At 38.0% G+C, this 57671-nt stretch carries 48 protein-coding genes, 21 tRNA genes, 3 rRNA genes, 1 riboswitch and 1 other annotated feature (2 of these 74 running past the window's edge); of the genes, 61 read left to right on the forward strand and 11 right to left on the reverse strand.

Translation table 11 applies throughout. The annotated features are described in order from the left end of the window. From ADU73_RS10620 to ADU73_RS08120, 18 genes are all read left to right on the forward strand, one after another. Nucleotides 1-1143 carry the 3' portion of a C39 family peptidase gene (locus ADU73_RS10620; RefSeq protein WP_052694515.1) on the forward strand. 234 nt of this gene lie to the left of the window's left edge, so only the last 1143 of its 1377 coding nucleotides appear in the window; its start codon lies beyond the left edge, outside the window; the stop codon is at nucleotides 1141-1143. A gap of 37 nt (nucleotides 1144-1180) precedes the next feature. After that, nucleotides 1181-2467 (forward strand): DUF5776 domain-containing protein, encoded by a 1287-nt coding sequence (locus ADU73_RS10625; RefSeq protein ID WP_052694516.1) that lies wholly within the window; start codon nucleotides 1181-1183, stop codon nucleotides 2465-2467. 315 nt (nucleotides 2468-2782) lie between these two features. Then, on the forward strand, nucleotides 2783-4150 hold the full coding sequence (locus ADU73_RS08045) for an ISLre2 family transposase (protein WP_046872291.1): 1368 nt from the start codon (nucleotides 2783-2785) through the stop codon (nucleotides 4148-4150). Nucleotides 4151-4306: 156 nt separating this feature from the next. Further along, on the forward strand, nucleotides 4307-5041 hold the full coding sequence (locus ADU73_RS08050; RefSeq protein WP_062913376.1) for a YebC/PmpR family DNA-binding transcriptional regulator: 735 nt from the start codon (nucleotides 4307-4309) through the stop codon (nucleotides 5039-5041). 106 nt (nucleotides 5042-5147) lie between these two features. Next, on the forward strand, nucleotides 5148-6134 hold the full coding sequence (gene comGA, locus ADU73_RS08055) for a competence type IV pilus ATPase ComGA (RefSeq protein ID WP_046872473.1): 987 nt from the start codon (nucleotides 5148-5150) through the stop codon (nucleotides 6132-6134). A 31-nt stretch (nucleotides 6135-6165) separates the two neighbouring features. Beyond that, nucleotides 6166-7044 carry a type II secretion system F family protein gene (locus ADU73_RS08060; RefSeq protein ID WP_145930495.1) on the forward strand — a complete coding sequence of 293 codons (879 nt, stop codon included), beginning with the start codon at nucleotides 6166-6168 and terminating at the stop codon, nucleotides 7042-7044. 120 nt (nucleotides 7045-7164) lie between these two features. After that, complete coding sequence (locus ADU73_RS08065) at nucleotides 7165-8532, forward strand: ISLre2 family transposase (protein WP_062913107.1); 1368 nt, start codon at nucleotides 7165-7167, stop codon at nucleotides 8530-8532. A 144-nt stretch (nucleotides 8533-8676) separates the two neighbouring features. Continuing rightward, a complete protein-coding gene (gene comGC / locus ADU73_RS08070) occupies nucleotides 8677-8985 on the forward strand; it encodes a competence type IV pilus major pilin ComGC (RefSeq protein WP_046872474.1) in 309 nt (102 codons plus the stop codon). Between the two features lie 8 nt (nucleotides 8986-8993). Then, nucleotides 8994-9431 (forward strand): competence type IV pilus minor pilin ComGD, encoded by a 438-nt coding sequence (gene comGD, locus ADU73_RS08075; protein WP_056986372.1) that lies wholly within the window; start codon nucleotides 8994-8996, stop codon nucleotides 9429-9431. 37 nt (nucleotides 9432-9468) lie between these two features. Next, complete coding sequence (locus tag ADU73_RS08080; protein ID WP_145930496.1) at nucleotides 9469-9708, forward strand: hypothetical protein; 240 nt, start codon at nucleotides 9469-9471, stop codon at nucleotides 9706-9708. Next, nucleotides 9701-10111, forward strand: coding sequence for a competence type IV pilus minor pilin ComGF (locus ADU73_RS08085; protein WP_062913378.1), 411 nt, complete (start codon nucleotides 9701-9703; stop codon nucleotides 10109-10111). The genes ADU73_RS08080 and ADU73_RS08085 overlap by 8 nt, the downstream gene beginning before the upstream one ends. Beyond that, entirely contained in the window at nucleotides 10089-10400 is a 312-nt protein-coding gene (locus ADU73_RS08090) for a hypothetical protein (protein WP_046872478.1), read from the forward strand. The genes ADU73_RS08085 and ADU73_RS08090 overlap by 23 nt, the downstream gene beginning before the upstream one ends. Before the next feature lie 64 nt (nucleotides 10401-10464). Then, nucleotides 10465-11475, forward strand: coding sequence for a class I SAM-dependent methyltransferase (locus tag ADU73_RS08095; RefSeq protein WP_331244716.1), 1011 nt, complete (start codon nucleotides 10465-10467; stop codon nucleotides 11473-11475). 90 nt (nucleotides 11476-11565) lie between these two features. Further along, entirely contained in the window at nucleotides 11566-12942 is a 1377-nt protein-coding gene (locus tag ADU73_RS08100; protein ID WP_046872480.1) for an amino acid permease, read from the forward strand. A 135-nt stretch (nucleotides 12943-13077) separates the two neighbouring features. After that, complete coding sequence (locus tag ADU73_RS08105) at nucleotides 13078-13686, forward strand: metallophosphoesterase family protein (RefSeq protein ID WP_046872481.1); 609 nt, start codon at nucleotides 13078-13080, stop codon at nucleotides 13684-13686. Nucleotides 13687-13725: 39 nt separating this feature from the next. Next, nucleotides 13726-14328 (forward strand): YutD family protein, encoded by a 603-nt coding sequence (locus ADU73_RS08110; RefSeq protein WP_046872482.1) that lies wholly within the window; start codon nucleotides 13726-13728, stop codon nucleotides 14326-14328. Between the two features lie 10 nt (nucleotides 14329-14338). After that, nucleotides 14339-15109 (forward strand): TIGR01457 family HAD-type hydrolase, encoded by a 771-nt coding sequence (locus ADU73_RS08115; protein ID WP_046872483.1) that lies wholly within the window; start codon nucleotides 14339-14341, stop codon nucleotides 15107-15109. A 4-nt stretch (nucleotides 15110-15113) separates the two neighbouring features. Continuing rightward, nucleotides 15114-15737 (forward strand): TIGR01906 family membrane protein, encoded by a 624-nt coding sequence (locus tag ADU73_RS08120; protein WP_046872484.1) that lies wholly within the window; start codon nucleotides 15114-15116, stop codon nucleotides 15735-15737. Between the two features lie 82 nt (nucleotides 15738-15819). Here the strand turns inward: ADU73_RS08120 and ADU73_RS08125 are convergent, their stop codons facing one another. Next, a complete protein-coding gene (locus ADU73_RS08125) occupies nucleotides 15820-16464 on the reverse strand; it encodes a VTT domain-containing protein (protein WP_046872485.1) in 645 nt (214 codons plus the stop codon). A gap of 113 nt (nucleotides 16465-16577) precedes the next feature. Here ADU73_RS08125 and ADU73_RS08130 point away from each other — a divergent pair, with 113 nt between their 5' ends. The 23 genes from ADU73_RS08130 to ADU73_RS08240 all read left to right on the forward strand — a co-directional run bounded on the left by ADU73_RS08130 (nucleotide 16578) and on the right by ADU73_RS08240 (nucleotide 23980). Beyond that, nucleotides 16578-16973: a S1 RNA-binding domain-containing protein gene (locus ADU73_RS08130; RefSeq protein WP_046872486.1), complete on the forward strand. Its 396-nt coding sequence runs from the start codon at nucleotides 16578-16580 to the stop codon at nucleotides 16971-16973. 331 nt (nucleotides 16974-17304) lie between these two features. After that, nucleotides 17305-18882, forward strand: a 16S ribosomal RNA gene (locus ADU73_RS08135). Between the two features lie 227 nt (nucleotides 18883-19109). Next, nucleotides 19110-22032 (forward strand): 23S ribosomal RNA (locus ADU73_RS08140). Nucleotides 22033-22123: 91 nt separating this feature from the next. Next, a 5S ribosomal RNA gene (rrf, locus tag ADU73_RS08145) occupies nucleotides 22124-22240 on the forward strand. The 16S, 23S and 5S rRNA genes sit together here with 19 tRNA genes alongside, the layout of an rRNA operon. 9 nt (nucleotides 22241-22249) lie before the next feature. Beyond that, nucleotides 22250-22322 (forward strand) — tRNA-Val (locus tag ADU73_RS08150). A 2-nt stretch (nucleotides 22323-22324) separates the two neighbouring features. After that, nucleotides 22325-22397 (forward strand) — tRNA-Lys (locus ADU73_RS08155). Between the two features lie 48 nt (nucleotides 22398-22445). Then, nucleotides 22446-22518, forward strand: a tRNA-Thr gene (locus ADU73_RS08160). Between the two features lie 13 nt (nucleotides 22519-22531). Continuing rightward, nucleotides 22532-22603: transfer RNA gene (locus ADU73_RS08165), tRNA-Gly, on the forward strand. A gap of 33 nt (nucleotides 22604-22636) precedes the next feature. Then, nucleotides 22637-22722 (forward strand) — tRNA-Leu (locus ADU73_RS08170). 9 nt (nucleotides 22723-22731) lie between these two features. After that, nucleotides 22732-22805 (forward strand) — tRNA-Arg (locus tag ADU73_RS08175). Between the two features lie 4 nt (nucleotides 22806-22809). Further along, nucleotides 22810-22883: transfer RNA gene (locus ADU73_RS08180), tRNA-Pro, on the forward strand. A gap of 32 nt (nucleotides 22884-22915) precedes the next feature. Beyond that, nucleotides 22916-22989, forward strand: a tRNA-Met gene (locus ADU73_RS08185). 21 nt (nucleotides 22990-23010) lie between these two features. Beyond that, nucleotides 23011-23084: transfer RNA gene (locus tag ADU73_RS08190), tRNA-Ile, on the forward strand. Between the two features lie 51 nt (nucleotides 23085-23135). Beyond that, nucleotides 23136-23225 (forward strand) — tRNA-Ser (locus ADU73_RS08195). An 11-nt stretch (nucleotides 23226-23236) separates the two neighbouring features. Next, nucleotides 23237-23310 (forward strand) — tRNA-Met (locus tag ADU73_RS08200). A gap of 4 nt (nucleotides 23311-23314) precedes the next feature. After that, nucleotides 23315-23389, forward strand: a tRNA-Asp gene (locus ADU73_RS08205). A gap of 4 nt (nucleotides 23390-23393) precedes the next feature. Next, nucleotides 23394-23466 (forward strand) — tRNA-Phe (locus ADU73_RS08210). 17 nt (nucleotides 23467-23483) lie between these two features. Then, a tRNA-Gly gene (locus ADU73_RS08215) sits at nucleotides 23484-23554 on the forward strand. A gap of 12 nt (nucleotides 23555-23566) precedes the next feature. Continuing rightward, nucleotides 23567-23641 (forward strand) — tRNA-Ile (locus ADU73_RS08220). Nucleotides 23642-23643: 2 nt separating this feature from the next. Next, nucleotides 23644-23731 (forward strand) — tRNA-Ser (locus tag ADU73_RS08225). Nucleotides 23732-23737: 6 nt separating this feature from the next. Then, a tRNA-Glu gene (locus ADU73_RS08230) sits at nucleotides 23738-23810 on the forward strand. A gap of 17 nt (nucleotides 23811-23827) precedes the next feature. Then, nucleotides 23828-23901 (forward strand) — tRNA-Met (locus tag ADU73_RS08235). 4 nt (nucleotides 23902-23905) lie between these two features. Next, nucleotides 23906-23980: transfer RNA gene (locus ADU73_RS08240), tRNA-Asp, on the forward strand. Nucleotides 23981-24354: 374 nt separating this feature from the next. Here ADU73_RS08240 and ADU73_RS08245 read toward each other — a convergent pair. Beyond that, entirely contained in the window at nucleotides 24355-25080 is a 726-nt protein-coding gene (locus ADU73_RS08245) for a hypothetical protein (protein ID WP_046871698.1), read from the reverse strand. 220 nt (nucleotides 25081-25300) lie between these two features. After that, nucleotides 25301-25384, forward strand: a riboswitch (SMK box riboswitch). Here ADU73_RS08245 and metK point away from each other — a divergent pair. Both metK and ADU73_RS08255 read left to right on the forward strand, forming a co-directional pair. Further along, complete coding sequence (gene metK / locus ADU73_RS08250; RefSeq protein WP_046871699.1) at nucleotides 25382-26569, forward strand: methionine adenosyltransferase; 1188 nt, start codon at nucleotides 25382-25384, stop codon at nucleotides 26567-26569. Its footprint overlaps the riboswitch before it by 3 nt. A gap of 62 nt (nucleotides 26570-26631) precedes the next feature. Continuing rightward, complete coding sequence (locus ADU73_RS08255) at nucleotides 26632-28101, forward strand: MDR family MFS transporter (RefSeq protein ID WP_062913379.1); 1470 nt, start codon at nucleotides 26632-26634, stop codon at nucleotides 28099-28101. A gap of 40 nt (nucleotides 28102-28141) precedes the next feature. Here the strand turns inward: ADU73_RS08255 and mnmM are convergent, their stop codons facing one another. Then, nucleotides 28142-28708: a tRNA 5-(aminomethyl)-2-thiouridylate-methyltransferase MnmM gene (mnmM, locus tag ADU73_RS08260; RefSeq protein WP_046871701.1), complete on the reverse strand. Its 567-nt coding sequence runs from the start codon at nucleotides 28706-28708 to the stop codon at nucleotides 28142-28144. Next, nucleotides 28705-29349, reverse strand: coding sequence for a phosphatase PAP2 family protein (locus tag ADU73_RS08265; protein WP_046871702.1), 645 nt, complete (start codon nucleotides 29347-29349; stop codon nucleotides 28705-28707). Before ADU73_RS08265 ends, mnmM begins: the two co-directional genes overlap by 4 nt. 192 nt (nucleotides 29350-29541) lie before the next feature. On the opposite strand from ADU73_RS08265, the gene ADU73_RS08270 reads away from it, so the two are divergent. The 5 genes from ADU73_RS08270 to ADU73_RS08290 all read left to right on the forward strand — a co-directional run bounded on the left by ADU73_RS08270 (nucleotide 29542) and on the right by ADU73_RS08290 (nucleotide 36876). After that, nucleotides 29542-30909 carry an ISLre2 family transposase gene (locus ADU73_RS08270; protein WP_046872291.1) on the forward strand — a complete coding sequence of 456 codons (1368 nt, stop codon included), beginning with the start codon at nucleotides 29542-29544 and terminating at the stop codon, nucleotides 30907-30909. 95 nt (nucleotides 30910-31004) lie between these two features. Next, nucleotides 31005-31221 (forward strand) — a binding site (T-box leader). Between the two features lie 55 nt (nucleotides 31222-31276). Next, nucleotides 31277-33691 (forward strand): leucine--tRNA ligase, encoded by a 2415-nt coding sequence (gene leuS, locus ADU73_RS08275; RefSeq protein WP_046871703.1) that lies wholly within the window; start codon nucleotides 31277-31279, stop codon nucleotides 33689-33691. 180 nt (nucleotides 33692-33871) lie between these two features. Next, the gene (locus ADU73_RS08280; RefSeq protein ID WP_046871704.1) at nucleotides 33872-34198 is read left to right on the forward strand and encodes a hypothetical protein; all 327 of its coding nucleotides are present in this window, start codon (nucleotides 33872-33874) and stop codon (nucleotides 34196-34198) included. Between the two features lie 261 nt (nucleotides 34199-34459). Next, nucleotides 34460-36139: a putative polysaccharide biosynthesis protein gene (locus ADU73_RS08285; RefSeq protein WP_062913380.1), complete on the forward strand. Its 1680-nt coding sequence runs from the start codon at nucleotides 34460-34462 to the stop codon at nucleotides 36137-36139. Between the two features lie 11 nt (nucleotides 36140-36150). After that, complete coding sequence (locus ADU73_RS08290; protein ID WP_046871706.1) at nucleotides 36151-36876, forward strand: pseudouridine synthase; 726 nt, start codon at nucleotides 36151-36153, stop codon at nucleotides 36874-36876. A gap of 67 nt (nucleotides 36877-36943) precedes the next feature. Here the strand turns inward: ADU73_RS08290 and ADU73_RS08295 are convergent, their stop codons facing one another. Further along, nucleotides 36944-37780 (reverse strand): NAD(P)H-hydrate dehydratase, encoded by an 837-nt coding sequence (locus tag ADU73_RS08295; protein WP_046871707.1) that lies wholly within the window; start codon nucleotides 37778-37780, stop codon nucleotides 36944-36946. Between the two features lie 134 nt (nucleotides 37781-37914). Here ADU73_RS08295 and ADU73_RS08300 point away from each other — a divergent pair, with 134 nt between their 5' ends. The 6 genes from ADU73_RS08300 to ADU73_RS08325 all read left to right on the forward strand — a co-directional run bounded on the left by ADU73_RS08300 (nucleotide 37915) and on the right by ADU73_RS08325 (nucleotide 42743). After that, nucleotides 37915-38373, forward strand: coding sequence for a universal stress protein (locus ADU73_RS08300; RefSeq protein WP_046871708.1), 459 nt, complete (start codon nucleotides 37915-37917; stop codon nucleotides 38371-38373). Nucleotides 38374-38540: 167 nt separating this feature from the next. Continuing rightward, on the forward strand, nucleotides 38541-39662 hold the full coding sequence (locus tag ADU73_RS08305; RefSeq protein ID WP_046871709.1) for a glycosyltransferase: 1122 nt from the start codon (nucleotides 38541-38543) through the stop codon (nucleotides 39660-39662). Nucleotides 39663-39743: 81 nt separating this feature from the next. Further along, nucleotides 39744-40562: a Cof-type HAD-IIB family hydrolase gene (locus ADU73_RS08310; protein WP_046871710.1), complete on the forward strand. Its 819-nt coding sequence runs from the start codon at nucleotides 39744-39746 to the stop codon at nucleotides 40560-40562. 133 nt (nucleotides 40563-40695) lie between these two features. Then, a complete protein-coding gene (locus ADU73_RS08315; RefSeq protein ID WP_062913107.1) occupies nucleotides 40696-42063 on the forward strand; it encodes an ISLre2 family transposase in 1368 nt (455 codons plus the stop codon). A 163-nt stretch (nucleotides 42064-42226) separates the two neighbouring features. Then, nucleotides 42227-42451 carry a hypothetical protein gene (locus ADU73_RS08320; RefSeq protein WP_046871711.1) on the forward strand — a complete coding sequence of 75 codons (225 nt, stop codon included), beginning with the start codon at nucleotides 42227-42229 and terminating at the stop codon, nucleotides 42449-42451. Between the two features lie 13 nt (nucleotides 42452-42464). Then, on the forward strand, nucleotides 42465-42743 hold the full coding sequence (locus tag ADU73_RS08325; RefSeq protein WP_046871712.1) for a hypothetical protein: 279 nt from the start codon (nucleotides 42465-42467) through the stop codon (nucleotides 42741-42743). An 86-nt stretch (nucleotides 42744-42829) separates the two neighbouring features. On the opposite strand, the gene ADU73_RS08330 is transcribed toward ADU73_RS08325, so the two are convergent. The 4 genes from ADU73_RS08330 to ADU73_RS08345 form a co-directional block, all read right to left on the reverse strand. Next, nucleotides 42830-42913 (reverse strand) — tRNA-Leu (locus tag ADU73_RS08330). Between the two features lie 175 nt (nucleotides 42914-43088). Then, nucleotides 43089-44453 carry an APC family permease gene (locus ADU73_RS08335; RefSeq protein WP_145930497.1) on the reverse strand — a complete coding sequence of 455 codons (1365 nt, stop codon included), beginning with the start codon at nucleotides 44451-44453 and terminating at the stop codon, nucleotides 43089-43091. Nucleotides 44454-44483: 30 nt separating this feature from the next. Next, on the reverse strand, nucleotides 44484-44759 hold the full coding sequence (locus ADU73_RS08340) for a beta C-S lyase family protein (RefSeq protein WP_052694522.1): 276 nt from the start codon (nucleotides 44757-44759) through the stop codon (nucleotides 44484-44486). Between the two features lie 33 nt (nucleotides 44760-44792). Further along, nucleotides 44793-45671, reverse strand: a complete 879-nt coding sequence (locus tag ADU73_RS08345; RefSeq protein ID WP_052694523.1) for a MalY/PatB family protein — start codon at nucleotides 45669-45671, stop codon at nucleotides 44793-44795. Between the two features lie 443 nt (nucleotides 45672-46114). Here ADU73_RS08345 and ADU73_RS08350 point away from each other — a divergent pair, with 443 nt between their 5' ends. Then, nucleotides 46115-46774, forward strand: a complete 660-nt coding sequence (locus tag ADU73_RS08350; RefSeq protein ID WP_046871714.1) for a deoxynucleoside kinase — start codon at nucleotides 46115-46117, stop codon at nucleotides 46772-46774. A gap of 58 nt (nucleotides 46775-46832) precedes the next feature. On the opposite strand, the gene ADU73_RS08355 is transcribed toward ADU73_RS08350, so the two are convergent. Both ADU73_RS08355 and ADU73_RS08360 read right to left on the reverse strand, forming a co-directional pair. Next, nucleotides 46833-48659 carry a heavy metal translocating P-type ATPase gene (locus tag ADU73_RS08355; RefSeq protein WP_046871715.1) on the reverse strand — a complete coding sequence of 609 codons (1827 nt, stop codon included), beginning with the start codon at nucleotides 48657-48659 and terminating at the stop codon, nucleotides 46833-46835. A gap of 85 nt (nucleotides 48660-48744) precedes the next feature. Next, nucleotides 48745-49887: an MFS transporter gene (locus ADU73_RS08360; protein WP_100078093.1), complete on the reverse strand. Its 1143-nt coding sequence runs from the start codon at nucleotides 49885-49887 to the stop codon at nucleotides 48745-48747. Between the two features lie 380 nt (nucleotides 49888-50267). On the opposite strand from ADU73_RS08360, the gene asnB reads away from it, so the two are divergent. The 6 genes from asnB to argS form a co-directional block, all read left to right on the forward strand. Next, complete coding sequence (gene asnB, locus ADU73_RS08365) at nucleotides 50268-52148, forward strand: asparagine synthase (glutamine-hydrolyzing) (RefSeq protein ID WP_062913381.1); 1881 nt, start codon at nucleotides 50268-50270, stop codon at nucleotides 52146-52148. Between the two features lie 18 nt (nucleotides 52149-52166). Further along, nucleotides 52167-53711 (forward strand): UDP-N-acetylmuramoyl-L-alanyl-D-glutamate--2,6-diaminopimelate ligase, encoded by a 1545-nt coding sequence (locus ADU73_RS08370; RefSeq protein WP_062913382.1) that lies wholly within the window; start codon nucleotides 52167-52169, stop codon nucleotides 53709-53711. After that, a complete protein-coding gene (locus ADU73_RS08375) occupies nucleotides 53711-54967 on the forward strand; it encodes a carboxylate--amine ligase (protein WP_062913383.1) in 1257 nt (418 codons plus the stop codon). Before ADU73_RS08370 ends, ADU73_RS08375 begins: the two co-directional genes overlap by 1 nt. A gap of 5 nt (nucleotides 54968-54972) precedes the next feature. Continuing rightward, nucleotides 54973-55680 carry an aspartate/glutamate racemase family protein gene (locus tag ADU73_RS08380; protein WP_046871719.1) on the forward strand — a complete coding sequence of 236 codons (708 nt, stop codon included), beginning with the start codon at nucleotides 54973-54975 and terminating at the stop codon, nucleotides 55678-55680. A gap of 99 nt (nucleotides 55681-55779) precedes the next feature. After that, nucleotides 55780-55850 (forward strand) — tRNA-Gly (locus ADU73_RS08385). A 267-nt stretch (nucleotides 55851-56117) separates the two neighbouring features. Then, nucleotides 56118-57671, forward strand: the 5' portion of a protein-coding gene (gene argS, locus ADU73_RS08390; RefSeq protein ID WP_046871720.1) for an arginine--tRNA ligase. It continues 135 nt past the right edge of the window; the window shows 1554 of its 1689 coding nt (coding positions 1-1554); the start codon lies at nucleotides 56118-56120; the stop codon falls past the right edge of the window.

The following is a 57671-nucleotide window of genomic DNA, read 5'->3' on the forward strand; positions in this document are numbered from 1 at the left end:
TCTTTTACAGTGAAAAGCAGTTCACAGTTTAGTGCCAATTTACCGAGTCGTAGCGTTTCAAGTAGTTCTTCAAGTAGTTCTTCAAGCAAACCTGTAACTAAAAAATACATAGCGTTGAATAAAGCGACCAAGGTGAAGCCCAAAGCTTATGTAAGTGCGTCAAAATCGGGTGCGTTATATAATTTTACGGGAAGCGGAACTCACGGACAATTTAGTAAATCTGCCGATCAGTTAAACAATCACTTAAAAACTACCTGGATAGTTACTCAGTATCGTTATGTGAGCATGGCTGATCATAAGCCGTCTTTATATTATTTTGTTAAGTCTGAAACTGGACCACAAAATGGTTGGGTTTGGCATAGTTATTTAAAAGAAAAAGCAGTTCAAACTAAAGGATCTGTTTTGAAGGTTAAAAAGGCTAGCTATTATCGTAAGACCACATCTGGTAATATTTATAACATTTCGGGTCCAACCTATGATGCGAAGTTTAAAGTTTCCCATGTTTTGAGAAATTATCCAAATACCACTTGGTATGTAACCAAGAAAATGCAAGTGACAAATACTAAAAAACATGCGATCACTTATTACTATGTTCAGGATAGTAAGAAACATACTGGATGGATTTGGAATGGATATCTTACTAAGAAAGTGATCTTGAATGTTAAACGAATTTCACAAAACCCACAATTACCGACAGGTTGCGAAATAACTGCGGTGACGATGATGGTTAATTATGCGGGTGCCAAGGTTAGCAAGATGAAGTTGGCAAAAGAAATGCCACGGACAAAGACTAAAAATGGTAATAAAGGGTTTGTTGGTAGCCCTTATTCAAAATATGGGTGGTGGATTTATCCACCAGCCCTGATGAAGACAGTTAAGAAATATACAAAATCGGCGATTAATATGACCGGAGCAAGTTTTGATGCGATAAAAAAGCAGATTAACAAGAAACACCCTGTTGTGGTGTGGCTAAGTGGATATGGTGGGATCAGCACTAAAATTAATCACGCCATTACAATTATTGGTTACAGTGCTTCACTTGTGTATTTTAATGACCCTTGGACAGGTAAAAGGTTAAGCATGTCGATTGATAAGTTACACAGTTATCGAAAACGGGATGCTTACCGTGCAATCAGTTATTGAAAATCTAATGAAGCTAAATTCTAGGAGGATATAAAGAATGATTGGCAAAAAAATTGTACTGGGGAGTGCAGTATTATTGAGTTTGTTGACGATTAGCGGGGTTAATGCGAAACCGGCGCAAGCGCAAGCGATAACAAGCAAATTTAGTACGGGATTAATTAAGAAAACAACTACTGAGTATGCTGGGCTAGATAGTACAGCCAAGGTAGCCACTTTAAAAAAGAATCAAGTTATAAAGATTAATTCTTTAAAAAAGAATGCAAAAGGTCTGTATCGCTTTCAGTTATCCACTGGAAAATATGTAACGGCTGATACCGCTAGTATTCAAAAGTTGATTGCTACATATAAAAATTATTACTATTTAAAGCCATCAACTTCAATTATCAAAGTTTTACATAAAGTTGGGTACTATCGTTCAACATCGGCTACCAAGGCAACTAAATATCTAACAAAGGGTGACTTTGCCCATGTGCTTGGTGTTTATTATACGAAGGCAGGCCGTCCAATGCTGAAAATTAGTAATGGCGAGTATATTACTTCAAATCGTAGTTGGGTAGCAAACTCAAATGGGTATCAAAATCCTAAGAGATATTTCCAAGTACAAAATTCAAAAATTAGACCGGCTGGGACAATTGGTTATACTTTAAAACGCGGTTATGAAGGTGTAAAAACCTGGAAGATAAAACGTCAGTTAGGAATTGGTGGTAGGAGCTGGTATGAATATGCCACGTATGACAGAACCACTGTCTCTGCAGTTAAAAACTTTCAGCGACGTCATCATTTAAGTGCCACAGGTAATGTTAATTTGGCAACTTGGGAAAAGCTTGGATTCAGTAAATCTTCGTGGACATCGATTGATTCATACGCAGCACCACTCTATGCACGAACTTGGCAAGGGCGGAGTGCTCACGTAAACGCTGAAATTAAGCAGGCTTATCGTTATTTGGGTCGTGCCTATATTGTTGGCGCATCGTCTACACCGACATATGGAACAGATTGTTCTGGTTTAGTCATGCAAGCATTGTATGCAGGTGGGTTAAATATGAATTCAGTTGTTTCATCAATTCATCATGCTTATCCAGGTAATGAATGGAACAGTCGTAACCTTTGGACAACTTCCAAACTAAGAAGAGTTTCTTACGCTGGCCGTAAGAAAGGTGACTTGATTTTCTATTATGAACCAGGTACACGTTCTATTTATCATGTCGCAATCTACCTTGGTAATAATCGAATTATTGAGTCTTGGCCAAATCATATTCAAGTTTCTGGAATTCGTTCCAACTCGCATACTTCTATTGCAGGAGTTAAACGAGCATTTAATTAGCGTCTTGTTTAAAGCTGATACTAACAATATAGTATCGACTTTTTTGTAACTTGAATTCCAAAAAATAATCTGCTGCATTTTATGTTATATTAATAACTGTGAGAGCGTATGCAAGGTAACAGCGTTTCACAGAATTTTTAATAAAAAATAAGATTTTTAGATATGTAGAGGTAGTCGGATTAGTCAATGAGTTAGTGTAAGGTTTTCCTAGATGGTCAATAAAATTCTAGGAATATTCATTTTGAGTTGAATATATAGAAAAAGACCTGTAGCCTTTTAATCGACGAAGATTAAAGGAAAGGATACAGGTCTTTCATGTATATTTTAGCAGATTTTATTGAATCATTGGGAAATTTAGACAGTTTATTTGATTTAGAGGAGCAGGTAATTCTTCATCTTAGGAAGTCATTCCAGCTGGTTGTAGCTGAATATCTGAGGCAATTAGATGAAACACTCGTTCCATCAATTCCGGCAGAAAATACATTCATTAATCGACAGGCCAGAACAATTGAGTTTATGTTTGGCGCCGTGAATTTTGAAAGAAGATGTTATCTTCGACCCAATGGAAGTTATTACTTCCCGTTGGATGAACAACTTCAGTTGGAAGAAAGAAAAAGAATTTCACCTTATTTTAAAAGTGTCGTTGCCAAAATTGGGCAAACGACAACGATGAGAAATACGGCCGCAATGATCAATCTGGCAAGTCAGACGGATATTAGTGCCTGGTCAGTAGACCGAATTATCAGAGACATGGCAGATACCGTGAAGACAGAAGAAAAATCGTCCGAAGAGAAACTAGTTAAGAAACGAAAAGTTGAAAACTTAGTGGTTGAAGGCGATGCCTTTGAGATACACAAAATTAATCGACGAAGACAAGACGTCCACCATTACATTGTTTTTGAATCAGGATTAGATGGAACAAGATCAAACAAAGTTGAGTTTGTTGGTATCAATCAAAAAAAGGTTCAAAAACGAGTAACTGACTACATTGAGAAGTATTATAAAATCAGTGAAATGACCGTGTTTACAGCAAGTGATGGTGGCCCAGGGTATAACCCGAAAAGTATGCGAGAAATAGTTCCGAGTGCTCAAAGAGTTGAATTTACTATCGATCGGTATCACTTTGTCAAAAAGATTAAACAAACCTTTGGTTTATTTAATCCATTGGTTGATAAGGCCGTTAAGAGCGTTAGCCTGTATGATCAGAATCAGTTAAACGTTATTTTAGATACATTTGAGTCGCAAATTAAAACTGATAAGGAACTTGAGAGCCTAAGGGTCCTAAGACAATATTTGGCAAGAAATTGGCAGTTTATAAAGTCTCCACACGATCGTGGCTTCATGAGGGTCGGCAAATTGGGATCCGTTGAAAGCTCACACAGAGCGTACACGTATCGAATGAAAAAGCAAGGCAAAGTATGGTCCGAAAAGGGCCTTGAGGCTATGTTGAAATTAATTGAAGCTCGGGTAAACGGTAAGCTAGATAAATACTTACGTGGTGGTTTAAGAAAGTTACAAGAGCTAACGATTGAGATCGCTACGGAATCATTGAAGACGTTGAGTTCAGCTCAGCTGAGCAACAAGCACCATTCTAAGCATATTGGAGTTCTTTCAGGTAAAATACCAGTTGATGCCCCAACAAGTAGCCCTATCGGAGCAATGGCAAAAATATTTTCAAACTAATTATTGTGTATAAATATTTGGTTGATTATAAGGCACCTAGGAAAACTTGACACATACGTCAATGAGAAAAGCTTGCCAAGCGGGCTATTATTTACTATACTAGATTAGGTTTTACTAACAATGAAAATCCATTATATAGAAAAGAGGAGTTTGGAAATGTCAGGACATTCTAAGTGGCACAATATTCAAGGTCGTAAGAACGCTCAGGATTCTAAGCGTGGGAAGATTTTTCAAAGAATTTCGCGTGAAATTTACATGGCAGTCAAAGCTGGGGGTCCTGACCCTTCCGGAAACCCTCAATTACGTTTGATGATGGACAAAGCACGAGCTGCAAACATGCCAAAAGACAATATTAAACGAGCTGTTGATAAAGGTTCAGGTGTTGGTGGCACAGCTTATGAAGAAATTACGTACGAGGGCTATGGTCCTGGTGGAACAGCCATTATTGTGGAAGCATTGACTGATAATAAGAACCGGACTGCAGCTGCTATTCGCTCTGCATTTACACATCATGGTGGTGCCTTAGGTGCGAGTGGGTCAGTATCATATATGTTTGATCGTAAAGGTTACATTGTTATCTCTCGTGAAGATACAGACACCGATGAAGATACAATGATGATGGATGCATTGGATGCAGGTGCTGATGACATTCAAACTTCTGATGATGCTTTTGAGATTTATACGGATCCAAAATCTTTAGCTCAGGTTAGGGATGCTTTAGAAAAAGCAGGCTATAAGTTAGCGACTGCTGAACTTACGATGATTCCTGAAAATGAAACACCAGTTCCAGAAAACAAAGTTCCCCAATATCAAGGCTTAATCGATGAATTAGAAGATGATGATGATGTTTCTGAAGTTTACGAAGCAGCTGAATTACCTGATGAAGACTAGTTAAATTGAATTCTTAAAATCAAGTTCAATATGAACTTGATTTTTTTTGTACAAAAATAAAAGAATTGCTAGTTTCTACGTATCTTAATTGTGTGGGGGGATAGACATGAAATTAGAGGAATATGTTCAAAAATTTGTGAAAACGTGTATTCAAGAAAGGGCTACGGATTTGTATATGTTGCCTAGGCTGGATGAATATCAAATCATGTACAAACGTTTAAACCATTGCCATATCATTCAAGAAGTTTCGCAACAAGTTGGGGAACAACTCATTGCCTATTTTAAATTTCAGGCGGATATGGCGCTAAGTGAAAGAAGACGACCGCAAACCGGCGCATATTATTGGCAGCAACAAGGGTCCGTTGTGCATCTACGTTTATCATCAGTGGGTGATTTTCTGAATAGGGAATCGATGGTAATTCGTTTTATATATCCAGTTGAGGATGCACACATTCAACATTTAGAGCCTTTTCAGTGGGAAAAGTTGGTTGGTTTAGCTAATAAGCGAGGATTGTTGTTATTTTCCGGGCCGATGGGATCTGGAAAAACAACTTCAATTTATCAATTGGCTAGATATTTGGCTCAAGAGAAAGTTGTAATGACAATTGAAGACCCGGTTGAAATATTTGAGGAAAAATTTTTACAACTGCAGGTTAATACACGGGCTGAGATGACCTATGAACAATTATTAAAAGTTGGATTACGCCATCGTCCGGATGTTTTTATAATCGGTGAAATTCGTGACGATCATACTGCTAACGTTGCAGTAAAAGCAGCATTAAGTGGTCACTTAGTTTTGAGTACGGTCCACGCCCAAAATAGTTTTGGTGTTATTAGGAGATTACAGCAATTCAATATAGATACGGAAATGCTGCAACAGGCTTTAACGGGAATTGCATATCAACGCTTAATTCCTGTGAAAAAAGGAGAGGTAGCAGCACTTTTTGACATTATGGATGGGGAAGAACTGCAGAATGCTTTTCATAAGATGCCCAATCAAAAAATGAACGTAAGATGGGGAGAGTGTCTTGAAAAAGAATATCAAAAACACAATATTTCAGAAAAAACATTGTTGGAATATCAAGAAGGTTAAATTTTCAGTCAAGGTTCAGGCAAGATTTTTTATGTTATTAGCTGATTTATTAGCGGTTGGATTTAGTTTAGGGGAAGCACTGACTTTTATAAAGGTTGTGATTCCTGCAAAAAAACACCAAATCGAGCAAATAATTAGTGGCCTGGAACGTGGAGATTCCTTTTCAAAGGCGATTAAACCGTTTTTGAATGAAGACATTTTCTATCAAATCTTAATTTCAGAAAAACATGGAGATTTGTCCGAAAGCTTGCAATCGTTGGGAATATATTTAACTGCAAAGCAAAAACAACAAACAAAGTTACTTCAATTGCTTGAATATCCGGCTTTGTTATTGATCTTTTTAGGTGCATTGATGGTTGGAATGAAAGCTTACATTTTTCCTGAATTAAATATGTGGAATGCTGCTACACAAGTTCATGCAATAAAAGGATCGACCATTTTTATTTTTCTAGTTTTGGGAATTCTAATTGGTAGTTTAATTGTTTATATGAAGAGGTTTTTAAAAAAGCCAGCCGTGAAACGGGTAGAACTAGTTTGTCATGTGCCAATTGTAGGAAATGTTTATCGAACCTATTGTCACTATTACCTATCTTTAAATTTAGCGATGCTATTAAAAAGCGGATTAGGAATTAAAAGTATCTGTGCGATGTTAGCAAACTTTTCGTCAACCTCGTTGCTTTTTCAGATTGGTACGGCTCTTGAAAAACAGTTAGCAGAAGGTGGAAAAACATCCACATTTGTTAATCGTTATCCATTCATTCCGCAAGAACTGAATGTGTTATTAAATAAAGGCAATACGGGGGAAGCCTTAGGTCGAGAACTTGTGATGTTTTCCAAAATTAAATATCAAAAATTAACGAAACAGATCGAAAGATTAATTGGATTAGTACAGCCACTCATGTTTTGTTAGTGTAAGGTTTTCCTAGATGGTCAATAAAATTCTAGGAATATTCATTTTGAGTTGAATATATAGAAAAAGACCTGTAGCCTTTTAATCGACGAAGATTAAAGGAAAGGATACAGGTCTTTCATGTATATTTTAGCAGATTTTATTGAATCATTGGGAAATTTAGACAGTTTATTTGATTTAGAGGAGCAGGTAATTCTTCATCTTAGGAAGTCATTCCAGCTGGTTGTAGCTGAATATCTGAGGCAATTAGATGAAACACTCGTTCCATCAATTCCGGCAGAAAATACATTCATTAATCGACAGGCCAGAACAATTGAGTTTATGTTTGGCGCCGTGAATTTTGAAAGAAGATGTTATCTTCGACCCAATGGAAGTTATTACTTCCCGTTGGATGAACAACTTCAGTTGGAAGAAAGAAAAAGAATTTCACCTTATTTTAAAAGTGTCGTTGCCAAAATTGGGCAAACGACAACGATGAGAAATACGGCCGCAATGATCAATCTGGCAAGTCAGACGGATATTAGTGCCTGGTCAGTAGACCGAATTATCAGAGACATGGCAGATACCGTGAAGACAGAAGAAAAATCGTCCGAAGAGAAACTAGTTAAGAAACGAAAAGTTGAAAACTTAGTGGTTGAAGGCGATGCCTTTGAGATACACAAAATTAATCGACGAAGACAAGACGTCCACCATTACATTGTTTTTGAATCAGGATTAGATGGAACAAGATCAAACAAAGTTGAGTTTGTTGGTATCAATCAAAAAAAGGTTCAAAAACGAGTAACTGACTACATTGAGAAGTATTATAAAATCAGTGAAATGACCGTGTTTACAGCAAGTGATGGTGGCCCAGGGTATAACCCGAAAAGTATGCGAGAAATAGTTCCGAGTGCTCAAAGAGTTGAATTTACTATCGATCGGTATCACTTTGTCAAAAAGATTAAACAAACCTTTGGTTTATTTAATCCATTGGTTGATAAGGCCGTTAAGAGCGTTAGCCTGTATGATCAGAATCAGTTAAACGTTATTTTAGATACATTTGAGTCGCAAATTAAAACTGATAAGGAACTTGAGAGCCTAAGGGTCCTAAGACAATATTTGGCAAGAAATTGGCAGTTTATAAAGTCTCCACACGATCGTGGCTTCATGAGGGTCGGCAAATTGGGATCCGTTGAAAGCTCACACAGAGCGTACACGTATCGAATGAAAAAGCAAGGCAAAGTATGGTCCGAAAAGGGCCTTGAGGCTATGTTGAAATTAATTGAAGCTCGGGTAAACGGTAAGCTAGATAAATACTTACGTGGTGGTTTAAGAAAGTTACAAGAGCTAACGATTGAGATCGCTACGGAATCATTGAAGACGTTGAGTCCAGCTCAGCTGAGCAACAAGCACCATTCTAAGCATATTGGAGTTCTTTCAGGTAAAATACCAGTTGATGCCCCAACAAGTAGCCCTATCGGAGCAATGGCAAAAATATTTTCAAACTAATTATTGTGTATAAATATTTGGTTGATTATAAGGCACCTAGGAAAACTTGACACATACCATGTTTTTACTGATTGGACTTATTATTGTGTTTATGTATTTAAGTATGTTGTTGCCAATGTATCATTCAATGGAGGGTGTTTATAAATGAAAAAAGAACAACGTTTAAAAAAAGGATTTACTTTGATTGAAATGACCGTGGTCTTATTTATCATTTCGCTTTTGATTTTAATTGTATTGCCAAATATTGCACAACAACGAAATAATGCCAAAAAGATTCATGGTAACGCAATGGTTGAAGTGGTTCAGACACAAGTTGATTTATACGAAAATGAGCATCAAAAATTACCGGCTTCACTTGATGAATTGGAGGAAAAAGGGTATTTAACTGACAAACAACTTGATCAAGCAAAGAAAAATAATATTACGATTAAAGACGATAAAGCAGTTAATTAGCTAGAATCATGAGCAAATCAAAGCATGGGTTCACATTAATAGAATCACTGGTAGTTTTGACTATTGTTTCTTTGCTGTTTTCAACAGGAAACATGGCATTTAAAAGAGTCATTGAACAACAGCATGAGAAGGAATTTTGGGCAACGTTTGATCGTGAATGGAAACGCTATGAACAATTTGCTAATTTAGAAGGAGTTGTTACCTATATTTCTTTTGATAAAGCCAGAAATAAGGTTAGTTTTAGACCTTTAAAGACATTTGATAAGGAAAATTATGAAGTGCAATTACCGAAAACACTTTCTTTATTCAGCAATCAAGAGATTAAAATCGGTAGTGATGGCTATGTCAAGCCCCAGACAATCGCATTTAATTCAAAAATTAATAAATGTACTTATCGGATGACCGTGCAGTTAGGGTGGGGTGTTTATCATATTAAAAGAGAATAAAAATGGTTTTATCTTAAGTGAATCGCTTGTTGCATTGATGCTAATAAGTATTACGTTAGTCCTTGTTCATGATTGTATTCAAAATGAACGACAAGTTGATAAAAAATTGGCAAACCAAGTTTTAATTAGCCGTGAAATGTTGGAAGGAAGTCGCCGGTTTGATGAAAAAAAAGATCAAGAAATGCATATTGGTAGCGATACGCTTAAGTACTCAACGAGGTTATTAGTTTTAGAAGGCACTCAACATCACGTTATAAGGAAAATAGAGTTTGAATAAAAAAGAAGGATTCACACTAATAGAAGTTGCAATTTCGTTAGTCGTTTTGGGAGTGATTTATCAGCTTATTTCGTTTAGTACAAAGTTAACGAATATTTCTTTTTCGCAACAAAGTAATTCAGCAAATTTGCAATTATTAGTTGGTGAATTAGAATCAGAAAAACATAATTTTCGATTTAAGAGTAACAGCAGCACCTATGTTTATTTAGAAAGCAATGCTGAAAATAAAGTTTATAAACTGGAAAAGTATCAAGATGAATTACGTTTTTCTCCTGGATATATTCCGTTAATTGCTCATATTAAGGCGGTTAGTTTTGATTATAAAGAGCCTTTTTTAAAACTAAAAATAGATTTTGATAATGGAGAAACAAAAAAAGAGAATGTATATATTCAAAAAAAATAAATCTGGGTATGTTTTACTGAGTGCAATCGTTTTTTTGACTATTTATAGTGGCTTAGTTTTTCAAATTGAACAAAATCGACAGGCACACATTGCTGATCAGACTAGAATGATTGAAGCAAATGAAGGACGAATGTTATGTAATGTATTGATTTTAAAGAGAAAAACTAATAAGGACCAAAAATCAATTATATCAAGTATTGGAACCGCCAAGATTGAAGATAAAAAAATTGTGGTTCTTTTAAAGAACCATCATTGTTTTAAATTTCAATTGAGGAGTCAACCGCTATAAATGCCAATTTCATTGAATTAATGTTAAACTATTTTAGGAGTTTAAGTTAATAATGAGGTGAAAGATTACGAATAATGATGAAGTTGAACAATTATTTAATATAATTGATGAAAGTACCGAAATTCTAATGAAAGAGCTAGATAGTTCTTATTTGGATGCTTTAATTGAAACTGGTGATAACCTAATTTCTGGTGAGGTTCATATTGAGGATGGTAAGCCTAGCACGAGTGCAAGGCATAATTTAGAGCATTTTTATGAAGAAACAAATATCAAGCAACTCAATGCTGAGGTTGTTCGACAAGCTCTTCAATTGGCTATTCTGAATGCGTCTCAACAGGATCATATTCAGGCAAATCATCAGATGACACCTGATACGATTGGGATGTTATTCGCCTATTTGCTACAAGAATTACTTGCAGATACTAAGACACTGACAGTTCTTGATCCGGCAGTTGGAACTGGAAACCTACTTACTACAATCATGAATGATATTCATCAAAATCACAAGGAAACCAAAATCTCTGGAATTGGAATTGATAATGATGATTCAATGTTGGCAATGGCAGATATTAATTCTAGATTACAGAATTTAGATGTCGACTTGTTTCATCAGGACGCCTTAGATCAGTTAGTATTTAATTCAGCCGATGTTGCGGTTTCTGACTTGCCCGTTGGTTACTATCCAATTGATGTTCGTGTTAAAAAGTATCAAACACATAGTACAGAAGGGCATTCGTACGTTCATCATTTGCTGATTGAACAAGCAATGAATCATGTTGTTGCTAGTGGATTTGGATTATTCTTGGTGCCAACTAATATTTTTCAAACGGACCAAGCAGCTAATTTATTGAACTATTGTAAGAATAACATTTATTTACAAGGCTTCTTGAATTTGCCTAAAGATTTGTTTACTAATGCGAGTTTACAAAAATCAATATTAATCGTGCAAAATTATGGTACACAAGCAAAACAAGCATCAAAGGTATTGTTAGGGGATTTTCCATCCTTTAAGAACCAAAAAGAAATGAAAAAGTTTTTGGATGAAATTAAACAGTGGCACCGCCAAAATTTTTAGTTTAGATTTTACTTAACTCAAAAATTCCTATATGATTAACTGTAATTATGTTGCAAGACATGCACATAAGGTAAGTTTTATGGAGGCAATATGAGTGAAAATAAAAACAAAAATTTATCGCGCGGTTTAAAAAGTAGACATGTTCAACTGATTGCCATTGGTGGAACGATTGGAACTGGTTTATTTTTAGGAGCAGGACAGTCAATTCATTTGGCTGGACCATCGATTCTGCTAGCTTATGCAATTACAGGATTAGTTTGTTTCTGGCTAATGCGAGCATTAGGAGAATTACTTCTTTCTGATTTAAATTCAACTTCGTTTGTAGATTTTGTGGCTAAGTATCTGGGTAAACGAGTTGGTTTTGTGACTGGTTGGACATATTGGATTTGCTGGATATCAATTGCGATGGCAGAAATCACGGCGGCTGGACTATACATGCGTTTTTGGTTTCCCCACTTACCTCAATGGATTCCAGGATTCGTTATTTTGTTAGTACTGGTAACAATAAATTTGATTACTGTGGAGCTTTTTGGTGAAACTGAATTCTGGTTTTCAATAATCAAAATTGCCGCAATTTTGATGTTAATAATAACTGGAATTGTGCTTGTGGCTATTCACTACAAAACTGATGTAGGTTATGCTTCTCTTTCTAACTTGGTTGCATATGGGGGCTTTTTCCCTAGGGGAGCTAAGGGCTTTATTTTATCATTTCAAATGGTCGTTTTTGCTTTTGTTGGTGTTGAAATGGTAGGAATGACAGCTGCTGAAACGCAGAATCCAAAACAGGTTATTCCAGAAGCAATCAATGATATTCCTATGCGAATTGGTCTGTTTTATGTGGGCGCGCTGTTTTGTTTAATGGTTATTTTTCCTTGGAAGTATGTTTCACCGACATCTAGTCCATTTGTGCAAGTTTTTCAAAATGTTGGGATCAAAGGGGCGGCAGCAATTATAAATTTTGTCGTGTTAACTGCGGCGGCTTCCGCCTGCAATAGTGCTTTATTTACTACAGGAAGAATGTTGTTTTCTCTAAATTATGATAATAAGTCAAAATTAGGAAAAAAGCTCGGAACACTTTCACATACTCAAGTACCGGCTAATGCCATTCTGGTTTCGGCTTTGGTAATTGCCTTTGCGGTTCTTTTAAATGCTTTTGTACCAGGAAAAGTGTTTACTTTTATATCTAGTATCGCGACCACTTGTTTTCTGTTTATCTGGAGTACAATTATATTGGCACATTTAAAATATCGTAAACAGTTAAAGAGTGAAGGAAAGCCCTTGGCAAGCTTTAAAATGCCTTGGTATCCATATAGTGATTATTTTGTCCTGATATTTTTGATCTTTGTTGGTTTTGTTTTGGTATTGAAAGTTGACACACTAATTGCGTTAATTGGATCAATATTGTGGTTGTTAATCCTTAACATTATTTATTTTATGAGAAAAAAAAGAAAACAAACAACTAAATAGAATTGATGAAATGAGAAAAGATTTGATCTTTCTCGTTTTTTTTGTTCAAAAAAATGGCTATGGCAATAAAATGTAACCAGATTTTATGGGAATGTTATATACTAGAACGGAGTACATTAAAAACGGGGGATTGTTTTGAATTTTTTTACAGCTGATACACATTTTTTTCATAAAGATTTGTTAGGGGACAATGATTTTGCACCACGTCCTTTTCCCAACGTTGAGACTATGAATCAAACGATTGTCAAAAATTGGAATGCTAGAGTAAAAACTACGGATACAGTTTATCATTTGGGAGATATTGCTTTATATTTTACACATCCAGCAGGCATTTCGAATCAGGCGGTTTATGATGTATTGAAGTCTTTAAATGGGCATCTGGTCTTAATTAAGGGAAATCATGACAGTCGCGCTTTCTTTAAATATTTGAATAATCATAACTTTATGGTAGGTGGAAAACCTAAATTTGAATTTCATGATGTTGGGGTGTTAATCAAATTTAATCATCGTCAGTATTATATGACCCACTATCCAATGATGATGGGGATTGTGAAACAAATCATAAATTTACATGGGCATATTCATCATTATAGTGTCAATATTAAAGAAGATATAAATGTTGGCGTGGATACGCCGGAAACAGATTATCTGGATTATAAGATTCCATTTGGAACCCCGTTTTCGGAAAAGGATATTGAGCAAATGGTTCAAGGAAAGTTTACAGATTTTGCTAAACGGAGTTAAGAAGATTAATTAAGTAATAAATAGAAAAGAGGCGCATACATGACTAATACGCAAAGTAAAGAAAGTGCTGAAAATGAAATCAATCGGCGCCCGGTCATTAATAAAGTTGATGTTTTAGATGATGCTAATATTCTGATAAATGGGCATCAATATCAACTTGTTAGTAATGAACGAGATGCTTTTGATCGTGAACAATTGGCAGAGAGATTTAGTCCAGTTCTGAGCAAGTATGATTATATTGTTGCTGATATTGGTTATGAACAGCTTCGATTAAAGGGCTTTTATAGCGATGGCGATCGAAATGCAAAAGATAATGAGAAACAAAGTGCTATTCAAGATTATTTGTTGGAGTTTTGCAATTTTGGTTGTGCTTATTTCATTTTAAAAAATTTAAGTGTAAATAAGCCGGCTAAAAAACGTAGCTTACGAACCAAGGAAAAAGAAACGGTAAATAAACCCGTTAGCAAAAATAAAAATAAAAATAAACATCCTAATAAGCGTGTTCGTAAATTTAAGCAGAAACCCTTTGTTGAAGAAAAAATTACTAAACAGAAAGCAAAACCAGTCAATCATCGTCAAAATAAAATTACTGAAGTTCATAAACGAGGTAAACGTTCTTTTACAATAAGAGAGACTAAATGAGGAAGAGAAAATGATTTCAGATTATAAAGGATATTTAATTGATTTAGATGGCACTATTTATCGTGGTCGTGATCAGATACCAGCTGCTGCTAGATTTGTTAAACGATTACAAGATACAAAAACTGATTTTTTATTTGTAACGAATAACACAACTAAATTACCAAAGGATGTAGCCAAAAATTTACGTGACAATCATAATATCAATACTACGGCTGATCAGGTGTACACTGCTGGTTTGGCAACAGCTGATTATTTGGATGGCATTGCCGGGAATAAGCGTAAAGTGTACGTTATTGGTGAGCTAGGTCTGAAACAGGCACTTTTAAATAAAAAATTCGAGTTTGATGAAGTGCATCCAGATTGGGTTGTCGTTGGGCTAGATTATGATGTTACCTATCATAAATTTGAATTAGCAACGTTAGCCATAAAAAGAGGGGCTACGTTTATTGGGACTAACGCAGATACAAATTTACCAAATGAACGTGGTTTGGTTCCGGGTGCAGGGGCTTTAATTGGCATGGTTGAGCGTGCAACGCAGCAACGAGCAACTTATGTCGGAAAACCTGAAACTATAATTATGCAAAAAGCAGTAAAACAAATTGGACTACCTAAGGATGATGTTGTGATGGTCGGTGATAATTATATGACGGACATCTCGGCTGGAATCAATTTTGGTATTGATACGTTGCTGGTATACACAGGGGTGTCAACTCCTGAATTTGTAAAAAAACAGGAAATTCAACCCACCCATGAAATCCAGTCGTTTGATGAATGGAAGTAAGCCTATGAGATTGCGAAGGTTTGCACAATGGTGTGCGTTTCATCTGTTTGGAATTTCATTGGCAATCTTTTTAGTGATTAATTGTACGTTCCTTTATAGTTGGACCTTAAAAGGTTATCACGTTTTGGAAATGGTTGATTTAACAAAATCACAGATAATGCATAACTATCATCAACTCATTCAGTATTTAAGTTTTCCCTGGGTGACACATTTAAAAATGACTAATTTTTCAAGCTCAAGTGCCGGATTACAACATTTTTCGGATGTGAAAAATTTATTTATGCTGAATGAGGCTGTTTTAATTATTTCAGGAATTGTATTTTTTTTCTTTATCCGTGAATTAATTAAAACAAAATCTCTTTGGCGACTAATTCGGCCGTTACAAGTTGCAGCGGTAATTCCAATTTTAGTCGGAGTAATGATGAGTATTTCATTTGACCAATTTTTTATTGGTTTTCATGAATTACTGTTTCGAAATAATGATTGGATGTTTGATCCTGCTAAGGATCCAATTATAAATGCGCTGCCAGAAGAATTTTTCTTACAGTGTTTTGTGCTAGTATTTATTTTTATCGAATGTTTTTATTTATTTTTTATTTTAGTTGGACGAAAAGAGTTAAAAAAATAAGCCGACACATTCTGAGGGCTTGCTTTATACCGTGAAAGTTAAAATTTTCGGGGCATAGTTCAATCTCAATTGAATGTTTGGCTTATTTTTGTGCTTTTTTTCGGGTTTTCAAAAATGATATAAGGATCGGAATTAGTGAAATTAGAATAATTCCGATTACAATTGCAGAAAAATGTGCCTTTACAAATGGAAAATTCCCGAAGAAGTAACCAGCACCGCAACACAAAGTGACCCAGGTTGAAGCACCTAATATATCAAAAACGATGAACTTGCGATAACTGAATTTACTACCACCAGCTACGAATGGAGCAAAGGTTCGAATGATTGGCATGTAACGTGCAAAAGTTATGGAAACACTGCCATAGCGATCAAGAAATTCACGTGACTCTTTAAGTCGCTGTTCGGTAATGATTTTACCAAAAAGATGATGCTGGGTTAGTTTATTGCCAAGCCATCGACCAATAAAGAAATTGGTTGAGTCACCTAGGACGGCCGCGAAAAACAGGGAAAAAACGAAAATCCATATATTAAGGCCATAAATACTATTGGCTGAAAGTGCTGCTGCAGCAAACAAAAGTGAATCCCCAGGTAGAAACGGTAAAATGACTGCACCTGTTTCTATGAAGATCAATGCAAATAAGATAAGATAGGTCCAATTACCAAAAGTATTTACAATAGAAACTAAGTGCGTATCAATATGTAGAATGAAATCAATAAGAAATGACACAATATTCCTCCGTGTTAGGCAGTTAAGACTGTTATTTTGAAACACGAGTATTGTATCATACTTAGAGTTTCGCTAAAATAAGGTTTAAGCAATTGTAAGGAGATGTTTTAAAAGTGCTAAAGATCGGGGATGTTATTCAGGGCGTAATCACTGGTGTTAAATCATATGGACTTTTTGTAGAAAATCAGAAAGCTTCTTTTAAAGGCTTGATTCACATATCAGAATGTAGTGACGATTATGTCGATGACTTAAATTCTTTATATAAAGTTGGACAAACCATATCTTGTATGATTGTCGACATCGATCCTGCTAATTCGCATGTTAGTTTGTCAATTAGAACTTTATATCAGGGAACACAGATACACGACCAACCAATGCCAATGTTTGTTCATGCACGGCATAAGTTTTATTGGACCAATGATGAAGATCTAATTGGTTTTCAAAGCGTGGCTGAAAAGTTACCAGGTTGGAAAAGGCAAGCAAGAGAAGACTATCAGATTGATTCGTAAATGAGAAGGTATAAAAAAATCAAATAACCCTTGACCGAGAAATGTATTCTTGGTATTATATTAAATGTTGCTTCAAACGAAAGAGTAAACAACTTTTTAAAAGCAATTGAAAATGTTAGTTGACTTTTATAATTTGAAATGATAAAGTTAGATAGTTGTGTTGAGGCATTTAACGCTTCCAATCGCGACATAGTAGACCTTTGAAAACTGAACAAAGTTTCGACAAAGTAAAATGTGTAGGGTCTTCAAATGAAAATTTTGAAGCAAACATTTGCGAAGTCAATTCGTTTTAAACAATGAAACAACAAATGAGCTTGTAAAAACTCAAGTATAATATGAGAGTTTGATCTTGGCTCAGGATGAACGCTGGCGGCGTGCCTAATACATGCAAGTCGGACGCACTTTCGTTGATTGAATTAGAGATGCTTGCATCGAAGATGATTTCAACTATAAAGTGAGTGGCGAACGGGTGAGTAACACGTGGGTAACCTGCCCAGAAGTGGGGGATAACACCTGGAAACAGATGCTAATACCGCATAATAAAATGAACCGCATGGTTTATTTTTAAAAGATGGCTTCGGCTATCACTTCTGGATGGACCCGCGGCGTATTAGCTAGTTGGTGAGATAAAGGCTCACCAAGGCTGTGATACGTAGCCGACCTGAGAGGGTAATCGGCCACATTGGGACTGAGACACGGCCCAGACTCCTACGGGAGGCAGCAGTAGGGAATCTTCCACAATGGACGAAAGTCTGATGGAGCAACGCCGCGTGAGTGATGAAGGCTTTAGGGTCGTAAAACTCTGTTGTTGGAGAAGAACGTGTGTGAGAGTAACTGCTCATGCAGTGACGGTATCCAACCAGAAAGCCACGGCTAACTACGTGCCAGCAGCCGCGGTAATACGTAGGTGGCAAGCGTTATCCGGATTTATTGGGCGTAAAGCGAGCGCAGGCGGTTTTTTAAGTCTAATGTGAAAGCCTTCGGCTTAACCGAAGAAGTGCATTGGAAACTGGGAAACTTGAGTGCAGAAGAGGACAGTGGAACTCCATGTGTAGCGGTGAAATGCGTAGATATATGGAAGAACACCAGTGGCGAAGGCGGCTGTCTGGTCTGTAACTGACGCTGAGGCTCGAAAGCATGGGTAGCGAACAGGATTAGATACCCTGGTAGTCCATGCCGTAAACGATGAATGCTAAGTGTTGGAGGGTTTCCGCCCTTCAGTGCTGCAGCTAACGCATTAAGCATTCCGCCTGGGGAGTACGACCGCAAGGTTGAAACTCAAAAGAATTGACGGGGGCCCGCACAAGCGGTGGAGCATGTGGTTTAATTCGAAGCTACGCGAAGAACCTTACCAGGTCTTGACATCTTCTGCTAACCTAAGAGATTAGGCGTTCCCTTCGGGGACAGAATGACAGGTGGTGCATGGTTGTCGTCAGCTCGTGTCGTGAGATGTTGGGTTAAGTCCCGCAACGAGCGCAACCCCTATTATTAGTTGCCAGCATTAAGTTGGGCACTCTAGTGAGACTGCCGGTGACAAACCGGAGGAAGGTGGGGACGACGTCAAATCATCATGCCCCTTATGACCTGGGCTACACACGTGCTACAATGGACGGTACAACAAGTTGCGAGACCGCGAGGTTAAGCTAATCTCTTAAAACCGTTCTCAGTTCGGACTGCAGGCTGCAACTCGCCTGCACGAAGTTGGAATCGCTAGTAATCGCGGATCAGCATGCCGCGGTGAATACGTTCCCGGGCCTTGTACACACCGCCCGTCACACCATGAGAGTTTGTAACACCCAAAGCCGGTGGAGTAACCTTCGGGAGCTAGCCGTCTAAGGTGGGACAGATGATTGGGGTGAAGTCGTAACAAGGTAGCCGTAGGAGAACCTGCGGCTGGATCACCTCCTTTCTAAGGATATTTAGAAACGGAAACCTACACATATGTCGAAACTTTGTTTAGTTTTGAGAGGTCTACTCTCAAAATTTGTTCTTTGAAAACTAAATAATATCGAAAAATTTTCTAATTTTAATTATCAGATAATTAAACCGAGAACATTGCGTTTTATAGAGTTTTAAAACAAGATTAGTTCAAAAATAATCGCTAAACTCAAAACCACTTTATCTTTGATAAAGTTAGGTTAAGTTATAAAGGGCGCATGGTGAATGCCTTGGTACTAGGAGCCGATGAAGGACGGGACTAACACCGATATGCTTCGGGGAGCTGTAAGTAAGCTTTGATCCGGAGATTTCCGAATGGGGAAACCCAACAACATTAATCCGTTGTTACCGCCACGTGAATACATAACGTGGTTGGAGGTAGACGTGGGGAACTGAAACATCTCAGTACCCACAGGAATAGAAAGAAAAATCGATTCCCTGAGTAGCGGCGAGCGAAAGGGGAACAGCCCAAACCAGGAAGCTTGCTTCCTGGGGTTGTAGGACCGAACATTTGAGTTACCAAAGATTTTCATAGCCGAACAGTCTGGGAAGACTGGCCAGAGCGGGTGACAGCCCCGTAGGCAAAATGAAAATCCCTCAGTTCAGGATCCTGAGTACGGCGGAACACGTGTAACTCCGTCGGAATCCGGGAGGACCATCTCCCAAGGCTAAATACTCCCTAGTGACCGATAGTGAACCAGTACCGTGAGGGAAAGGTGAAAAGCACCCCGAAAGGGGAGTGAAACAGTTCTTGAAACCATGTGCCTACAAGAAGTCAGAGCCCGTTAATGGGTGATGGCGTGCCTTTTGTAGAATGAACCGGCGAGTTACGTTTGCATGCCAGGTTAAGTTGAAGAAACGGAGCCGTAGCGAAAGCGAGTCTGAATAGGGCGACTGAGTATGCAGATGTAGACCCGAAACCAAGTGACCTACCCATGTCCAGGTTGAAGGTGCGGTAAAACGCACTGGAGGACCGAACTCGTGTACGTTGAAAAGTGCTGAGATGAGGTGTGGGTAGCGGTGAAATTCCAAACGAACTTGGAGATAGCTGGTTCTCTCCGAAATAGCTTTAGGGCTAGCCTCGGACTTAGGATCATGGAGGTAGAGCCACTGTTTGGACTAGGGGCCCATCTAGGGTTACTGAATTCAGATAAACTCCGAATGCCATTGATTTATGTCCGGGAGTCAGACGGTGAGTGATAAGATCCATCGTCGAAAGGGGAACAGCCCAGACCACCAGTTAAGGTCCCTAAATATATGTTAAGTGGAAAAGGATGTGGAGTTGCATAGACAACTAGGATGTTGGCTCAGAAGCAGCCATCATTTAAAGAGTGCGTAATAGCTCACTAGTCGAGTGATTCTGCGCCGAAAATGTACCGGGGCTTAAACATATTACCGAGACTGTGGATGCCACCGTAAGGTGGCGTGATAGGAGAGCGTTCTAAGGGCGATGAAGGCAGACCGTGAGGACTGTTGGAGCGCTTAGAAGTGAGAATGCCGGTATGAGTAGCGAAAGACAGGTGAGAATTCTGTCCACCGAATGACTAAGGTTTCCTGGGAAAGGCTCGTCCACCCAGGGTTAGTCGGGACCTAAGTCGAGGCCGAGAGGCGTAGACGATGGATAACAGGTTGAGATTTCTGTACTAGTTAAACTTGTTTGAACAATGGAGGGACGCAGGAGGCTAAGAAAAGCACACAGTTGGATAAGTGTGCCCAAGCAACAAGTCTTAGATAGAGTTAAATGCTTTATCTTTTCAGGACAAGTTGTGATGGGGAGCGAAATTTAAGTAGCGAAGTTTCTGATGTCACACTGCCGAGAAAAGCTTCTAGTTAGAGTTTAACTACCCGTACCGCAAACCGACACAGGTAGTCGAGGAGAGTATCCTCAGGTGAGCGAGAGAACTCTCGTTAAGGAACTCGGCAAAATGACCCCGTAACTTCGGAAGAAGGGGTGCTGATCGCAAGATCAGCCGCAGTGAATAGGCCCAGGCGACTGTTTATCAAAAACACAGGTTTCTGCAAAATCGTAAGATGAAGTATAGGGGCTGACACCTGCCCGGTGCTGGAAGGTTAAGTGAATGAGTTAGCTTCGGCGAAGCTTTGAAATGAAGCCCCAGTAAACGGCGGCCGTAACTATAACGGTCCTAAGGTAGCGAAATTCCTTGTCGGGTAAGTTCCGACCCGCACGAAAGGTGTAACGATCTGGGCACTGTCTCAACGAGAGACTCGGTGAAATTATAATACCCGTGAAGATGCGGGTTACCCGCGACAGGACGGAAAGACCCCATGGAGCTTTACTGTAGCTTGATATTGAGTGTTTGTACAACTTGTACAGGATAGGTAGGAGCCGTAGATATCGGAACGCTAGTTTCGATGGAGGCGTTGGTGGGATACTACCCTCGTTGTATGAACCCTCTAACCCGCGCCACTAAGCGTGGCGGGAGACAGTGTCAGGTAGGCAGTTTGACTGGGGCGGTCGCCTCCTAAAGAGTAACGGAGGCGCCCAAAGGTTCCCTCAGAATGGTTGGAAATCATTCGCAGAGTGTAAAGGCACAAGGGAGCTTGACTGCGAGACAGACAGGTCGAGCAGGGACGAAAGTCGGGCTTAGTGATCCGGTGGTACCGTATGGAAGGGCCATCGCTCAACGGATAAAAGCTACCCTGGGGATAACAGGCTTATCTCCCCCAAGAGTTCACATCGACGGGGAGGTTTGGCACCTCGATGTCGGCTCATCGCATCCTGGGGCTGTAGTCGGTCCCAAGGGTTGGGCTGTTCGCCCATTAAAGCGGTACGCGAGCTGGGTTCAGAACGTCGTGAGACAGTTCGGTCCCTATCCGTCGCGGGCGTAGGAAATTTGAGAGGATCTGTCCTTAGTACGAGAGGACCGGGATGGACATACCGCTGGTGTACCAGTTGTTCCGCCAGGAGCATCGCTGGGTAGCTACGTATGGATGAGATAAACGCTGAAAGCATCTAAGTGTGAAACTCACCTCGAGATGAGATTTCCCATTCCATTTATGGAAGTAAGACCCCTGAGAGATGATCAGGTAGATAGGTTGGGAGTGGAAGTGTAGTGATACATGGAGCGGACCAATACTAATCGGTCGAGGACTTAACCACAAAGTGGTGTTCTCAAGAGAAGGATTCGATATTATTTAGTTTTGAGAGAATAAATTTCTTTCACACGAGCCGCGTAAGTGGATCGGAGAAGTGTGGTGACGATAGTGAGAAGGATACACCTGTTCCCATGTCGAACACAGAAGTTAAGCTTCTTAACGCCGAGAGTAGTTGGGGGATCGCTCCCTGCGAGGGTAGGACGTTGCCATGCGTTTATTATGGAGGATTAGCTCAGTTGGGAGAGCGTCTGCCTTACAAGCAGAGGGTCACAGGTTCGAGCCCTGTATCCTCCATTGAGCCGTTAGCTCAGTTGGTAGAGCATCTGACTTTTAATCAGAGGGTCGACAGTTCGAGACTGTCACGGCTCATTGGTATTTTATATGCCATGATAGTTTAATAATTAATTATAGAATGATGCCGACTTAGCTCAGTTGGCAGAGCATCTGTTTTGTAAACAGGGGGTCGGAGGTTCGAATCCTCTAGTTGGCATTTTTATAATTATGCGGAAGTAGTTCAGTGGTAGAACATCACCTTGCCATGGTGGGGGTCGCGAGTTCGAATCTCGTCTTCCGCTTTGTAGTATTAGCTACAAGCACAAATAAGTATTGCCGGGGTGGCGGAATTGGCAGACGCACAGGACTTAAAATCCTGCGGTCAGTGATGACCGTACCGGTTCGATCCCGGTCCTCGGCATTTTAATAAGCACCCATAGCGCAATTGGATAGAGTGTCTGACTACGAATCAGAAGGTTGTAGGTTCGACTCCTACTGGGTGCATTTTCGGGAAGTAGCTCAGCTTGGTAGAGCACCTGGTTTGGGACCAGGGGGTCGCAGGTTCGAATCCTGTCTTCCCGATTAAATGGTTTCTTATACATTTAAATTTAGATCGCGGTGTAGCTCAGCTGGCTAGAGCGTCCGGTTCATACCCGGGAGGTCGAGGGTTCGATCCCCCCCGCCGCGATAGGTTTTAATATACGAACTTGGACCTTTAGCTCAGTTGGTTAGAGCAGACGGCTCATAACCGTTCGGTCGTAGGTTCGAGTCCTACAAGGTCCATCTAATATGTGTGTTGCTATGTTGGTGGACATGAAAACCGTATATTGTAATGGAGGATTACCCAAGTCTGGCTGAAGGGAACGGTCTTGAAAACCGTCAGGTGGGTCAAACCACGCGAGAGTTCGAATCTCTCATCCTCCTTTTTTTATTATCGCGGGATGGAGCAGTCTGGTAGCTCGTCGGGCTCATAACCCGAAGGTCGCAGGTTCAAACCCTGCTCCCGCAATTATGGTTCCATGGTCTAGTTGGTTTAGGACGCCTGCCTGTCACGCAGGAGATCACGAGTTCGAGTCTCGTTGGAACCGTTATGGCTCGGTAGCTCAGTTGGTAGAGCAACGGATTGAAGCTCCGTGTGTCGGCAGTTCGATTCTGTCCCGCGCCATCCTAACATGCAATTATGCGGGTGTAGTTTAGTGGTAAAATCACAGCCTTCCAAGCTGTTGTCGCGAGTCCGATTCTCGTCACCCGCTTTTTCATATAATGGGCCTATAGCTCAGCTGGTTTAGAGCGCACGCCTGATAAGCGTGAGGTCGATGGTTCAAGTCCATTTAGGCCCATTGGAGAAGTACTCAAGTGGCTGAAGAGGCGCCCCTGCTAAGGGTGTAGGTCGCGTAAGCGGCGCAAGGGTTCAAATCCCTTCTTCTCCGTTTTATGACCCGTTGGTCAAGTGGTTTAAGACACTGCCCTTTCACGGCAGTAACATGGGTTCGAATCCCGTACGGGTCATTTTCATATAATATTATCGCGGGATGGAGCAGTCTGGTAGCTCGTCGGGCTCATAACCCGAAGGTCGCAGGTTCAAACCCTGCTCCCGCAATTATGGTTCCATGGTCTAGTTGGTTTAGGACGCCTGCCTGTCACGCAGGAGATCACGAGTTCGAGTCTCGTTGGAACCGTCTCGAGGAATGGAATTTTTATTTATTGAATTTAAGAGAGTTAATACAGTTATCTGTGTTGACTCTTTTTTTGTGTTCGGATTATTCAATCGATGAACAACTGGATTTAAAGGCTCTTTGTCAAATCCTGTTGATGAACCGCCAGAGACAGTATTAGGAGTTATGCAATTTCTAATGTTATCTTTAAAAAAACGCAGAATACGTAGTTTTTCTGTCATCACGAAAATAATTGAAAGTTTTGACCTTATTTGTAGTCGTATGTTTATGCGTGTTCAATTAGTTCTAATAAAGTGATGCTTTTTTAAATATCAAAAAAATATCAAAAAAACTCTCTGATAGTTTTGCTATCGGAGAGATTCAAAAAACGAATTATTTTATTTCATTAGAATTAAAATATTAAACAGCAGATTCAAAATAACATTGATGGTTAAAATTAATTTAGGTTGTTTAACCATCCGTTGAAAGGTCCAAGAAATCAATATTAACAAGCTCGCAAACACAGAATAAATACCAACATGCGTGAAGAGTAATATACATGCACAAAGGGCACCAATTCCAAGGTTAATAATGGTGGAAAAATTAATTCTTTTTATAAAGAATGGATAATAAAATAAAAATGTGCTAAGTAACGGAATAATAAGAGCTTTTAGAAAATTAGTGGATAAGAACCCACATTGCACGTAAAAAAGTGTTTCTGGGAGGATAAATGCAGAGCTAATTGTAAATAGCAACCAACCTGCCCAATTGTTTTTGAAAGATAGGAAGAATGGTAGCAACGACGATAAACAGACAAAGAGTAACAATCCAATTGTAGGTGCAATACTGGAAAAAGAGAATGCAGCAATTAGAACTGCAACTCCGGTCATACCCAGAAAAAAGATCATTGGAAATTTGTTTGTGAAGCGATCGAAGACTAAAAAGTTAAACATAAAAATAAATAAAATTAGGATAGCCTGATTACTAACTGTATGTTGAATGGTTGTATTTACCAGACGGCTATAAACTGTGGGAATCAACCAAGTTGAGAAAGTTTGAATAAGGGCTAAACCTAACGGAAGTAAAGTTTTCTTTTTTTCAGTTGTGAGATGTAAATTTTGCATAAACGTTTCTCCTATGTGAGATAACTCAATCCTAAACAAAGTTAAGTAGAAGGTCAACAAAAATCTGTCTTTTAAAGGTTTTCTATTTGTGATAGACTTGATAAGACGGTTTTTTAATTTTGAATTCATTAAGAAGAGTAAGCACAGTGTTGTAAATGGCTTGTAATACTTAATTCGAATAGAAATGAAAAGCTTCAGTGTACAGGTTATGATATTGAACAAACATTATTTTGTTCCCGAAAGGATTTGTGTAAAAGCAAAGATACCTTGTAACCGTTTATAATAAGGGGGAAATTTTCAAATGCAAGAGAGACATTTATTTACATCGGAATCAGTTTCAGAGGGTCATCCAGATAAAATTGCTGACCAAATTAGTGATGCAATTTTGGATGCTATGTTGGAACAAGATCCAGAAGCACGAGTAGCCTGTGAAACGACCGTGACAACTGGTTTAGTGGTTGTGGTTGGTGAAATTAGTACAACGGCTTATGTCGATATTCAAAAAACAGTCCGAAATACCATCAAAGAGATTGGCTATAAGGATGGTCAATATGGATTTGATGGTGATAACTGTGCTGTGATGATTGCCATTGATGAGCAATCACCTGATATTGCACAGGGGGTTGACGATTCTTTGGAGACCCGCGAAGGTGACGAAGATCCATTAGACAAGATTGGTGCTGGCGATCAAGGACTTATGTTTGGTTTTGCCATTGATGAGACACCTGAGTTAATGCCATTACCAATTATGCTTAGCCATCACCTAATGCAAAAAACAGCCCAAGTTCGCAAATCTGGTGAGTTACGTTATTTACGTCCGGATGCTAAAGCTGAAGTTACGGTGGAATATGATGATAATGAAAAACCGGTTCGCGTTGACACAGTTGTTTTAAGCACACAGCATGATCCAAATGTGTTACTTGAAACCATTCGTGAAGATGTTTTAGAACATATCATTAAACCTGTTATTCCTGCTGAGTTACTCGATGATAAAACGAAATACTTCATTAATCCAACTGGTCGATTCGTTATTGGCGGACCTCAAGGTGATGCTGGGTTAACAGGACGAAAAATTATTGTTGATACTTATGGTGGTTTTGCGCGTCACGGCGGTGGTGCTTTCTCTGGGAAAGATGCTACTAAAGTTGATCGTTCGGCTAGTTATGCTGCTCGTTATATTGCTAAAAATATTGTAGCAGCCGGATTGGCTCACAAAGTAGAAGTGCAGTTAGCTTACGCAATTGGGGTAGCTCAACCAGTTTCAATTTCTGTAGATACGTTTGGAACAGGAAATGTTTCAGAAGAAAAATTAGCGGCTGCTATTCGTAAGATTTTTGATTTACGTCCAGCTGGAATTATTAAAATGTTAGATTTACAGCGACCAATTTATAAAAAGACCGCTGCTTATGGGCATTTCGGTCGGACCGATATTGATTTGCCTTGGGAACATACTGATAAAGTTGATGCTTTAAAAGAATTATTGAAATAAATATTCAAAAAGTCTCTTCTACAATTTGAGTGGGAGAGGCTTTTTAGTTGGAGAGGGATTAGATGACAGCAAAAAAAACAAACGTTACGCTGGTTACTATTGCGATTTTTGTGGCCACATTTTTAACGGCTGTGGAAGGAACCATTGTGTCAACGGCGATGCCAACGATTGTTGGAGATTTGCATGGTGTTAATTTAATGAATTGGATTGTGTCAATTTATCTATTAACAAATGCAGTAGCAACGCCGATTTACGGGAAGTTAGCCGATCTTTTTGGCCGGAAACGGATCTTTATGATTGGCATTATGATTTTCATTGTGGGATCAGGACTAAGTGGGACTGCTAATTCAATGCAAACATTGATTGGTTGGCGTGCCTTGCAGGGGATTGGTGCAGGTTGTATCATGCCTGTGGCCAATACAATTATTGCAGATATCTATCCATTTGAAAAACGGGCTCGGGTAATGGGATTTAATGGAGCAGCTTGGGGAATTGCAGCAATTATTGCACCCTTATTAGGTGGCTTTATTGTTGATCAATTAACCTGGCACTGGGTATTTTTCATTAATATTCCGATTGGCCTTTTAACGGTTATTTTGATTGCCTTATATTTACATGAAGAACCACATACCGCAGTTGGCAAAATTGATTATTTAGGAAGCCTTTGGTTAACATTAACTTTACTGAGCTTGATGTATGGTTTCCAGGTGTTAGGGGAAGCAAACTTTGCTTGGCAAACAGTCATAATTTGTTTTGCCATTACTATTGTGGCGCTAATCTTGTTTATTAATCGTGAAAAAAGGGCACCAGATCCAATTATTTCATTAAAATTATTTAAAAACCGGACCTTCGTAACTCAAAATTTGGCTACCATGCTTGTATCTGGATTTTTGATTGGGTTTGAAGTTTATCTACCTACATGGACACAAGGAATTCTTGGATTACCCGCTTCTTTGGCTGGTTTTGCAGTAACGCCAAGTTCAATTATGTGGATTTTTGGATCATTTTTAGCAGGTAAATTTATTCTTAAACTGACTCCCAAACAAACTTTGATGATTAGCTTAGGGTTCTTGTTAGTCGGAAGTGCATGGCTGGCTTTATTGCCACAAACTACGCCATTTTGGTTATTCTTTGTGATTGCTACTATTTTGGGAATTGGCTTTGGAATTACCATTACTTCAACAACTGTGACTTCACAACGATTGGTGGCCGCAAAAGATATGGGAGTGGCGACCTCATTTAATACCCTGGCTAGAACCCTTGGGCAGACGCTTATGATGTCTATTTTTGGAATTATCATGAATGGAACAATGAATCGTGGTGTTGCGCAGAATCCGCAACTTAATATTGGGATGATGAATAAGTTGATCAATCCACAAACAGCTTCATCGTTGCCAGCTAAGTTGATCCCAGTATTACGGATAATCCTGTATCAAGCTTTGCACAATATTTATATTGCCGGCGTAATTTTGATTTTGTTGGCGATTTTCGTCAACAGTTTAGATTATAGTCATCCAAAAAAAGTTCATTAAAAAAATCGATTTCTGTTAATTAAAACGGAAATCGATTTTTTTAACGTTTTTGGATTGCAAATAAGATTGGAGGATCATTTTTTTGATTGATAAATTGATAGGTCAATACCTGAAACTTTTTTTGAGGGAGTTCTCTTAGAAAGCTCTGTAATGTAGTGAGTTCTTGTTTGCCGCCTGGGTGACCATAGTAACTCACGACTACTACTAACCCACCAGCTTGTAGCATTTTTAAGCATTGGTTAATCGCTGCAATTGTTGTTTCACCGTGAGTTACAACAGTTTTATCACTTCCAGGAAGATAGCCGAGATTAAAGATGGCCGCCGAGATTTCTGTATCAGCGGGGACGTGATTATCAATGTGTTCATGGCCATCTTGAATTAAAGTTGTTTGTGGTAATAAACCCGTCAATAAAAGTTGGGTTTTCGTTTTTTCTAAACCAGCTGCTTGGATATCGAAACCATAAACATGACCAGCCTTACCTACACTGGCTGCTAAGTAGACGGTATCGTTGCCGTTGCCTACTGTGGCATCAATGACGGTATCGCCAACTCGCACAACTTGGTCCAATAAAGTATGACTGTAACGTAACGCAGATTCTAAATTCATTTTTGGATAAGCTCCTTTTTCCCTGGTAAAACAAAATAAGCAGTTAATAGCACAATGGTGGTCCCAAGGAGAAATCCACCAAGCACGTCAGTTGGATAATGAACGTTTAAATAAATGCGTGAAATTCCAATTAATAAAATTCCCATAAATGATCCCAGATAGATTAACCAGCGACGCCAATTGGTCTTGACTAAAACAGCTGCAATAATCATGATACTTCCCAAGAGCACTGTGGTACCGGTAGAATGACCACTTGGAAAACTGTAGCCACCGATTGAAATCAATTTGTGAAGCGGTCGTGGTCTTTCTATAAGTTGTTTGATTACTTGATTTCCAGAGGTATCCAAAAGGAGGGCAAGTGCTGCAAAGCTTAATAAACGATAGTGTTTACTATAGATTAACCACGCAACCAGTAAGAGGATAAATCCAATGTGCGGTAGTGGATTTCCGAGAGTGGTTATAAATAGGAAAAAGCTAGTTTTGCCGGGAGTTCGATTAGTTTGGATAAAAGTTGCAATGATTTGATCAAATTCTTTAACAAAGTTGGTTTGTAAATAAACTGAGAGTGTGAGCCAAATAAAAAGGACTCCAGTTATTAAACCTAAAATAAGCCATAGGTGATGCTGTTTGGTTGATGACATAAATTTCTCCTTTTTAACTTTCACAATGCGATTCCAGTATATCAGATTTTTTGAGATGTCTTGCTTTGTTAGTGTAAGGTTTTCCTAGATGGTCAATAAAATTCTAGGAATATTCATTTTGAGTTGAATATATAGAAAAAGACCTGTAGCCTTTTAATCGACGAAGATTAAAGGAAGGGATACAGGTCTTTCATGTATATTTTAGCAGATTTTATTGAATCATTGGGAAATTTAGACAGTTTATTTGATTTAGAGGAGCAGGTAATTCTTCATCTTAGGAAGTCATTCCAGCTGGTTGTAGCTGAATATCTGAGGCAATTAGATGAAACACTCGTTCCATCAATTCCGGCAGAAAATACATTCATTAATCGACAGGCCAGAACAATTGAGTTTATGTTTGGCGCCGTGAATTTTGAAAGAAGATGTTATCTTCGACCCAATGGAAGTTATTACTTCCCGTTGGATGAACAACTTCAGTTGGAAGAAAGAAAAAGAATTTCACCTTATTTTAAAAGTGTCGTTGCCAAAATTGGGCAAACGACAACGATGAGAAATACGGCCGCAATGATCAATCTGGCAAGTCAGACGGATATTAGTGCCTGGTCAGTAGACCGAATTATCAGAGACATGGCAGATACCGTGAAGACAGAAGAAAAATCGTCCGAAGAGAAACTAGTTAAGAAACGAAAAGTTGAAAACTTAGTGGTTGAAGGCGATGCCTTTGAGATACACAAAATTAATCGACGAAGACAAGACGTCCACCATTACATTGTTTTTGAATCAGGATTAGATGGAACAAGATCAAACAAAGTTGAGTTTGTTGGTATCAATCAAAAAAAGGTTCAAAAACGAGTAACTGACTACATTGAGAAGTATTATAAAATCAGTGAAATGACCGTGTTTACAGCAAGTGATGGTGGCCCAGGGTATAACCCGAAAAGTATGCGAGAAATAGTTCCGAGTGCTCAAAGAGTTGAATTTACTATCGATCGGTATCACTTTGTCAAAAAGATTAAACAAACCTTTGGTTTATTTAATCCATTGGTTGATAAGGCCGTTAAGAGCGTTAGCCTGTATGATCAGAATCAGTTAAACGTTATTTTAGATACATTTGAGTCGCAAATTAAAACTGATAAGGAACTTGAGAGCCTAAGGGTCCTAAGACAATATTTGGCAAGAAATTGGCAGTTTATAAAGTCTCCACACGATCGTGGCTTCATGAGGGTCGGCAAATTGGGATCCGTTGAAAGCTCACACAGAGCGTACACGTATCGAATGAAAAAGCAAGGCAAAGTATGGTCCGAAAAGGGCCTTGAGGCTATGTTGAAATTAATTGAAGCTCGGGTAAACGGTAAGCTAGATAAATACTTACGTGGTGGTTTAAGAAAGTTACAAGAGCTAACGATTGAGATCGCTACGGAATCATTGAAGACGTTGAGTTCAGCTCAGCTGAGCAACAAGCACCATTCTAAGCATATTGGAGTTCTTTCAGGTAAAATACCAGTTGATGCCCCAACAAGTAGCCCTATCGGAGCAATGGCAAAAATATTTTCAAACTAATTATTGTGTATAAATATTTGGTTGATTATAAGGCACCTAGGAAAACTTGACACATACCTTGCTTTTTTTTAGTTAATTTGATAGGATTAGTCCATTAATATTAGTTGAAAAGAAATAGTAAGCACGGAACTTCTTTCAGAAACTGTACGGAAATGTGAGTATAGATTGGAACTGTGCTGAACTCATCTTTTGTGTTAATTAACGGTGAAGTTAAAGTAGCTGTTAACGTGAATTCGCGTTAAGAATTTGAGTGTTCGACTGACTTATTCAATCGTAAATATAGGTGGTACCGCGGAGACTTCCGTCCTATAAGATATTTTTTGATATCTTATAGGACTTTTTTTATTTTAGAAAGGGTGGAATAAATTTGGCATATAATCATGAGATAATTGAACGTAAATGGCAGCATTACTGGCGCGAACACAAAACATTTAAAACAGTTGAGGATTCTAGCAAGCCTAAATACTATGTTTTGGATATGTTTCCTTACCCATCTGGACAAGGGCTGCACGTAGGGCATCCAGAAGGCTATACAGCAACAGATATCATGGCCCGTTTCAAACGGATGCAAGGTTATAAAGTCCTCCATCCAATGGGTTGGGATGCTTTCGGGTTACCAGCAGAACAGTATGCTTTAAAAACAGGGCATAATCCGCGTGAATTTACTGCTCACAATATTAAAAATTTCAAACGCCAAATTAAGTCACTTGGTTTTTCATACGATTGGGATCGCGAAATTAATACAACTGATCCTAAGTATTACAAGTGGACCCAATGGATTTTTGAGCAAATGTACAAAAAAGGGTTAGCTTACGAAAAAGAAACTTTAGTTAACTGGGCTCCTGATATGATGGGAGGCACAGTGGTTGCTAACGAAGAAGTAATTAATGGAAAGACAGAACGGGGTGGTTACCCAGTTTATCGGGTCCCCATGAAGCAATGGATGCTTAAGATTACGGCATATGCTGATCGTTTGCTAGATGATTTAGACTTGATTGATTGGCCCGACAGTATCAAGGAAATGCAACGAAACTGGATTGGCCGTTCAACGGGGGCCAGTGTTAACTTTAAAGTTGCTGGGACTGATGATGAAATTGAGATCTATACAACCCGCCCTGACACGCTGTTTGGTGCAAGCTACATGGTTATCGCACCAGAACACTCACTGGTAAAAAAGATTACGACAGACGCTCAAAAAGCAGCTGTGGAAGCTTATGAGAAGAAGATTGAAACTAAATCAGATTTGGAACGAACAGATTTAAATAAAGATAAAACTGGTGTGTTTACCGGAGCTTACGGAATTAATCCAGTTAATGGTGAAAAATTGCCAATCTGGATTGCTGATTACGTCTTGGCTTCATATGGAACTGGCGCAATCATGGCCGTTCCAGCCCATGATCAACGTGATTGGGAGTTTGCAAAGAAGTTTGATTTACCAATTAAACCAGTTATTGAGGGTGGCGACGTTGATGACGCTGCTTATACTGGAGATGGCGTGCACATTAACTCTGGATTTCTAGATGGTTTAGATAAAACTACTGCCATTGATAAAATATTGGCTTGGTTAGAAGAAAAGGGTGCCGGTCATAAGAAAGTTAATTATCGTTTGCGTGACTGGATTTTCTCACGGCAACGATACTGGGGTGAGCCTATTCCTGTTATTCATTGGGAAGATGGTGAAACAACTTTGGTTCCAGAAGATGAGTTGCCACTAAAGCTACCAGCTGCTAAGGATCTCCAAACATCTGGAACTTATGAAAGTCCTCTTGCTAACTTAACGGATTGGGTTAATGTTGTGGATAAGAACGGTCGTAAGGGGCGTCGTGAAACGAACACTATGCCACAATGGGCAGGTAGTTCTTGGTACTATTTGAGATACATTGATCCGCATAACGAAAAACGCATTGCAGATATGGATCTTTTGAAAGAATGGTTACCAGTGGATCTGTATATTGGTGGTGCAGAACATGCCGTCTTGCATTTGCTTTATGCCCGATTCTGGCACAAGGTTTTGTATGATCTCGGAGTTGTCCCAACAAAGGAACCTTTCCAGAAGTTAGTTAACCAAGGAATGATTTTGGGCGACAATCATGAAAAAATGTCTAAATCTAAGGGTAACGTCATTAATCCTGATGATATTGTTGATCAATATGGGGCAGATACGTTGCGTCTCTATGAAATGTTCATGGGACCTTTGACCGAGTCCGTGGCTTGGAGTGAGGATGGCATTCATGGTAGTGAAAAATGGATCGAGCGAATTTGGCGTTTGATGATTGATGAAAATAATCATCCTCGTGATCGCGTCACAACCTTTAATGATGGCAAGCTCGACAAAGTATATAACCAAACCGTGAAGAAAGTTACAGAAGATTTCGAAAATCTTCATTATAATACAGCTATTTCACAGATGATGGTATTTATAAACGAAGCTTATAAAGTGGATGCTTTACCACTAGCATACATGGAAGGTTTTGTAAAAATGATTTCACCAATTATGCCGCATGTCGCTGAAGAACTATGGCAATTATTAGGACATGATGAAACCATCACCTATGCAGCTTGGCCAACTTTTGATCCTAAAAAGCTAGAGGAGTCGACTGTTCAAATTGTTCTTCAAGTAAATGGTAAAGTTCGTTCTCATATGCAGGTTGCTAAAGACACAGGTAAAGATGAATTAGAAAAATTAGCTTTAGCAGATAAAACAATGGAAGAATGGTTAGATGGAAAAACGGTTCGTAAAGTGATTGCAATTCCAAATAAGATTGTGAACATTGTTGTTTAAGTTAAATGGGTTAAGCAGATATTAATTTTAGAATTCAAAAAGGCATACAGGAAATAAGGAGTGATTACTCGTTATCAGCTGGATGCCTTTTTATCTGGAACTTGAAACTAATTCTAAGTATGATACGCTAGAATTCAGTATTTTAAATTTAATGGTAGAAACTGGAGATACTTAAAAATTATGACTATTGATGGGATTGTCGGTAATATTGTTTCAGAAATTAACATGAGATTGCATCCTCGTACTGATGGCATTAAATATCAATTTGAGCGATGTACGTTTCCTGTTACGTTTACACGAGATGGTTATAAAGAAGCAGATGGCTGCATTATATTTTTGGTAGAGCCAGATGGGAAATATACAGTTAATAAGTTTGATACCAGATATATGGATGTCGAAGATCCAATCAGTAAGATTTATCATGGGGCTTATTTTGAGTGCGACGAAGAGCCGGCGGCCATGGACGAACTGATCAAGAAAGTTGCTGATGGGGTTTCCGAAAAGTAGATTTCTTAATTTTTTAAGATAATTTATTCAAACTGAATACAAAAAGAACGCCAGGCCATCATAAATGGTCTGACGCTCAGCACTATCTCAACAACTTCAGTATAACTCATAAATCTGAATTTAGCAAAGCCTAAATTTCGTTTGCCAGTTAGGTTACAACCATTTCTTTATATTTTCTTACAAAATGAATTAAAATTTGAATTGGCTTCAAGGCATGATAAAATAGTTAAGATTGAGTAATTGAAAGTAGGGTAACAAATTATGGCTGAAACATCTCAAGATAAGAAACAAACAAATAATGCGGGATTTCAACCGCTTCGAAAAACTAATAAAGAATCTAGTTCAAAAGATAAAATGATTGAAGGATCAGCTTGGATGACGGCGGGGAGCATTTTCTCGCGACTTTTAGGTGCAATTTACATAATTCCTTGGGTTATTTGGTTTGGCAGCATGAGTGATGAAGCCAATGCACTATTTGCTAAGGGGTATAACATTTATAGTTTCTTCCTAATTGCCGCGATCGCTGGGATTCCTTCAGCAATTGCAAAACAAGTTGCGCATTATAATACGATCAACGAATTTGCGGTGGGCCAGCGTCTGTATAAACGTGGGTTGTTGCTATCAGGAGCCACAGGAATAATTTGTGCTTTAATTCTATATTTTGGGGCGCCATTTTTATCAAATGGAGATCCTAACGTTGTTCCAATCCTCCATTCTTTGGCCTGGGCCGTTCTAATAATCCCAACAATGAGTTTAACGCGAGGCTTTTTCCAAGGTTATCAGGAAATGGCACCGTCCGCCATTTCGCAATTTGTAGAACAATTAGTACGAGTAGCATATATGTTGGTTACAGCTTTCCTAATTATGAGAGTTCATCATGGTAATTGGGTAACGGCTGTATCGCAATCAACTTTTGCTGCTTTTATCGGAGCTATCGGTGGGATGTTGGTGTTGGTCTTTTACTATTTGCGCCATCGAAGTCGTTTACAAGAATTGGCTCGTAATAGTAAGCAGGAATTAGCAATTCCAACTAAACAATTATATAAAGAGATCATTTCACAAGCAACGCCATTTATTATCATTGGATCGGCAATTACTATTTTTCAATTAATTGACCAATATACATTTTTTAACATTATGAATCATGTATACAATTTTTCTGCGACAATTGTTAACACGCTTTATGCAGATTTCGCATTTAATTCTAATAAATTGGTTATGATTGTTGTCTCTTTGGGATCAGCCATGGCCATTACTGCGGTACCAATGTTATCGGAAGCTAAAACTCGTGGAGATAAGCACGAAATCAATAGTCAGATTACAGATGCACTGATGTTGTTTGCGTTCTTCATGATTCCAGCGGCTTTAGGTTTAGCAGCCGTTGCACAGCCTTTAAATACCCTTTTTTATCATTATGATGTGATTGGCACAGCAGTTTTAGAAGTTTCGGCTTTTATTGCCGTAATTTTAGGCCTTTTCACAGTTATTTCGGCTGTGATGCAGGGAGTTTCAGAAAACGTTCGCGCTGTGGCTTACTTTCTTGTCGGAGTAGTTGTCAAAATAGCGCTCCAGTATCCATTGGTAGCCTATTTGGGAGCAGTTGGACCGTTAATTTCAACCGGGATCGGTTTTACAGTAGTCAGTGGTTTAATCTTACGCCATTTGAATCAGGAGTTTGGGATTGGCTTTAAGCGAATGAGCAAGCCCCTTTCTGGGATTATGGTATTTAGTTTATTAACATTTATTGTGGCTTTTGCTGTAGTTCGTGTGGCTTATCTGGTTTTAGACCCATACAGTAAAACAGTTGCTTTAATTGTATGTGTGCTTGCAGCTTTTCTGGGTGGCATGGTATATCTTTATGCGACTTTAAAGACAAGATTGGCTGATATGATGTTTGGACCTAGAGTAGAACGAATTCGACGGATACTAAGGATTCATTAAGAGGTGAATTTATGCGAGTTGACAAATTTTTACATCAAATGAACGTTGGAACACGAAACCAGATTACGCAATTGATAAAAAAAGGCCGAGTTACTTTGAATGCTCAGCGAGTTCGTACCGGTAAAACCCAGTTAAATCCTGGACAAGATCTAGTTAAATTAGGCGAACAGGAAATTAAGTATCAAGTCCATTATTATTATGTATTAAATAAGCCAATGGGCGTTATTTCGGCGTCAACTGATACCCATCAGAAAACCGTTATGGACCTGTTTAACAAATCAGATTACCGATCAGACCTGTTTCCGGTTGGTCGTCTTGACAAGGACACTGAGGGCTTGCTATTGATTACCAATGACGGGGATCTTGCTCATAAACTATTATCACCCGCACATCATATTAAAAAAACTTATGAAGCTACCGTAACCGGTAAGCTAGATGAATCGGTAATCACAAAATTTGCTGAAGGGATTCTTCTCAAAGATGGGACGCAACTCTATCCGGCTAAACTTGAAATTCTAAATTATAATAAGATGGATGATACCACTAATATTCATGTTCAAATTCAAGAGGGTAAGTATCATCAAGTGCGGCGAATGTTTGGTGCGGTTGGTCAAAAGGTTATTCATTTGCAACGAATAAAAATGGGCACCCTTGCGATTGATGAAGGACTTTTGCCAGGAAATTATCGGGAATTAACCCAAACTGAAGTGGACGATTTATTAAGATTAACTGAATAAAAAAGGCTCTTAACCAGTCAAAAGAATTGTTCTTTTGAAATTTGGTTAGGAGCTTTTTTAGTTATAATTACTCTGCTTTTTGAGAAAACTTTAACATGGTTTGAGGAATCTTTTTAATAAGTTGATGAGGCAAAGTAACATATTGGGTTTTACCAAGTTGATCGGCGATAAAACTGTGTATATACACCGCACTCATAATTGCATTGATTTCATTATCAGTGAATTGGGTTACAAACGCACCAACCATACCTGCTAATGTATCACCCATCCCACCAGTCGCCATCTCAGGGCCGCCAATTAAAAGTTGGTAGGTTTCTTGATTTGTATAAATTTCAGTATGATGTTTTTTGAGAACGACAATTGCATTGAGTTTTTGCTGGGCGGCGCGGTTATTGGTCTCTGTTTGTTCTTTGATTGGAATACCAGAGAGTCTTTGCCATTCCATTTCGTGAGGCGTAAAGATAATATGGGCATCGGGCAAGTCCAAATTGTGGGACGCGATGAGATCAATTGCCGAACCATCGATTACCAGATATTGATCTGACTGAACGTTTTGAAAGACAAATTTTAGAATTTTTAATGAAGATGAGTCTTCGCCAAGCCCAGAGCCAATTACAACGCCATTCACTTTGTTTAGCATGGTTTTGATTGCCTGATCATCCGTGAAATCGATGACCATGGTTTCTGGTAGCCGTGCGTGAAGACTCGTAAAGTTGCTTGGATGGGTTGCAGTAGTCACTAACCCGCAACCAGCATATACGGCTGCACTACTGTTTAAAATAGCAGCACCGCCAAACTGGTCATTACCACCAACAATCAATATTTTTCCAAATGAACCTTTGTGGGTTTGAGTCGCACGTTTTGTAATTGTATTTTCAACTAGTTTTTGTGTAATAGTTTGCATGAGTTTTTATTCCTCCATAAGTTCAGTATAGCGAATAAAAAATGATAAGAGAAATAAAAAGGAGCTTTTTATTATAAGATTTTATGAATAATTGTTATAATGATCATAAATAATCAGGAAGTGGGATGAGTCTCATGCAAGATCAACAATATAAGAATATTTTAGTTGGAATTGATGGTTCAGAAACTTCAATGAGGGCTTTAGATAAAGCTGTGGATTCAGCAAAGCGAAATGACGCTAAACTGTACATTGCTCAAATTTTAAAGCCACAGCAATCAACGATTGGCCAATCATCACTTGGCTTTGGCGTTGTCGCAACCGATATTGATGACAACGATCGATTGAAAGAACAACAAGATGCAATAAATGCAATTGTTGCCCGAGTTAAAAGTGAAGGCTTAGATCAAGTAACAGCAATTGTGAAGGTTGGTAATTCGCGTGAAGAATTAGCAAGAAATATCCAACAGGAAGAAAAAATTGATTTAATTTACATTGGTGCAACTGGCGTAAATCGAGTGGCACAAATGTTCTTGGGTTCAAACTCAACATATATTTTAGAAAACTCTTTGGCCGATGTCATGGTAGTCAGATAAAGGTAAAAAGTGAACAAATTAAATTTTATGGCGGAATAGTTATTTAAATAGGCAAGACTATCCCGCTATTAATTTACCAAAAAATTAGCCGATGGTATTAACTAATAAAAATAAGAGAGGGGGAAGGTCAAGATGGATGAACAATAAATTATCTTGGCCGTCCAAATATGAAATTATTAATTGTACTTGAAAACATTGTGATGGATGGAGTTAAACGGGCTGCAACAGTTGTGGGAAATGCACTGACTGAATATGCAGATGTGACGTATTACTCGTTAGAAGATGTGGCTCCTTATTATGAATTGGATGCTGACTTAGTTATTGCCAAGAGACCGGCATCAAGTCATGTTTTAAATTTCTTTGGTGAAAATCCTTATGAAAGATACAAACCACAAATTGAAGATTTATGTAATTTTATTCAAGAAGAGAAGTTTCAAACAGTTATTTTACCAGCGGGGTTGACAACCAGTTTTGCCCCCTTAATTAAGAATCAAACTCCTGAAGTGCGTGTAATTGCATGGATGCATAATAATTATAAAACATATTTAACTCAATATTATCAATTGATGAAATCCGAATTTGTGCAAGGTTTAAAGGCTGCTGATGTGGTGGTGGTATTAACGGAGTCAGATTATATTAATTATCGTCAATTTAATGAAAAGACTGTCAAAATTTATAATCCTCTGACAATTGTTCCTGAAGAAAAAGCTGATTTAAGCGCACATACGATTGCTTTTACGGCCCGAATTGCAATTCAGCATAAAGGGATTGATTTTCTTTTAGAGGCTGCTCAGTACTTACCGGACGATTGGAAAATTGCAATGGCTGGGGAGGGCTCTGATGAGGACATGGAAATTTTTAAGCAACTGGTAAAAAAATTCGATGTGGCCGATAAAATTATTTATCGAGGAGCCCTTAAAGATGAGGAACTTCAAGCACATTACGAAACAGCTTCCATTTTCGTTTCTACTTCTCGTTGGGAAGGGATGCCATTAGTGATTGGAGAAGCAATGGGCTTTGGATTGCCAATTGTCGCGATGGAAAATACGGGTTCTAGAGAGTTTTTGGGGAACAGTGAGTATGGGATTCTAACCAAAGCGCAAGATGTTCCAGATTTTGTTGCAGGACTAAATAAATTAATTGTAAGCGAGCCTTTAAGACGGACCTACGCAAAAAAATCTTGTAAACGAATTCGAAGTTCTTTTATGTTAGATAAAATTATTAAACAATGGTTACCAATCCTTTCTGATGATGATAATTCAAAAAGAATGTTGAAATGTGCCCAATAGCATTGAAAACAGTGCCAAACTTCGATAAGGTATGAGTAGAACGTTTACAATATAGTAAGCTAGGAAAGTCGATGGGTTAAAATGTATAAATTAATAGTTAGTGATTTGGATGAAACATTACTTAGTAGAGACGGCAGTATTTCTGAAGAAAACGTAGCTGCAGTTGAAGCGGCGTCAAAAAAGGGCGTAAAATTTGTGCCGAATACTGGACGAGGATTTGCTTCAGTACAACCTTTATTAAAAAAATTATCGTTGTTTCAAAAGCCTGATGAATTTGTGATTTCTTATAATGGTGGGGCAATTATTGAAAACCAAAAAAATCAAGTTTTGCAGACAAATGAAATGACTTATGAAGAGGCTAAGGGTGTTTTTGATATTACTTCCCAATATCCCCAAAATGATACCCATGTATACACATTAAATGAACTGTATATTTATAATCCACGTGAAGAGGATCTTGCTTATTTAAAGCCTCGCCACGTTGAATATAAGATTATGACAGATAGAGACTTTTCGATTTTTAAAAATGAAAAGATCATGAAGGTTATTACGATGAACCCAGACGAAAAAGTTCTTCATCCAGTTCATGACAAAGTGATGGCGGCGTTTAATAATCAATTGAATGCGACTTATTCATCAGGGATGTACGCTGAGTTTAACCACTTGGGTACTGATAAGGGGACAGCAACCTTAGAGCTGGCTGAATCTTTGGGAATTAAGAAAGATGAGGTTCTTGCATTAGGTGATAATAGCAATGATTTACCAATGTTGCGAAAAGTGGGGATGCCTGTTGTGGTGTCTAATGGAACAGATGAGGCTAAAGAAATCGCCAAATATGTAACCAAGAATAATTATAAAATGGGTGTAGCAGAAGCAATCCACAAATTTATTCTGGACTAGAGATCGTTGTTAGTGTAAGGTTTTCCTAGATGGTCAATAAAATTCTAGGAATATTCATTTTGAGTTGAATATATAGAAAAAGACCTGTAGCCCTTTAATCGACGAAGATTAAAGGAAAGGATACAGGTCTTTCATGTATATTTTAGCAGATTTTATTGAATCATTGGGAAATTTAGACAGTTTATTTGATTTAGAGGAGCAGGTAATTCTTCATCTTAGGAAGTCATTCCAGCTGGTTGTAGCTGAATATCTGAGGCAATTAGATGAAACACTCGTTCCATCAATTCCGGCAGAAAATACATTCATTAATCGACAGGCCAGAACAATTGAGTTTATGTTTGGCGCCGTGAATTTTGAAAGAAGATGTTATCTTCGACCCAATGGAAGTTATTACTTCCCGTTGGATGAACAACTTCAGTTGGAAGAAAGAAAAAGAATTTCACCTTATTTTAAAAGTGTCGTTGCCAAAATTGGGCAAACGACAACGATGAGAAATACGGCCGCAATGATCAATCTGGCAAGTCAGACGGATATTAGTGCCTGGTCAGTAGACCGAATTATCAGAGACATGGCAGATACCGTGAAGACAGAAGAAAAATCGTCCGAAGAGAAACTAGTTAAGAAACGAAAAGTTGAAAACTTAGTGGTTGAAGGCGATGCCTTTGAGATACACAAAATTAATCGACGAAGACAAGACGTCCACCATTACATTGTTTTTGAATCAGGATTAGATGGAACAAGATCAAACAAAGTTGAGTTTGTTGGTATCAATCAAAAAAAGGTTCAAAAACGAGTAACTGACTACATTGAGAAGTATTATAAAATCAGTGAAATGACCGTGTTTACAGCAAGTGATGGTGGCCCAGGGTATAACCCGAAAAGTATGCGAGAAATAGTTCCGAGTGCTCAAAGAGTTGAATTTACTATCGATCGGTATCACTTTGTCAAAAAGATTAAACAAACCTTTGGTTTATTTAATCCATTGGTTGATAAGGCCGTTAAGAGCGTTAGCCTGTATGATCAGAATCAGTTAAACGTTATTTTAGATACATTTGAGTCGCAAATTAAAACTGATAAGGAACTTGAGAGCCTAAGGGTCCTAAGACAATATTTGGCAAGAAATTGGCAGTTTATAAAGTCTCCACACGATCGTGGCTTCATGAGGGTCGGCAAATTGGGATCCGTTGAAAGCTCACACAGAGCGTACACGTATCGAATGAAAAAGCAAGGCAAAGTATGGTCCGAAAAGGGCCTTGAGGCTATGTTGAAATTAATTGAAGCTCGGGTAAACGGTAAGCTAGATAAATACTTACGTGGTGGTTTAAGAAAGTTACAAGAGCTAACGATTGAGATCGCTACGGAATCATTGAAGACGTTGAGTCCAGCTCAGCTGAGCAACAAGCACCATTCTAAGCATATTGGAGTTCTTTCAGGTAAAATACCAGTTGATGCCCCAACAAGTAGCCCTATCGGAGCAATGGCAAAAATATTTTCAAACTAATTATTGTGTATAAATATTTGGTTGATTATAAGGCACCTAGGAAAACTTGACACATACAGATCGTTTCAAAAGTTGACTTTGTAGACATTTTTAAGTAGAGTAATTGAGAAAGTTTAGAAAGTGATTTGGAGACATACTCTGATCAAGTAATGGAGGATTTCTTATGCAAAGGGCAGCCCTAATTGTTATTCCAGGATTGGTTGCTGTGGGACTAATTTTGGTGACGGAATTTGTTAAGTTACCATTTTGGTTACTGGCTGTTTTATGGATTATTGGATTTTTAATTGCCATGTTTTCCGTTTTAGTAATTGAATTAAAAATTAGAATGACGGCAATAAAACGGCATCAAGCAGAGCAAGATAAAACGGACAAACAAGAGTTAAAGTAAAAGAGGAATTATTATGTTTATGTCTACTGAAGAAGTTAACGCAGGACATACGATTATTGGTATTGTGTCGGCAACGAGTCGCATTATGTTGGCGGCAGATGAAATTGACCAATATCAGATGTTTGATCAACTTATTGAAGAAACAAAGCAGAAATTAACTAAACGTGCAAAATTAAAAGACGGCGATGGCTTAATTGGGGTTCATTTTAATACAGAAGTTGTTAATGTGAGTGTGGCTCCTAAATTTCTTGTGGTCGTGGGATATGGAACGGTTGTTAAACTAGATAAATAAATGGCAACAATCAAAATTGAACAAAGTAAAAACGGCTAGGCTCTCTTCTAAGCAAGAGAATCTAGCCGTTTTTTTATGATGTTTTATGCCCCAGGCAGGATTCGAACCTGTACATGGTTGTCCATACAGCGACCTGAACGCTGCGCGTCTGCCAGTTCCGCCACTGGGGCAAACAACATTCATTATTTTACACTATATTTTAAAAAATGAAAAGTTTTATTCAAGTAAGTAACCGGATCTGAGAGTGACAATTCAGAACAGTTTGCATTAATGAAATGAAAATCGTTCTGAATTGCTGAGATTAAATTGTAAGCTAGTTTCAAGGCTAATTAGTTCACTAATAACTTATTTAATGTTTTCAAGATCCATTGTCACATATTTAGTGCGCCATACGCCGAATAGATAAGCCAAAACGACGACAAAAACATTTCCGATTACCGCAGTTGTTGAGATACTTCTAAAAAACATGACCAGCTGAACAATCATTGTGGCTGCTGAAAATAAAGACAGTTCGATTAAGTGACGATTGCTGACGTGAAAGGCTGATTTTGCCCATTGTTCGGGCATAACTTGAGGCAAGCGGATGGTGCTGATTGCAAGGACCAAGCTAACGACATTTGTTAATATAAGCACCGAATTACTAATCAGGGAAATATTCCAACCAAAAATAATAGGCAGGATACCAATTAAGTAAAAAATTCCGAGAATAACGACAGGTGAATTGTATTTTGGATGTAAGTATCCCATTTGTTTTGGAAACCACCCATCACGACTAGCTTGGACAATTGGTGAAAGTGAACTACCAATAGAGGCATTCATAGTTCCAGTCAATGCAATTAAAGCACCACCAATAACAAAAAATATATATAACGGTCTGGAAAGAATGGCATTTGCAACGTGCGTAAGTGGTTGATTGATTACTTGATGGAGTGGTAAAACGCCAGAAGCAACAACTGCCATTAGGGCATACAAAATAGCGACAGTAATGGTTGAAATTACCATAACGAAAGGAATATCTTTAGTCGGATTTTTTGCCTCATCACTGAAATTAATCATAAACTGAGCACCACCAACGGTAAAAGTCATATAAGCAGCTGCAGCCAGAATTCCAATTCCGCCATGAGTCATAAAACCTGGTTGTTGAAAATAACCAGGTTGAACATGGGGCAGACCTAAAACGGTAAACATCGTAAGGGCTACAGAAAGAAGAATGATAATTAAAGTTTGCCACCGGGCGGCGTTTTTGATACCAAAATAATGAAAAATAAACACTAAGGTAAGAATCCCTAATGCAACCGCTTGATGGGGAAGCCCAGGAATTAAGGCAAGCAAATAATCTGCAAACGATAGTGCATACATAGAGATACTAAAGTTGCTGATTGCAAAAATAAAAATATACATCCCAGCCCATTTTTTACCAGCCAATAGAGCGGCCCGCGAATAATCACCACCAGGTAGACGAACAGTTCCACTCGTTAACACAATGGGAATTAGTGTTGCTAAAATTAGAAAGGCGGCTAAAATAAATGAAATAAAAATTGAACGTCCAGTCATTCCAACTGCAATTCCTAGCATTGAAAGAATTCCAGCCCCAGCAATTTGCCCAACAGAGAGCATAAATAAATTAGTACGGGAAAGGTTGTGTTTGACTGTCTGATTATTTGGTGCAGAAATAGAAATTGGTTTTTGAAGAACATGATTTTGTTGCAAAGTGTAAGACCTTCTTAGTTATATGTTTAGTTATCTTAATGGTTGATCCTTAAAAACTGCAGTTATCTGTTGAAGTCCTTGTTTTAATACAGAACGAGGACAACCAAAGTTTAAGCGCATGAACCCTGTTCCGGTTTTGCCAAACTGATTGCCAGATTCCAAACCAACTTTAGCTTGTTGCCAAAGTAAGTGGTTTAATTCGGTCTGAGAGCGCGCGTAATCGCGAAAGTCTAGCCAGGCAAGGTAAGTAGCTTGATGCTCGCCTAAATGCACGTGAGGGAGATTGGTAGCTAAATAGGTGCGCATGAATTGTAGATTACTGTAAAGATAACTTCTTAATTATTTTAGCCAATCTTCTGAATCTCGATAAGCTGCGACAGTAGCAGCCATGGCAAAGGGGTTAAGATCTACAGCGAAGGAGCGGTCCACAGAGCGACGGAATAACTGTCTCATATGCGGGTCGGAAATAACAATGTAGGAAATTTTAATACCAGCCAGATTGAAAGCTTTACTCTCAGACAAGCAAGTCATGACGTTATCTTGCCATTCTTTGGCAGCAACGGCAGTATTTATAAATTTTTCGTTTGGCATTGTTAAATCACTATGAATTTCATCAGCAATTACGTAAACGTGATATTTAGCACAAATTTTTACCATGTGATGTAATTCTTCTGAAGTCCAAATTCTACCGATTGGATTATGAGGACTACATAGAATAAACAAGGTTGTTTTAGGATCAGCGGCTTTTTTTTCAAAATCATCAAAGTCAATTTCGTAATGACCATCGTGATTGATAAGATCGTTTGAAACTACCTGACAACCATTATTGCGAGCTGATGAGGCAAATGGGTAGTAGACCGGTTCTTGAATTAAAACCTGATCACCAGCTTGGCAAAATGCCTGAATTGCAAGATTAATTGCGAGCACAATGCCATTAGTGTTGGTAATCCACTCGCTAGGAATATTCCAATTATGTTGCTGTTTCATCCAATTTTGAAGGGCTTCATTGTAATCTGTTCCTTCGCTATAACCAAAAACACCGTTGTCTAAACGCTTTTGTAAAGCCGATTGGATTGCAGGAGCCACTGGAAAATCCATATCAGCAATACCAAAAGGCAAAATGTTTTTGGCACCAAAGTCATTTTGCTGGGCCATTGGATCCCATTTAATGGCGTCAGTATTTTGTCGATTTGTAATTTTATCAAAATTATAGTCCATAATTATGTACCACCTTTTTAACTGTAAATATTTTTCTTACAGTTAAAACTGTAAACTGAGTTTGATTAATTTGCAAGTTGAAACACTTCATTGACCAAATGTTTAAAATAAATAGCTAGTCGATCTAGAATATGTAGTATTTAAAGGATTAACAGTTAACTTAAATGAATAACACAGCTAGTTTTTACAAAAAATTGATAAACAAATCTTAATTTTCTTGAAGAATTGAGATTGAAATATGGTATGCTTGTTCATGCGCATTTGTAGGTTAAAGAAAAAGAAATTTTAAAATTTTATCTGCCTTAGTTTTTGTGAAACGCCGCGATTGCAAGCTTTCATTTTTATAAGAAGATAAATACATAATTTTAGGAAAAACACAAGATGTTGTATATAGAAAAAATATGATATACTGAATGTTGATTAAAGATAAAGAGGGGCCTTGTATGGTGATAATTACAGCAGGAATGATAGGTGTTGGAAAGACAACATTAACTGGAAAAATTGCAGAACATTATGGATCAAAAGCATTTTATGAACCAGTGGGGGACAATCCCGTTTTACCGCTTTATTATTCTGATCAAAAAAGTTATGGTTTTTTACTGCAAATTTATTTTTTAAATAAACGATTTGCAATGATTAAAAAGGCACTTTCTGATGACAACAATGTGTTAGACCGTTCGATTTATGAAGATGCCTTGTTTACCCGTGAAAATAATAAAGAAGGTAACATTACGGACACTGAGTTTGGTGTCTACACAAGCCTTATTGATAACATGATGAACGAGTTAAACGATCTTCCGAAGAAGGCACCAGATTTGATGGTATATTCGGAAACAGATTTCGAAACGATTTTGTATCGAATTAAAAAACGGGGTCGAGATTATGAACAGTTTGATAATAATCCAGATCTTGAAGACTATTATCATAAAATGTGGTTGGCATACAAGGACTGGTATGAAGAATATGATGCAAGCCCTAAAATAAAAATTAATTTACAAAAATACAATCTAGAAAATCCAAAGAATGTTGATGCTGTATTAGAACAAATTGATGCAGCTTTAACAAAAATTTGGGCGCCTAAAGGTATCGAAGAAGCAATGTAATGGATTTAAAAAGTTATCCCTAATCAATCTTAAATTGATTAGGGATAACTTTTTTTGTCTAAATATTTTTTTGCTCATTAATTACTTGCTTTAATTGAGAGCTACTACGATGAGCCAACAGTGCCCAAAGAATTGTCACTGTATCGACAACTTCTTGGAAAAGAGCGCCTACTAAAGCTGGAATAACTCCAGTTGATGCAACTAACATCAACCCGATACAAATAAATATTCCAATTAACACAGACTGTTTTGCAATCTTCATGGTGTATTTCGAAATACTGAGAGCACGTGCTACTCGGCCTAGATCATCTTTTAAAATAACAATGTCTGCTGATTCACTTGCTGCTGTTGATCCTCGTGCGCCCATGGCGATTCCGACATCAGCTACTGTTAGTGAGGGGGCATCATTAACTCCATCTCCAACCATTACAACCGGGCGCAGATGAGTTTCTTGATCTTTTAAAATGGTGATCTTGTTTTCTGGAAGGCATTCGGCATATACTTTTGAGATTCCAATTTTGTTACCAACCATTTCAGCCGTGGCTTTTTGATCACCACTAATCATTAATGTATTTTGAATACCCAATTTATTTATCTGTGAGATTGTGGTTGCGGCTTCTGGTCTGATTTGATCTGAAAATGTAATGTAACCAGCAAATTTATCATCAATCGCAACAAAAATGGCGGTTTGATTTGGGGAGGCTATTTTTTGATCAGTCACAAATTTTTGACGACCAATCTTAACTTTGTGATTGTCAACTTCAGCTGTTACTCCCATTCCAGTAACTTCTTTAATATGTGAAACCGGCATTAACGTCTTAGCGTCACTAGCCTTGACGATTGAGCGGGCCAAAATATGGCTAGATTGCTGTTCAGCACTTGCCGTGATATTTAGAAGCTCTGAATTTGAAAATGGTGGGACGCTCTTAACCTGATCAATTGCTAAAACACCTTTGGTTAAGGTCCCGGTCTTATCAAAAGCAATGGTCTTAGCTGTCGCAAGCTTTTCAATGGCAGTACCGTTCTTGATAATAATTCCATTTCGATTAGCACTACTCATCCCCGAAACCAATGCAATTGGCGCTGCTAAAATAAGGGGACAAGGTGAGGCAACTACAAGGACTTCTGCAAAACGAACGGGATCCTTTGAAACAAACCATGCGCCCCCGGCAATTACATAAGAAATAATTGTGAACGGAATAGCATAACGATCAGCTAACCGTACAAAATGAGCCGGTCGTGCTTCTGAATCTTTAACCAATTTAACAATGGTTTGATATTGGCTATCTGCGGCAATTTTTGTGACCTTCATGGACACAGATCCATCGCCATTAACGGAACCGGACATCAGCTCGTCCCCAACATCTTTATTGACGGGCTTTGACTCACCAGTTAGTGAGGATTCATCAAAAATAGAGGTTCCGGATAAAATAATGCCATCGACAGGGACAACTTCACCTGGTTTTACGACAACTTCATCATTAACCAAAACGTCATCGACTGGTTTAGTTGTTAAGTGGCCATTTAATAAAACATTTGCAGTTTGCGGAGAATTATCCAGAAGTGTTTGTAATTCTTTTCCAGCTTTGTGAGCGGCATAATCCTCCAGAGAATCACCACCAGTTAACATGACAAGAACGACAATGCTTGCCCAGTATTCACCAACGGCTAAGGTAGCGATGATTGCGGTAATGGCTAACAAATCGACGCCGTATTTACCAGCGCGTAGTGTTTTAATCATTTCAATCAACATTGAAATTGAAATAACAATTCCAACTGCAGTGATGATAATTTGTGCCGCTAGCTGAAGGTGAAAAATAAATTCTAGAATTAATGCTAAAATACCAAGTCCCAAAACTAAGATGAATTTTGTTGAATGTTTCATAGATTACGCGACCTCTTTTCCATTTAGAATGATTCTAAACTTATTATAGGCGTAATCACTTTAAAATACCAGCCAGATAATCATCTTATTCTTGTTTTGAAAGCTTTAAGGAAAGGATTGGAAAAATAAGCAAGAGATGGATAATAAACATTCCCAAAAATGTCCAGTTATAGCCGAATCCGGTAATAAAATAGCCACCGAGAAGTGGACCTAATGCGCGGCCCAGTGAACCTGCAAAACTTCCTAGAGATTGAATGGTACCCCGGTTTTGATCACTAGCATATCGGTTTAAAACTGCTGGAATAGCAATTAGGGCGAGCATTTCACCTAACGTGACCATGGTAATCCCGGCTACAAAGCGCCAGTAACTTTCCGCATTGAGGATAAATAAATATGAACAAGCAAAAGCAAGTAAGCCTAAAATAATTCTTTTTTTCTCTGATTGAAAAGTTGGTTTAAAGAAACGATTCATAAAAGGTTGAACTAAAACAATTTCAACCGTGCTAATTGTGAAAAGCATACTGTATTTAGGAATCGAAATGTGTTTTGCTACCATTAGAACTGAAACATTGCTATTCCATTGTTCGTAACAAATCCAGATAATAATCATTGCTAAACAAATAATAAGGACGTTTAAAAATGAGCGATCAGTTTTAGATTTAAAAGAGGTCGTTGGTTTTGTTTGGACATGTTTTTTAATGGGATGAAAAGCGACGCGAATAATCAGTGTTGTAAACAGAAAAAGGATAGCTGAACTGAAAAATACGACGCGAATACTAACACCAAATAAAATTCCGGATAAGAATGTGGCAAGACCCATTCCCAAACTTGCAAACCAATAGCCATTATTGAAAATATTGGGATCAGAAACTTGTAAAAAGGCAAGGTACCCATTGATTGATGAATTTAGGCCACCTAAGCAAAGCCCGTAACAGGTGATTAAAATGGGATAGATTGGCCATTGGGGGAAAAGGCCAACCAAAAATAAGGCTATGACCACTCCTGAACCGCAAAGATACATGAGAGGCTTTTGTTTCCAACTATCAAATAGTTTGCCACCAATGAGATTGCCAATCATCATGGCGCCAGAAAAGCAAAATAGAACATAGCCGGCTGTAACGATACTTTTATGCAGAGTTCCGTGAATATAAAGAGTTGTAATCGGCATGATAAGTCCAATTCCCATATTTACAAGCATATTTGTCAGAAGAACAAATTTATTTTTCAAACTGTGCAACACCTTTCTGATTTTAATAATGTTCTCATAGAATGTTAATAATACTATTACATAGAAACCTGTAAAATTCAAATCTTGAAGAAGGTCCATGATTATAGTAAGTCAATAAAATGTTTTGACCACGTTTATAGTTAAGTAATTGACCTTTTATTGTTAATGTTCAATTAGAAAATTTGTTATTATCTGGTTGGCAAAGAAAAACAAATTGGCATCGAAACAGGTATACAATGACTAAGAGTTCTTGGCGGCGGTAGTATTATGGCTGTAAATTTGGTAAAATATTTTTGTTACGGTGATTTATTAAAATTATGTATAAAGGCGCTAAAATTACTATTCTAAAACTCAATTAAATTAAAGGGGTCTATTAAATTATGTGTGGATTTGTGGGGTACTTGAATCAAACAGACGTCAATACAGACGTGATCAAATCAATGGCTGATCGCATCAAACATCGTGGCCCAGATGATGAAGCTTATTTTCAAAATGAGGATGCTTCTTTAGGTTTCAGACGGTTATCGATTATTGATTTGGCACATGGTAAGCAACCAATGCTAAATTCAACAAAGACAAAAGTTTTGACCTTTAATGGTGAAATCTATAACTATAAAGAAATTCGTAAAGAGTTAAAAGCACTTGGCTACAAATTCCAAACAGATGTAGATTCAGAAGTTCTAATTCATGGCTATGATGCTTGGGGACCAGAGTTATTACAGAAGCTTCGCGGTATGTATGCTTTTGTTATTTATGATACGAAGACAAAGGAAGTATTTGGAGCCCGCGATCATTTCGGAATTAAACCTCTCTATTATTATGATGATGGGATTTCTTTCCTTTGGGGATCCGAAATTAAAGCATTTTTGGACCATCCTAAATTTATTAAAGAATTCAATGAGCGTTTGTTACCAATTCATTTGAGTTTTGAATTTATTCCTTCCAAAGAAACGATGTTTAAAAACGTCTATAAAGTTTTACCAGGCACGTATTTTATTCATAAAAATGGGAAAACAGAAACGCATACTTACTATAAGTTTAACTATGATCATATTGATAATTCACAAACAATTGAAGAAGATGCCAATAAGATTCGTGGAATTGTTAAAGATTCTGTAAAAGCTCATATGATTGCTGATGTGGAGGTTGGTAGTTTTCTTTCAAGCGGGATTGATTCTAGTTATTTGCTGGCAGAAGCTGCAAAGTTAAAACCCATTCAATCTTTTTCATTAGGATTTAACGATTCTAAATACAGCGAATTAAGTTATTCAACGGAATTTGCAAAAGAAATTCATCAACAAAATACACCATTAACAATGGATGGCGATGACTATTTCGATATTTTACCAACAATTATGTATTACATGGATGAACCACTTTCAAATCCTTCTGCTATGCAGCTTTACTATCTTTCAAAGGGGACTAGAGAGCATGTGAAGGTTGCCTTATCTGGTGAGGGTGCTGATGAGTTCTTTGGTGGGTATAATACTTATCTAGAGGCTTTTCCATTCGAACGGTATCAAAAATGGGTTCCTCAGTTTATTCGAACAGGTTTAGCAAAAATGGTACAAAATTTACCTCGTTTTCATGGTAAACGATTCTTAGTGCGTGGTGCAGAGCCCTTGAGTGAACGCTATTATCGAGTTAATTATGTCTTTGACAAGCATGAACGGGATGAGATCTTACGTGATCCAAGTATAAATATGGATTCTGGTAAGTACACTCAGCATATTTTTGATGAAGTAAAAGACAAAGACGAAATGACACAAATGCAATACTTTGATATCAATACTTGGTTACCATTTGATATCTTGCATAAGGCTGATCGAATGAGCATGTGTAATTCATTAGAGGTACGGACACCTTTGGTTGATAAGGAAGTTGCAAAGTTTGCAGCCACAATGCCTGTAAGTACTCGTATCCACAAGGATGAAACTAAGATTTCCCTTCGAACCGCAGCTGAAAGCGAATTGCCAGAACGAGTTGCCAAGAAGAAAAAAATGGGCTTTCCATCACCAATTGCAAGCTGGATTAAAGAAGATAAGTACCGAAAACGAATTGAAACAGCTTTTAATTCTGATGTAGCTAAGAAATTCTTTAAACCTAAAGCATTAATGCATATTTTGCATGAGCATATTAATGGAAAATCTAGTATGCAAAAGATTTTTACAATTTATACGTTTATCCTTTGGTACGAAGTCTATTTCCCAGAAAATACGACTGCGACAACAAGTAAGTTGGTTCATCGCACACAAGTTTAAAAGTTGGAGATGAAAAAAATGGCACTTGAGATTGCCGAGATTACTACAATTTTAAAAGAACATCATTTGCTGAAACAGATAGTAAATAATGTGAAAGGCGATCATCAAAAGATAACGGGGGTCACGTATGATTCTCGACGTGCTGACACCAATGACTTATTCTTTTGTAAGGGGAATTTTAAGCCAGCCTATTTAGAATATGCTCAAACCCAGGGGGCCACTGTTTACATTGCGGAACAACAGTATGATAGCGTTGCAAAAATGTGTGGCATTATTGTTAGCGATGTTTCAAAAGCAATGGCATTAATTAGTGCGGCTTATTATGATTATCCACAAAATGAGTCGTTTATTATTGCATTTACTGGAACTAAGGGGAAAACGACTTCCGCTTATTATGCGCATAATATTCTTAAAGAGACGACTGGAGACAAAACGGCCCTATTTTCAACAATTGATCGCATTGTTGGACCCAAGCCGGAGCAACAGTTTAAATCTGATTTAACAACTCCAGAATCTTTAAATTTGTTTCATGATATGCGTGAAGCGGTTGATAGTGGAATGCATACCTTAGTCATGGAAGTTTCGTCGCAGGCCTATTTGCGTAATCGAGTGTATGGACTTCATTATGATGTTGGCGTATTTTTGAATATCTCTCCGGATCATATTGGCCGAAATGAGCATCCTAATTTTGCAAATTATCTGCATTGTAAACTCCAATTATTGGTAAACTCGGATATTTGCGTAATTAACGCAGAGACTGATCATTTGGAAGAGATTTATCAAGCTGCTCGGGCAACAACCGATCCAGAAAAAATTTATTTGTACAAACAAGCGGGTAATGAGACTCAAGTTGAAGTACCAGTTGATTTTACTTTTCACAACGATCGTGATGATTTACAAGTCAATGAAATTGAAGTTAGCTCACATACAGAAAAGGCAAACGCCCTTCAAATTAATGGACGTTATATGTTGAGTATGCCTGGTAGCTACAACCAGAGTAATGCGACAGCTGCTTTGATTACAGTTGGAGTTGCGGGGGTAACTTATAAAGAGGCTCACAACCTGTTATCAAAAGTGAAAGTACCTGGCAGAATGGAATCGATTCAATCTCAAAAACACGGCGTAATCTACGTAGATTATGCGCATAACTATGCAAGTATGAATGCGCTACTTAGTTTTTTACGGAGTCAGTATCCCAAAGGCCGAATGATTGTGGTAGTTGGCAGCCCAGGTGACAAGGGAATTTCGCGACGTAAAGGGTTTGGTAAGGCCCTGACATCGTATGCTGATGTGGCAATACTAACAGCTGATGATCCTGGGTTTGAAAATCCCGCTGATATTATTACAGAAATTGACAGTTATATTGATCATCAGAAAGTTCATGTAGAAAAAATTGTGGATCGTTACGATGCAATTAAGCGTGCGATTACAATTAGTCAGCCGGAAGACGTCGTGATTTTGGCTGCAAAAGGTGAGGATCCGTATCAAAAGGTAAAGGGAGTTGATACGCCCTGGCCAACAGACTCAGTGGTTGCAAAAAAAGTTTTGAAAGGATTGGCATAATGGAAACTTCGAAAACTGATTATATTCCTATTTTATTAGGAAGTGATTTTAATGCATATGGAATAGCTCGCTCTTTTTACGAAATGACCGGAAAAAAGGTTAAGGCTTTTGCAGAGATGGAATTAGCACCAACCCGATTTACAAAAATTGTGGATTTAGAATTAATTCCTGGATTTTCAGAAGACCCTAATTTTTTTGAAGCTATGAAGAAAATTGCTAAACGTTATGAAAACCGATCTGAAAAAATCATCCTGCTTGGAATGGGCGATGGCTATGCAGAACTCATTTCTAAGCACAAAGAAGAGCTTTCAAAAACTTTCATTTGTCCTTATGTGGATTACGATCTTTTACGTAAGTTAAATAATAAGGAGCGTTTTTATAAGATTTGTGATGAGTTTGATTTGCCTTATCCCAAAACAAGGATTATTACTAAGGCAGAATATGAAAGTTCAGAACCAATTGATGAGCCTTTTGAGTTTCCAGTTGCTTTGAAACCAGCCAATAGTGTTGAATGGTTAGATATCCATTTTGAAGGTCGTAAAAAGGCCTTCCGAATTCAATCAAGAGCAGAATTTGATGAAATTGTTGGTAAAATTTATGATAATGGGTATACCTCTGATCTTATTTTGCAGGATTTTGTTCCTGGAGATGATAGTAATATGCGCGTTTTGAATGCATATGTAGACCAAAACCATAAAGTGAAAATGATGTGTTTGGGGCATCCATTACTAGAGGATGCGGCACCATCTGCAATTGGAAATTATGTGGCCATTTTGCCTGAGTACAACGCAACAATCTATAAAACAATTCAAGATTTTTTGGAAAAAATTCAGTTTACCGGATATGCTAATTTCGATTTGAAGTATGATTCACGAGATAAAACCTTTAAGTTGTTTGAGATCAATTTACGGCAAGGACGTAGCAGTTTCTTTGTAACTTTAAATGGTTATAACTTAGCTAAATGGGTTGTTGATGATTATGTGACCGAAGATTTGGCCAATAAACCAACTGTTTACGCTAATCGAGATGAAAAAATGCATCAGTTATGGTTAGGGGTTCCGATTAAAGTATTTAAAAAGTACACTCGTGATAATCGTGATAAGCAAGTTGCCTTACAGTTGATAAAACAAAAACGTTATGGGATGACTGCTTTTTACTCAAAAGATATGAATGTGAGACGATGGGCGCTTTTAACTTGGATGAACCATAATTATGTTAAGAACTTTGATCGTTATTTTGAAGAAAATAAGGGATGATTTAAATGAAAGATTTCTTTACGATTATTGGCGGAATGGGGACACCAGCAACCGAGAGTTATTTACGTTTGTTGAATAAGCGAACACCTGCTCATTGTGATCAGGAGTATTTTAATTACATTTTGGTGAATCATGCGACGGTACCTGATCGTTCAACTTTTTTAATGGATCATTCACAACCAAGTCCGTTGCCTGATTTGTTAGAAGATATTAAGCAGCAAAGTATGCTGAAGCCGAGCTTTTTTGTAATTGCATGTAATACCGCTCATTATTTTTATGAGGATTTGCAGGCGGCTACGGAAATTCCGATTGTTCATATGCCTCGAGAAACGGTTAACGATATAAAAGAAAAATATCCAACTGCAAAAAGAATTGGTGTCATCGGAACAAAGGGAACCACAACAGATGGCATTTATGATCGAGAGTTAAAGCGGCAAAACTTGGAAGTTATTAAGCCCACAGAAGAGATTCAACGGCTAACTACTCAGTTAATTTTTGATGATATAAAAAATCAAAATAAAGTAGATGGTGACCTGTTTCATACAATTGTCAAAAAGATGGTTAAAGAACAAAATGCTGAAGTTGTTATTTTAGGATGTACAGAATTGTCATATGCTCAAGAAATGGCACCTGAATTAACGTTTCCAATTGCAGATTCGCAATCAATTTTAGTAGATAAATCGATTGAATTAGCAACCAAATTACGAAAATAAATTTAAAAACGAAGTAGGTAAGCATGGGCTGTTTGGGTGTGGATAGATAAAACAGCCATGACAAAAATGACCCGATATGCTATACTTATTTTTGTATTTGCGGGCATAGTTTAGTGGTAAAATTCAAGCTTCCCAAGCTTGCGTCGCGGGTCCGATTCCCGTTGCCCGCTTTCCATAAAAGAGTAGTACTTGATCAGTTTCTTCCAAGCGAGTTCGGAATGGTGTGAGCCGAATAAGAAATTTCGAGGAACGTGTTTTTATGATAACAATTAAAGAAATTGAGTGGATTTTTAAAATCAATTAGAGTGGTACCGCGGGTGAACTCGTCTCTTACAATGTTTATTTGTAAGAGACTTTTTTAATACGGAACTTTTTAAAGAGGATTAGCATTTTTGTGAAATTTAGAATGGTTTATAGATAAAATAGGAGGATACAAAATGGATTATAAAAAACAGGTTGCACAAAGTATTGTTTCAGCACTTGATGGGCAGCTTGAAGAACAAGTTGTTTATGAAAAAGTTGAAGTACCTAAGACAAGCAAAATGGGAGACTTTGCCTTTCCCGCGTTTATATTGGCTAAAACGTTACACAAAGCACCACAGATGATTGCTGCTGATTTAGTTAAAAATATTAATCAGGAAAATTATGAAAAGGTAGAAGCCGCTGGTCCTTATGTAAACTTCTTTTTAGATAAGAGTAAATTTAGCTTAGAAACTTTGCAGACGGTTTTGACTGAAAAAGATCATTTTGGGGATGCTACTGTTGGTAATAATGGTAAAGTGCCAATTGACATGTCATCACCAAACATTGCTAAACCAATTTCAATGGGTCATTTACGTTCAACTGTGATTGGCAATGCACTAGCTAACTTACTGGCCAAAACCGGATATCAGCCAGTAAAAATCAATCATTTAGGAGATTGGGGCACTCAATTTGGTAAATTGATTGAAGCTTATAAACTTTGGGGCAGTGAAGAAGCAGTTAAGGCTGATCCAATTAATAAGTTGTTGGAGTATTATGTGCGTTTTCATAAAGAAGACAAAGAGCATCCTGAACTTGATGACGAGGCGCGTAAATGGTTTAAAAAACTGGAAGATGGCGATGAAGAGGCCACTAAGCTTTGGCAATGGTTCCGCTCCGTTTCTCTTGATTCCTTTAAACATATTTATGATAAGTTAGGAATTACTTTTGATTCATACAAGGGCGAAGCTTTCTACAATGACAAAATGGATGAGGTTGTCCAGATTTTAGAAGATAAACATCTTCTAAAAGAGAGTCAAGGTGCTGAAATTGTTGATTTGGATAAGTACAACTTAAATCCGGCACTGATTAAAAAGACTGATGGTGCAACGCTATACATTACGCGTGATTTAGCAGCGGCCATTTATCGAAAACGGACTTATGATTTTTCTCAGTCTTTATATGTAGTTGGGGCCGAACAAATTAATCATTTTAAACAATTAAAAGCCGTTTTGAAAGAGATGGGTTTTGATTGGTCAGATGATATTCATCATATTCCATTTGGTTTAATTACTTTAAATGGAAAAAAGTTATCAACCCGCTCTGGTCGGGTAGTTCTTTTGGATAAAGTGCTAGATGATGCAATTGATTTAGCAAAACAGCAAATTCAAGCAAAAAATCCAGATTTAGCCAATGCAGATGAAGTGGCGCATGAAGTCGGCGTGGGTGCGGTCATTTTCCATGATCTTAAGAATGAACGAATGAACTCGTTTGATTTTGATTTAAACGAAGTAGTTCGTTTTGAAGGAGAAACAGGTCCGTATGTTCAATACACCCGAGCACGAGCGGAAAGTATTTTACGCAAGACAGACCATCAGGTAACTGTGGATGGTTTAAAACTGGCTGATCCGAATGCTTGGGATACATTAAAACAATTGCAAAACTTCCCTGATACGATTCTACGTGCAGTTAAAGAGTATGAACCATCAATTATTGCAAAATATTCACTGCATTTAGCAAAATCATTTAAT

Origin of the sequence: Pediococcus damnosus (assembly GCF_001611155.1) — a bacterium.
In the GTDB taxonomy this organism is placed as follows: Bacteria; Bacillota; Bacilli; order Lactobacillales; family Lactobacillaceae; genus Pediococcus; species Pediococcus damnosus.

Bases quoted from the DNA above. Each gene is read 5' to 3' on its own strand.
- ADU73_RS08285 (WP_062913380.1), top strand. From the start codon at position 34,460: ATGGCTGAAACATCTCAAGATAAGAAACAAACAAATAATGCGGGATTT.
- ADU73_RS10625 (WP_052694516.1), top strand. From the start codon at position 1,181: ATGATTGGCAAAAAAATTGTACTGGGGAGTGCAGTATTATTGAGTTTG.
- ADU73_RS08270 (WP_046872291.1), top strand. From the start codon at position 29,542: ATGTATATTTTAGCAGATTTTATTGAATCATTGGGAAATTTAGACAGT.
- comGD (WP_056986372.1), top strand. From the start codon at position 8,994: ATGAGCAAATCAAAGCATGGGTTCACATTAATAGAATCACTGGTAGTT.
- ADU73_RS08115 (WP_046872483.1), top strand. From the start codon at position 14,339: ATGATTTCAGATTATAAAGGATATTTAATTGATTTAGATGGCACTATT.
- metK (WP_046871699.1), top strand. From the start codon at position 25,382: ATGCAAGAGAGACATTTATTTACATCGGAATCAGTTTCAGAGGGTCAT.
- mnmM (WP_046871701.1), bottom strand. From the start codon at position 28,708: ATGAATTTAGAATCTGCGTTACGTTACAGTCATACTTTATTGGACCAA.
- ADU73_RS08310 (WP_046871710.1), top strand. From the start codon at position 39,744: ATGTATAAATTAATAGTTAGTGATTTGGATGAAACATTACTTAGTAGA.
- ADU73_RS08315 (WP_062913107.1), top strand. From the start codon at position 40,696: ATGTATATTTTAGCAGATTTTATTGAATCATTGGGAAATTTAGACAGT.
- ADU73_RS08290 (WP_046871706.1), top strand. From the start codon at position 36,151: ATGCGAGTTGACAAATTTTTACATCAAATGAACGTTGGAACACGAAAC.
- ADU73_RS08350 (WP_046871714.1), top strand. From the start codon at position 46,115: ATGGTGATAATTACAGCAGGAATGATAGGTGTTGGAAAGACAACATTA.
- ADU73_RS08045 (WP_046872291.1), top strand. From the start codon at position 2,783: ATGTATATTTTAGCAGATTTTATTGAATCATTGGGAAATTTAGACAGT.
- ADU73_RS08370 (WP_062913382.1), top strand. From the start codon at position 52,167: ATGGCACTTGAGATTGCCGAGATTACTACAATTTTAAAAGAACATCAT.
- ADU73_RS08320 (WP_046871711.1), top strand. From the start codon at position 42,227: ATGCAAAGGGCAGCCCTAATTGTTATTCCAGGATTGGTTGCTGTGGGA.
- comGA (WP_046872473.1), top strand. From the start codon at position 5,148: ATGAAATTAGAGGAATATGTTCAAAAATTTGTGAAAACGTGTATTCAA.
- ADU73_RS08340 (WP_052694522.1), bottom strand. From the start codon at position 44,759: ATGCGCACCTATTTAGCTACCAATCTCCCTCACGTGCATTTAGGCGAG.
- ADU73_RS08065 (WP_062913107.1), top strand. From the start codon at position 7,165: ATGTATATTTTAGCAGATTTTATTGAATCATTGGGAAATTTAGACAGT.
- ADU73_RS08305 (WP_046871709.1), top strand. From the start codon at position 38,541: ATGAAATTATTAATTGTACTTGAAAACATTGTGATGGATGGAGTTAAA.
- comGC (WP_046872474.1), top strand. From the start codon at position 8,677: ATGAAAAAAGAACAACGTTTAAAAAAAGGATTTACTTTGATTGAAATG.
- ADU73_RS08295 (WP_046871707.1), bottom strand. From the start codon at position 37,780: ATGCAAACTATTACACAAAAACTAGTTGAAAATACAATTACAAAACGT.
- ADU73_RS08255 (WP_062913379.1), top strand. From the start codon at position 26,632: ATGACAGCAAAAAAAACAAACGTTACGCTGGTTACTATTGCGATTTTT.
- ADU73_RS08120 (WP_046872484.1), top strand. From the start codon at position 15,114: ATGAGATTGCGAAGGTTTGCACAATGGTGTGCGTTTCATCTGTTTGGA.
- ADU73_RS08265 (WP_046871702.1), bottom strand. From the start codon at position 29,349: ATGTCATCAACCAAACAGCATCACCTATGGCTTATTTTAGGTTTAATA.
- ADU73_RS08355 (WP_046871715.1), bottom strand. From the start codon at position 48,659: ATGAAACATTCAACAAAATTCATCTTAGTTTTGGGACTTGGTATTTTA.
- ADU73_RS08380 (WP_046871719.1), top strand. From the start codon at position 54,973: ATGAAAGATTTCTTTACGATTATTGGCGGAATGGGGACACCAGCAACC.
- ADU73_RS08100 (WP_046872480.1), top strand. From the start codon at position 11,566: ATGAGTGAAAATAAAAACAAAAATTTATCGCGCGGTTTAAAAAGTAGA.
- asnB (WP_062913381.1), top strand. From the start codon at position 50,268: ATGTGTGGATTTGTGGGGTACTTGAATCAAACAGACGTCAATACAGAC.
- ADU73_RS08050 (WP_062913376.1), top strand. From the start codon at position 4,307: ATGTCAGGACATTCTAAGTGGCACAATATTCAAGGTCGTAAGAACGCT.
- ADU73_RS08110 (WP_046872482.1), top strand. From the start codon at position 13,726: ATGACTAATACGCAAAGTAAAGAAAGTGCTGAAAATGAAATCAATCGG.
- ADU73_RS08090 (WP_046872478.1), top strand. From the start codon at position 10,089: ATGTATATATTCAAAAAAAATAAATCTGGGTATGTTTTACTGAGTGCA.
- ADU73_RS08375 (WP_062913383.1), top strand. From the start codon at position 53,711: ATGGAAACTTCGAAAACTGATTATATTCCTATTTTATTAGGAAGTGAT.
- ADU73_RS08280 (WP_046871704.1), top strand. From the start codon at position 33,872: ATGACTATTGATGGGATTGTCGGTAATATTGTTTCAGAAATTAACATG.
- ADU73_RS08325 (WP_046871712.1), top strand. From the start codon at position 42,465: ATGTTTATGTCTACTGAAGAAGTTAACGCAGGACATACGATTATTGGT.
- ADU73_RS08300 (WP_046871708.1), top strand. From the start codon at position 37,915: ATGCAAGATCAACAATATAAGAATATTTTAGTTGGAATTGATGGTTCA.
- ADU73_RS08345 (WP_052694523.1), bottom strand. From the start codon at position 45,671: ATGGACTATAATTTTGATAAAATTACAAATCGACAAAATACTGACGCC.
- ADU73_RS08245 (WP_046871698.1), bottom strand. From the start codon at position 25,080: ATGCAAAATTTACATCTCACAACTGAAAAAAAGAAAACTTTACTTCCG.
- ADU73_RS08060 (WP_145930495.1), top strand. From the start codon at position 6,166: ATGTTATTAGCTGATTTATTAGCGGTTGGATTTAGTTTAGGGGAAGCA.
- ADU73_RS08080 (WP_145930496.1), top strand. From the start codon at position 9,469: ATGCTAATAAGTATTACGTTAGTCCTTGTTCATGATTGTATTCAAAAT.